Origin of the sequence: Bacillus safensis FO-36b (assembly GCF_000691165.1) — a bacterium.
Lineage (GTDB): Bacteria > Bacillota > Bacilli > Bacillales > Bacillaceae > Bacillus > Bacillus safensis.
In genome coordinates, this window is sequence record NZ_ASJD01000012.1 from 1 (window position 1) to 54963 (window position 54963).

Sequence of the window (54963 nt, forward strand, 5' to 3'; positions counted from 1 at the left end):
TTTTGTCTTGTTTAGTTTTCAAAGATCATCTCCGCCGTTCTTAGCGGCTTTAATAATATAACATTTCGCTTCATCTTATGTCAACAACTTTTTTCAAGTTTATTTCCCGAAGCGTTTTGTGTTTGTCACTGTGTGTCAGCGACGATTAATAATATATCACGAAAACATTCTATTGGTCAACGCCTTTTCGAAACTTTTTTTGAAATAGTTTTATTAAGCATCTTAAACCCTTGTCCTGCATACAATCAAGTAACAATCTTGGACAAGGCAGGAGTGTTTGAATTGAGTCGATTATATGTGTTGCCTATTAAACGGCTGAAGCAAGTTGTCATTATTCTTGTAGCAGCCCTTGCAGCTGCAACCTTTTTTTATGTACAAAAGGCACCGCCGCTGTCGGTATTTAAAACTGAACATGGACCCCGAGCCATTTATAAAGGAGAGACTTCATCAAAACATGTCTCTCTCACTTTTAATATTGGCTGGGGGGATGAGAAGGCTGTTCCTATTTTAAATGTCCTTCGAGAGTACGGTATAAAGAACGCCACTTTCTTTCTGTCTGCTTCTTGGGCTGAGCGTCATCCTGATATCGTGAAACAAATTAGGGAGGACGGCCATCAAATTGGAAGCCTCGGCTATGCTTATAAAAATTATAGCCAGCTTGAAGATAGTGAAATCAAGCAAGATCTTGTCCGTGCACAAAATACATTTCAAAAGCTTGGACTAGATGACATTCAACTATTAAGACCGCCAACTGGACAGTTTAACGAAACAGCACTGAAAATTGCCACACAGTACGGTTATACCGTTGTTCATTACAGCATCAATTCACAGGATTGGCTGAATCCGGGTGTCGACCAAATTGTTCAAAATGTAAATGATCGAATGAAAAGCGGAGACATTGTTCTCCTTCACGCCTCAGATTCAGCAACCCAAACCGCTCAAGCCTTACCAGCTATTTTGAAACAAATAAAAGAAAAGCATTTAAAAAATGTGACAGTTGGCGAACTGATCTCCAACACGAAAACAAAGTCATCAGAAGTTAAGTAGCTTTCGCTTTTGAAAACCGCGGCATCGCTAAAAGCTGAAACGCATTACAGCCTAATAGCGGGAACAGCATTAAATACAGCCAGTCCTCTTCATTGACTCTGAGCGCCGGGAACCATTCTAACGACGTGATGACGACCATGAGAAACATTGCAGAAACAAATGTTTTCTTAGAGGACTGCTGCTGTTTAAAATAAGCCACGATCAATGCAAACACACCGATAAAAACAGGCAGCCACAAGTATGGAAGAAATGAATCATTCTCCCCGAAAAACAAAAATCGCAAGTAAGCTAAATCAAACAGCACAAAAATCACAAGAAACAGCTGAATGGTATTCCATAAAGAATGTGACCGGAAAATCTCTAACGCAAACCGGTGCACCGTCAAGAAGACAACAAACCCCATCTGGCTAATGACACTAAAGATCATCCCTACACCAATGAACCAAAACAATACAGATGCGATCTCTAGAATTTCAAACGATATAAAAAGCTTCTGATATTTCCCCCACTCCAGCGCAAAGCCTACCACGCTTGTAATGACCGCTCCAACAGCTAGCACAGAGAAGAAAAAACGAACTAAATCCCGACTTTTCATTGAATTGATCCAACCCCTATTTTTGTTATGTATAAATTTACGTGAAACATTCATATTAAAAGTAAGACATGTAACGAAAGGAGCCACAGTATGTCAAAAGGCATCTTGCGTATAATGAGCTGTTTTCTTCTTTTATCTCTAACAGCTTGTGCTCCCAAAACCCAATCCTCATCTAATATGGACTATGACGAAACAAAAAAAATGGTCGTCGATATATTAAAGACAGATGACGGTAAAAAGGCCATTCAACAGTTATTAAATGACGAGGCAATGAATGAAGCTTTGGTAATGGATGAACAAACTGTGAAAAAAACGATAGAGAAAACACTGACTTCTGATAAAGGCAAAGAGTTCTGGAAGAAGGTCTTTGAGGATTCTAAATTTGCCGAGACTTTCGCAAAATCCATGCAGCAACAGCATGAAAGAATGTTAAAACAGCTAATGAAGGATCCTGACTATCAACAGCTGATGATGGATATTCTCAAGGATCCTGAGATGGAAAAGAAATACGGTGAACTGGTAAAAAGCAAAGAGTTTAGAAAACACTTAGAAAAAGTCATTACGGAAACATTAAGCAGCCCTCTTTATAAGAAGAAATTCGAAGATGAGCTCAAAAAGGCAGCATCTGAAAGCAGCAGTGATTCCGGATCGCAAGGAAGCGACAGTTAAATATCACCCGAGTGGCATTCATCCACTCGGGCTTTCATTATGCTTTCACTGCTAATTGTTCAATGACTTTATTTGCAATGTGTTGATACACTTCTCCTGTCGGATGACTCGCATCATAGACAGAGGGCGCGAAATCATCCTCATTCCAATCAGGCTGTCTTAAAGGAATTTGGCCAAGGACTGATACACGCAGCTCTTCAGCCAGCTTGTCACCGCCGCCTTTTCCAAAGACGTATTCCTTTTCACCTGTTTTTTTGCTTTCATAATAGCTCATATTCTCAACGACCCCGAGCACCTCATGATCTGTTTGCAGTGCCATTGCGCCTGCTCTTGCTGCAACGAAGGCAGCCGTCGGATGCGGTGTAGTGACAATGATTTCTTTACAGCTAGGCAGCATTGTATGAATATCAAGCGCCACATCTCCCGTTCCAGGCGGAAGGTCTAATAGTAAGTAATCTAATTCTCCCCACTCAACTTCGTGGAAGAAGTTATTTAACATTTTTCCAAGCATCGGTCCTCTCCAAATAACCGGTGCATTTTCTTCAACAAAAAAGCCCATTGAAATCACTTTGACACCAAAGCGCTCCACAGGAATAATTTTTTCCCCCTTAACTGTTGGTCTTACAGTGATTCCCATCATATCCGGTACACTAAAGCCATAAATATCAGCATCAATCAGCCCGACTTTTTTCCCTAGACGAGCGAGCGCTACAGCAAGGTTAACAGAAACAGTCGATTTACCAACGCCGCCCTTTCCACTCGCAATCGCTAAGAACTCAGGCGGATTTTTAGAGTTAAGCAAGGTTTCTTCCTCATCTTGTGATGGCATAAACTTTTCAAGTGTTTCCTGAGGCAGTTCCTCAAAACGAAGTCCTACTGTGTTAGCGCCTGCTGCTTTCAAGGCTTGTACGATGTCTTGCTGCAGCTTCATCTGCTCAGCAGTGCCTGTTTTAGCAATGGCCACCTTTAGGCTCACATGCTCTTTCTCAGGCTTTAGGCTGATTTCCTTGATGGCATCCAGCTCACCAAGCGGTATATGAAGGAAAGGTTCGTCCATCTTCCCAACTAGTTTTCTCACATCATCTTGTCCGATCATAGCAGAACCTCACCCTTTATTGAATTCGTTTACAATCCAAGTATATCATACATATCCTTACAATGTCTGTCCTGTTTGCCTGCGATCAAAAGGAAAAAGCCCCTTATTCAGGAGGCTCTTTTTGCTCTGTTAAATATCTTAAAATCCCTTTATAAATAGAGGCAGCAATTTGATCCTGATATTTAGGTGTTGCCAGCTGGCCAGCCTCTTTCGGGTTGGAGAGAAATCCAATTTCCACAAGAGCTCCTGGCTTTGTGACATTTTGCATTAAATAAATGCCGTTGATCCGCTTCGCCTTTCGATCTGTGTTTTCAAGATTCCTGCGCAATTCATCTTGAATGAACTTCGCTGCCTTTTCATTTTCTTCATACTTTCCGTAAAAAAACGTCTGAGCCCCGCTCCATTTGTTTGATGGTATCGCATTTAAATGAATGCTTAAATAGAGATCCGCTTCAGATTCATTGATGACTTTGACGCGGTTCCTTAAATCCTCCGCTTTCTTCCGGGCATATCCCCTTGTATTCTTTGATGATAAATCAGAATCATCCTCTCGGGTCATGAGAACAAGCGCTCCCTGCTCCTGCAAATAGTCACGTATCTTCATGGATACATCCAGTGCAATCTCTTTCTCAAGCAGTTCTCCTCCTACAGCCCCTCCATCTGGACCGCCGTGCCCCGGATCTAAATAGATGATCTTCCCGCTTAGAGGCAAATTCCACGATTTCCATGAATCATCATTTAGAAATTGAAACCTGAATAAGAATAAGAGGACAATAAACCCAATTAAAAACCCTGTCCACTTCAGCTTTCTTTTCATCCCTGTCCCTCCCATACACCATTATTTTATAGATATGGGACAAGGACTGGAAATATGCTTAGTGCAGCCGAAGCTTGTGTCTTTTTTCTGATTCACGAAAGCCTTCCTGCCACCACATGCTTAAAAAATCCTTTGCAAATGGATATAAACATGACATTTTCCGCTCCATACGGAACATATTCCCCCACGATTGCAAGCATCCTGCCAGCTCTTCAATCAGCTCAGCTTCCTCCTGGAAGGACCGCTTTTTGATATCGTCGAATGATTCGCCGTATTTACTCGACTCACCGTATCTCCCGCCAGCTAAGAAAGCTTCAATGGCGAAATCGATGCAGCCATCACTCATAATACCAGCTGGATCATCTGCAAATGGAAACAGCTTCTTTGTGAATTTCTCGGAAGCAGCCGTTACTTGTTGAAGAGACAATGTACGCAAAAGCTTCTTTTCAAGCGTGACATCTCGTTTTGTTTTCAGTTGATAAAATGAAAGCACTTCTGCCATGGACTGAACTCCTTTTTTCTTTGTATTGTTCGTTGGTTTGAACAAAACATGCAGTTCAGTAAATGGAAATGACGGCCTGTGAACGATCGGAATGGAAAATTGTGATAAAATAGACATTTACATATAGAAAGAATGATAAAGGGGCAAAATCAATGAAGAAATGGATGTATATCCTGCTGCTACTTACAGTCGTCCTATCTGCATGCAGCAGTCAAGCCAGCGAGAAAAAGAGCGATATGAAAGGAATAGCAGACATATCCTTAAAACAACTTTCAACACACAAAAACACGTATCTCGGTGACAATTCAGCCATTCGTGAAATCTTATCAGATCTTCCTGGAGGCGTCATTCGTGAATTTGAAATCATCGATGGGAAAGCATTAGACGTCACGTATGGGATAAAAGAAAATGCCGGCTATACAGAAGAACAGTTTGACGCCTTCTGGTTTGATCAAAAGGATACGATCGAAAAAACGTATTTATACAACGCCATCGCACTTTTTATTCTGGTCGATAACGTAGAGCAAGTGACACTTAACATGAGCTCTAAAGACGAGCCGTCCGTCACGTTTAAAAGAAAACAGCTAGAAAAAGAGCTCCCTCACCCTTTTAAAAAGTACAAAGACGATACAGCGCTTTGGCAAAAGGAACTGGTTGATGGAGTTGTGAAGTCAAAAAAGAAACGCCAAGATGTATACAAAGCGTTTCCAATACAGAAATAATAAAACAGAGGGAAGTTTCCCTCTGTTTTTTGATGTTTATGTAGTGAATGCCTGAATCAATCGTTGTCGAAAGTTTTGATTCACTGCTGCAGTAAGCATAAATTCGTTGAATACTTCCCCAATCCAATGAGAATTGTTCGCTTTCGGATCATTGATAAAAAGAGAGATGGAGATAGAGGATGTATCTGTTCTTCGATATAAAGCACCTGTGAAAACAAACAATGTTGCTCCGCCTTTATACCAAAAATATTGATCTGTTTCCTTTTTCAATGTTTCTCCCAGTACGATTTGGCTAAAAAGACTCTTTTCTTCTATATGTTAACAGCTCATCCTGGAGACGTTTCATAAAATGTGCATATTGATTGGTTGTAGACTTTGTCAACTTTTGCGTCAGTAATGATTGAATACGCCAGCCTAATAAGTTATTTTTTTTCATTTTTTCTTCTAACGCCTTTTTATGCTCTGGGTCATTTTTCATGATATTAAAAATCTCATTCATTAGAGATTTGTATTGTTCTTCGGATACACCGCTCATTTTCTTGAATGCATTCCGCCGACGATCAGATACATAAGCGGACCACAAAATCATTGGTGTGAGCGGCATGAGTTCATCATGTTCTGTAAGACCTGCTTGTTTCATCTGATCATTAATCTTTTCTAAGCCCAGCCGGTCAATCAAATAATCCGTACAAGCATTCGAACTGAATTGCATCATCCCTTTGGCAACATCTAATAAAGTCGCATGCTCAGAAAAATCATTGATCTCCAGCCAGTACGCGTGCGCACCACCGTCTGTTCTATCAATATAAAACCGCTCTATATCAGACAATGCCACTTTTTCCTCTAGCTTGATGGCGCCGCTCGATACAGCTTTAACAAAATGAAATAAAACCACTAATTTCACCGTACTTGCAAGTGGCGTTTTTTGATCAGCATTCCACTCTAACACCACATCTTCATTTTCAATGATTGTCACTGATACTTCCTTTTTGTTCTTTGTTACAAATGTCAAAAGGTCTTCCATCGCTTCCTTTAAACCGATTTTCTGCAACATGTTTCTCCTTTCCAAATAACAGAGGATTTACATGTTTAATATAACAAATATTTCAAATAAAGGCACAAAAAAGCAGAGGTTCGTGAATCCTCCGCTTCTTGATGTCCTTATTCATGGGGCAGATGTAGCTTCATTCCTTCATGCGTGGCTTCAAACCCTAATTTCTCATAAAAATGGCGTGCTTCTGGCCTCTGTTTGTCTGTTGTCAGCTGGACCATATGACATCCGCGGTCGCTTGCGCGTTGAATGGCCCACTTTATAAGCAGCGAGCCGACTCCTTTTCCTCTATGGGTCGAAGCCGTCCGAACTCCTTCGATGGATGCTCTCCATCCTCCTTGATGTGTAAGAAATGGCGTCATGGTTAACTGAAGAACACCAACTACTTCTTCCTGGTCACACGCAACAATGAGTTCAATATTTGGATCAGCATCGATTGAATGAAAGGCTTTGATATAGCTTTCTAATAACGGGCGAGTGTAACGCTCTCTCTTTTGACCTAACTTATCATCTGAAAGCATGAAGATGATTTTGTCGAGGTCTTCTTGCACGGCTTCTCTACATGTTAATTGATTTAGATTCAATGAAAGCACCTCCTGGGATGGACGTAAACTATCTTCACTTACCAAAATACCAATTGCAACCGTTTTTCTATAAGATTTGATCAGCTGCTTTTTTTAACCACATAACTAGGCGGCAGTGTGTACCCTTGGTTTTCTTGAATGAGAAAACTCAATGATAAGAAATGCTTCAAAGATCCTCATGGCGAAGTCCCTCTTCTGCTTATTTGATCTGATTATATCAACATCGAAAGCGGAGTGATATTTGAAATGGTGAATTACTTCATATCATGAAAACTTATCAAGCCCTCTTCACGAACCATTCCTCTTGTAAGATGGCATAGTAAAATTCATCCCACCACTCATTTCCTTGTGGTATACATTTTTTAAAATACCCCTCTCTCCTCATCCCCATTTTCTCCATCACTCTCCACGATGGCACATTCTCAGGCTGACAAGTGGCAATGATCCGATGTAAGTTTAGTGTGTGAAAACCATGATGTAAGACAGCATACGCCGCTTCTGATGCATAGCCCTTGTTTTGATAGGCAGGATTGAAGACCCAGCCAATCTCATATGTGTGCTCACCAAAGTAAGAATGAAACACGATATGTCCGATGCATATCTGATCTTCTTTTAATAGAACAGCAAAATTCTTGGCTTTTTTAAGACGATTATTTTTAACAAATTCCTTCGCATTTTCTTTAGAAAAAACACCTTCCGGAATATACTTCATCACCGCCGGATCAGATGTATATGCATAAACATCATGCCAATCATCCTCAGCAAATGATCGAATGAAACACCTTTCTGTTGTTAGATTCATATGACACCTCCATAGACTTCGTGTTTTAAACAAAACCTTGCTATGATCCTATTTTATATGTTTCCAAACAGAAAAAAACACAAATAAAAAAGCACCAGCAGGATGCTGATGCTTTTTTTATAAGGTTTGTCTGTAACAAACCTTTGTAAAACGTCCATACAATATAAAATTGATTAACGTTTTGAGAACTGAGGAGCTCTACGTGCGCCTTTAAGACCGTATTTCTTACGCTCTTTCATACGAGGATCACGAGTAAGAAGTCCAGCACGTTTAAGTGGTGTACGGTACTCAGGATCTACTTCTAGAAGAGCACGAGAGATACCGTGACGAATTGCTCCAGCTTGACCAGAGAATCCACCACCGTGAACATTTACAAGAACATCGTAGCTGTTAGCTGTTTCTGTGATGTTCAAAGGCTGTTTCACGTCTTCGATTAAAGCAGCGAATGGAATGTATTCAGTAATTTCACGATTATTAACGACGATACGGCCTTCACCTGGAACTAAGCGAACGCGCGCTACAGAACTTTTACGACGACCTGTACCGTAATATTGAACCTGTGCCAAATTGTTAACCTCCCTTATAATTAACCGCGAAGTTCGTAAACTTCAGGTTGTTGTGCTTGATGTGGATGCTCAGAACCACGGTACACATTTAATTTTTTGAACATTTGACGACCTAGTGGACCCTTTGGAAGCATACCTTTGATAGCAAGCTCCAACATTTTCTCAGGGTAGTTTGTACGCATCTCAAGAGCAGTTCTTTGTTTCAAACCGCCTGGGTGCATCGTGTGACGGTAGTAAATTTTGTCCGTCAATTTCTTACCTGTTAATTCAATTTTCTCAGCATTGATGATGATGACGTGATCACCTGTATCAACGTGTGGTGTATAAGTTGGTTTGTGCTTACCGCGCAAAAGTGATGCTACTTCAGTAGAAAGACGACCTAGAGTCTTGCCTGCCGCATCAACAACTAGCCATTTGCGCTCAATTGTGCTTGCGTTCGCCATTGGTGTTGTACGCATGAGTTTCCCTCCTAAATAAATCAATGAATTTTCCTTGAATCAAATGCTACGTTCTATTTCAAAACACAAGATAAGTCTTCCGGGGCTTATTTGTGGGGTTGAAATACATACCATATGATATCTTATAACTTTCTGCTTCCTGTGTCAAGAACATGTTACACCTGGTTTAGTTGTCATAGAAAACTTCCCATAAATACAGTCCGTGACTAGGCGCAGTCTTGCCTGCCGCTTCGCGATTTCGGGCGGCAAGCATAGCTTTTATCTCCTCAGGGTGAAATTTACCAGAACCGATTTCAAGCAACGTTCCAGCGATAATCCGCACCATGTTGTATAAAAAGCCATTCCCTCTCACACGCATTTCAAGCCCGTCTGAGACGTTTTTCCACTCAAGGGCATAAATAACCCTCACCTTGTCCTGAACCTCCGTATTGGCCGCACAGAAGCTTGTAAAGTCATGCGTCCCAATCAGGTGCTCAGCGGCTTCTCTCATTTTATCGATATCCAGCCGGTAAGGATAGTGGCAGGCATACTGTCTCGTGAACACATTTTGGTGTGTTTCCGTTGAGACCTTATAACGGTACTCCTTCGAAACAACACCAAATCTGGCATGAAACGAGTCATCGACCTCCTCAGCCTTTAGAACACGGATATCATCCGGCAGCAAGCTGTTAAGGGCAAAAGGCCATCTCTCCATCGGGATCGAGAGCGGGGTGTCAAAATGGATGACCTGTCCCTTTGCATGGACACCGCTGTCCGTCCGGCCGGAAGCCACAATCGGAATCAGTTCATCCTGTTTGTGCATTCTTGCAAGGGCTGACTCTATCTCCGTCTGAACGGTTCGCTGCCCTGGCTGCACCTGATAGCCTTTAAAATGTGTCCCATCGTAGGATACGGTACATTTGACCTTCATCTAGGAATCACCTAATTTCTAAGCAGCACAAGGAGTGCTGTTAACAAGATGAATAAAAGCAGCGTGAACGTGTCCTTCATGCCCCAGACAAGCTGACGGTACTTCGTCCGTCCTTCTCCCCCGCGGTAGCCTCTCGCTTCCATCGCGGTCGCCAGTTCTTCTGCACGCTTAAACGCACTGACGAAAAGCGGAACAAGCAAAGGAACGATGGCTTTCATGCGATCCTTTAAAGGCCCGCTTGTAAAATCAACACCTCGTGCCATTTGTGCCTTCATGATTTTATCCGTCTCTTCTAATAACGTCGGAATAAACCGAAGAGAGATGGACATCATGAGAGCAAGCTCATGAACAGGCAGTTTGATTTTACGGAATGGGTGCAGAAGCTTCTCCATCCCGTCTGTCACTTCTATAGGCGTTGTGGTTAACGTAAGAAGTGTCGTCATCATGATGAGATAGACAAAACGGAGTGAAATGAATATTCCTTGCTTTAAACCTTCTTCATAAATATTCAGAAAACCAAAGTGGAATAGCAAGGCGCCATCCTTTGTCATGAAAATATGCAGAATAAAGGTAAACAGGACAATCCATAGGATCGGCTTCATTCCCTTGAGAATAAAGTATAGCGGCACCTGAGAAACCATCACCACAAGGATGGTAAAGACACCTAAAAGCCCGTAAGTGATGTAATTATTAGCAAAAAAAACAATAAAGACAAAAAAGAAAATTGATAACAGCTTTGTCCTTGGATCAAGACGATGGACAAAGGATGAACCTGGCACATATTTGCCGATAATCATACTATCCATCATGATGTCGTGTCCTCCTGATAAAGAGCTGTTAAGGCTTCTGCCATTTCATCCATCGTCAGAAGCGGCCTTGGAAACGTAATACCAAGCTTTTCTTCTACAGTCTGCTGGAATTTAATCGTTTCTGGGAGGTCGAGACCAAACGAAGACATGTCTGTACGATTGGCAAACAACTCTCTCGGCGTACCTGTCGCCTTCACTGTCCCTTTATGCATCACAATCATTTGATCCGCATAATGAGCGGCATCTTCCATACTGTGTGTGACCAGAATCGTGGTGAGGTTTGCCTTATGATGAAGATCATAGAACATGTCCATGATTTCCTTCCGCCCGCGTGGATCCAGCCCAGCAGTCGGCTCATCAAGCACAAGCACCTCTGGCTCCATCGCTAAAACGCCTGCAATCGCCACACGTCTCATTTGACCGCCGCTTAGTTCAAAGGGAGATCGAGATAATAGGGACTCAGGAAGACCAACCAGTTTCAGCATCTCCTTCGCCTTCGCTTCTGCCTTCTCTTGAGGAACGCCGAAGTTCATCGGGCCAAAGCAGATATCCTTGAGGATGGTTTCCTCAAAGAGCTGATGCTCAGGAAACTGAAACACGATGCCTACCTTTTTCCGGAGGGGTTTCATATCCTTCTGCTTTTTATTAGCTTGTAAAACTGTCTTTCCAAGCGCAATGCTCCCCTTCGTTGGTTTGAGCAATCCATTTAAATGCTGCAGCAATGTAGACTTACCAGAGCCCGTATGACCAATGACAGCGACATAGCTGCCCTCTTTGATGGAAGCATTGACATCATACAAAGCAAGACGCTCAAACGGCGTTTTCATTTGATAACGATGCTCTAATTCTTTGATCGTAATGTCCATAGCTCTTTCACCAATCCTTCTTGTGTCAAATGGGCATTTGCAAGCGGCACACCTTGCTGCTTCAATTGCTTGCTCAATCGATAGGAAAATGGCAGATCAAGTCCAATCTGAACCAGCTGTTCATCTAGTTCAAATACTTCCTCTGGCGTTCCCTCGGCAAATTTCTTCCCGCCATTCATCACAATGACGCGGTCTGCTTTGGCAGCCTCGTCTAAATCATGTGTGATGGAAATGACTGTGACTGTTCCTTGTTCCTTCAGTAGTCTAACAGTCTCTAACACTTCTTCACGGCCAATCGGATCGAGCATTGATGTTGCTTCATCCAAGATCATGATGTCAGGGCTTGCGGCAAGCACACCTGCAATGGCGACTCTCTGCTTCTGCCCGCCTGATAGATGGTGCGGCTCTTGATCAAGAAACTCCTGCATATTGACCTGTTTGACAGCCCAATCTACACGTTCTATCATCAATTCCCGCTCAACCCCGTTATTTTCTAAACCAAAAGCCACATCATCACGAACTGTTGAGCCCACAAATTGGTTATCTGGGTTTTGAAAGACCATTCCAACCTTTTTGCGAATATCCCAAACACTTTCTTCTTTGAGCTCAATCTCTCCAACCTTGACCGTACCAGCATCCGGTAAAATGAGCCCATTCAGCACACGGGCAAGTGTGGATTTACCTGAACCGTTATGACCAACAATGGCGAGCCATTCATTTTGATTCACATGCAGTGACACTTGATCTAAAGCGGGCTTGTCCGCATCCTTGTGATAACGAAATACAATGTCCTTTACGTCAATTAATGTCTTCCCCATCTCTACCGGACCTCCTCTCAGCTCAACCTCTTCTTTGCTTATTCCTAAAAAAGCCGTAGTACCTAAAAAAGGGCATAGATCCAGTTATGAACTGTCCCGCCCTTTCTTAGATACACGATATGTGATTAAACTAATTCAATGACAGCCATTGGTGCGCCATCGCCGCGACGAGGTCCAAGCTTCATGATACGAGTGTATCCACCTTGGCGATCTTCGTAGCGAGTTGCAACGTCAGCGAATAATTTTTGAAGTGCATCTTGGTTTGTTTCAGCGTTAGCTACTTCATTACGAATGTAAGCTGCAGCTTGACGGCGAGCATGAAGATCTCCGCGTTTGCCAAGAGTGATCATTTTTTCAACTACAGAGCGAAGTTCTTTCGCACGTGTTTCAGTTGTTTCGATGCGTTCGTTGATGATCAAATCAGTCGTTAGGTCACGAAGCATTGCTTTACGTTGTGCACTAGTGCGTCCTAGCTTTCTGTATGCCATGTGATGTCCCCTCCTTAATTAGAGATGCTGTATGAATAAAAAACACACGAAAATCCTAGTTCACAATGAAACTAGTCAATCGTCTTTACGAAGACCCAGTCCAAGTTCTTCTAGTTTCGCTTTCACTTCTTCAAGAGATTTACGTCCAAGGTTACGAACTTTCATCATATCCTCTTCTGTCTTGTTAGCAAGCTCTTGAACAGTGTTAATACCCGCACGCTTCAAACAGTTGTAAGAACGAACAGAAAGATCAAGCTCTTCAATTGTCATTTCAAGCACTTTTTCTTTTTGGTCTTCTTCTTTCTCAACCATGATTTCAGCATGCTGAGCTTCGTCAGTTAACCCAACGAAAATATTCAAGTGTTCAGTTAAAATCTTAGAACCTAGAGCGATCGCTTCTTTCGGTCCTGTGCTTCCATCAGTCCATACATCTAGTGTTAATTTATCATAGTTTGTGATTTGCCCAACACGGGTGTTCTCCACTTGATAAGTCACACGAGATACAGGTGTATAGATTGAGTCGATCGGAATCACACCGATTGGCTGATCGTCTCTTTTGTTTGCATCAGCAGGATTGTACCCGCGACCTCTTTGTGCAGTTAAGCGAACACGGAAGCTCGCATTCTTGCCAAGAGTTGCGATGTGAAGATCTGGATTTAAGATTTCAATATCGCTGTCGTGTGTAATATCAGCAGCTGTTACAGTACCTTCATCTTGTACATCAATTTCAAGCGTCTTCTCTTCTTCAGAGTAGATTTTGAGTGCAAGCTTTTTAATGTTTAAGATAATCGTTGTAACATCTTCAACCACGCCTTCGATCGTTGAGAATTCGTGTAAGACACCATCTATCTGGATCGATGTTACAGCTGCACCAGGAAGTGAGGATAAAAGGATACGACGAAGGGAGTTCCCTAAAGTGGTACCATATCCACGCTCAAGTGGCTCTACGACAAACTTGCCATACTTGGCATCGTCGCTGATTTCAACCGTTTCGATTTTTGGTTTTTCAATTTCGATCATCTAATAAAACCCTCCTTCAAAACGTCGAAACCTCGAATAGAATCATATGAGATTCCATCCGAAATTCCTCATTGTTTAGTCCCGTATGTGCTCAGGCAACGAGTCGTGTATTCGTCTCATAAATAACTGTATCATAACCCATTATTGACAGGGACACAAAATCTATACAAACAAATTACACGCGGCGACGTTTTGGTGGACGGCATCCGTTATGAGGAACTGGAGTTACGTCTCTAATTGCAGTAACTTCAAGACCTGCAGCTTGAAGTGCACGAATTGCAGCTTCACGACCAGAACCAGGACCTTTAACAGTTACTTCAAGTGTTTTAAGACCGTGTTCGATAGAACCTTTAGCAGCAGTTTCAGCAGCCATTTGTGCAGCGAAAGGAGTAGATTTACGAGAACCTCTGAATCCTAATGCACCAGCACTTGACCAAGAAATTGCGTTTCCATGAACATCAGTAATCGTTACAATCGTGTTGTTGAAAGTGGAACGGATATGAGCGATTCCAGCTTCAATATTCTTTTTCACGCGACGTTTACGCGTATTTTGTTTACGAGCAGCAGCCATTCTTTAACTACCTCCTTTACTTATTTTTTCTTGTTAGCTACAGTACGACGCGGACCTTTACGAGTACGCGCGTTGTTTTTTGTGTTTTGTCCACGAACAGGAAGTCCTCTACGATGACGGATTCCGCGGTAGCTTCCGATTTCAATTAGACGCTTAATGTTAAGTGAAACTTCACGACGAAGGTCACCTTCTACTTTAAGTTTGTCAATGATATCACGGATTTTACCAAGTTCGTCTTCAGTTAGATCGCGAACGCGAGTGTCTTCAGAAACACCTGCTTCTTTAAGGACTTGTTGCGCAGTCGTACGACCAATTCCAAAAACATATGTTAAAGAAATGACAACACGCTTATCACGTGGAATATCTACACCAGCAATACGAGCCATGATTTGGGCACCTCCTTGTTATTAGCCTTGTTTTTGTTTATGTTTTGGGTTTTCACAGATCACCATTACTTTTCCTTTTCTGCGAATCACTTTACATTTTTCACAGATAGGTTTAACAGATGGTCTCACTTTCATGTGTTTCCAACCTCCTTCTTCCGGAGTTGCTTTATTTGTAACGGTACGTAATTCTACCACGAGTTAAGTCATATGGAGATAATTCTACCGTAACTTTGTCTCCAGGTAAAATGCGAATGAAGTGCATACGGATTTTTCCTGATACATGAGCCAAAACTGTATGACCATTCTCTAGTTCAACTTTGAACATTGCGTTTGGCAAAGTTTCTGCTACAGTACCTTCCACTTCAATTACATCGTCTTTCGCCATTCAAGTGTTCTCCCTTCTTCAAATCAGTAACTTGCTCTCTGACAAATGTCCAAATGAGAATCTCTCAATTGTTCATCTATCACCCGACCTGTTTTGAATATACTGTTCTGAACTTCCGGAGATACGCAATCATAAAAGGTTATATGATTGATATTTTTTCTTAGGAGAATGAAATTTACGCTTTTCTCCGTCTGCGATTAGTACATGGCAGCCAACGAACATGCCGATGACACCTGTATACTGATCTTGTTCTTTCTTTGGACTATACAGACAACCTGCCCGATTTGGGCCTGAAAGGCTTCAGTGAAGACCTAAATCTTAGTCAGTATATCAAAACCTGTATCTGTAATCGCAATCGTATGCTCAAAATGAGCACACTTTTTCCCATCAACCGTTACAACCGTCCAGTTATCAGCCAATGTTTTCACATATCGGCTGCCTGCGTTCACCATCGGTTCGATGGCCAACACCATCCCAGGTTTTAGCCGCGGGCCTTTGTTGGGCGGACCATAATGAGGAATTTGAGGGTCCTCATGAAGATCCTGTCCGACCCCATGTCCAACATATTCTCTAACAACTGAAAAATTTTCATTTTCAACATACGTTTGTATGGCATGGGAAATGTTCGACAGACGTTCGCCTGGCTTTGCTTCCTGTAAGCCTTTATATAGAGATTCCTCTGTGACTTCCAGTAGTTTGCGGTCTTCATCACTGATTACCCCAACTGGATAAGTCCAAGCAGAGTCACCATGATAGCCATTTAACTTTGCGCCAATATCGATACTAATGATGTCACCATCACGTAAAACCCGTTTACCAGGAATACCGTGAACGAGTTCTTCATTCACCGAAACGCAAATGCTCCCGCGAAAACCATTATACCCTTTAAAAGATGGGATTGCACCCTGCTTTGTAATAAAACGTTCGGCAATTTGATCCAATTCTTTTGTCGAAATACCTGGTTTTATATGTTTCTTCAGCTCTTCATGAGTCAGTGCGACAATACGTCCAGCTTCTCTCATAATCTCAAGCTCGCGAGGAGTTTTACAGATAATCATTTATTTAATCCTCCAAGCAGGTCCTTGATATCTGCATACACATCGTTAATGTGCTTCGCACCATCAATGTTTACAAGATATCCTTTTTCTGAATAGAAGTTCAGTAAAGGTTCAGTCTGCTTTAAGTTTACTTCAAGTCTAGTCGAAACGGTTTCTGCATTATCATCTGCACGTTGATAAAGCTCGCCTCCACACTTGTCGCAAACATTTTCTTTCGCAGGTGGATTGAATACTAAATGATATGTTGCTCCGCAATTTTTGCAAATTCTTCGGCCAGTCAGACGCTCCATCAAAGCATCTTTATCGACTTTAATATTAATGACATAATCAATCGTTCTGCCAAGGTCCTTTAGAATTTCTTCTAAAGCTTCAGCCTGAGCGACTGTTCGCGGAAATCCGTCCAGAAGAAAACCTTGTTCACAATCATTTTTGCCAAGTCTTTCTCTAACAATACCGATTGTGACCTCATCAGGAACAAGCTCTCCTTTATCGATAAAGGATTTTGCTTCGAGCCCAAGTTGTGTCTCCTCTTTCATAGCAGCGCGGAACATATCTCCTGTTGAGATATGAGGAATCCCATAATCATCAACAATTCGTTCTGCCTGAGTGCCTTTACCAGCACCCGGAAGCCCCATTAAGACTAAGTTCATTTCGGATTTCCCCTTCCTTACTTAGAGAGGTTGGGCAGCTGCCCAGCCCTCTGTTTTATTTCATAAATCCACGGTAATTTCGTTTCACTAATTGGCTTTCAAGCTGTTTCATTGTTTCAAGTGCAACACCTACAACAATGAGAAGACTTGTGCCGCCAATTTGTGCAGCGGAAGGTAATCCAGCGAATTGAATGAAAAAGATAGGAAGTATTGAAATCACGGCTAAGAAAATGGCGCCCACAAACGTGAGTCGGTACAAAATGCTCGTAATTCTATCTTGAGTCATTTTCCCTGGACGAACTCCCGGGATATAGCCACCCTGCTTTTGCAGATTTTCAGCCATTTGTTCAGGATTGACTTGGACAAAGGCATAAAAATATGTGAAAGCAACAATCAGTGCTACATAAATCGTCATACCGATTGGCTTAGTATAGTCAAAGTTGTTGGTTATCCAAGTTGTCACATTATTGGTTCCGAAGAACGATGCGATCGTCTGCGGAGTAATAATGAAAGAAACGGCAAAGATGACTGGAATCACCCCTGCTGGATTCACTTTTAATGGAAGGTGCGTTGCTTGACTAGCAGACATTTGTGCACGGCCAGTTCCCTTTGAATATTGAATTGCAATCTTTCTCACTGCCATTTGAATGTAAATAACACCGATAACAATGACAAGAATGGCAATGACAATAAGGGCAATTTTAAGGATTTGCATGAACAGCTGTCCATCTCCACCTACAAATTGTTGAGCGTACACTTGTTTTAATGTTTGAGGGATACCAGCGATGATACCGGCAAAGATAATAATCGAAATACCGTTACCAACACCGTGAGCAGTAATCTGCTCACCCAGCCACATTAAAAATGCTGTTCCCGCAGTGAGTACGACCGCAATTAAGAGATACGTTGAAACACCAGGGTTTTCAATCAGCATGCCTCCTGCCATATTGTTAAATCCATATGACATTCCTAGCGCCTGGATAAATCCTAGAACAATTGTAAAATACCTTGTGAATTGTGCTAATTTTCGGCGGCCAACCTCTCCTTGCTTTGACCACTCAGTAAACTTCGGAACAACATCCATCTGCAAGAGCTGAATGATGATCGAAGCAGTGATATACGGCATAATCCCCATTGCAAGAATGGAGAATTGGAAAAGTGCCCCGCCCCCAAACGTGTTGAGGATTCCGAAAACACTCATTTGATCCTGTGCCTGGAGAACTTCGGCGTTCACATTAGGCACAGGGATGAAAGCACCTATACGAAAGACGACTAACATTAAAAGTGTGAATATAATCTTATTCCGTATATCTTTCACGCGCATAAAATTGGAGATTGTCTTAAACAAGTTAGATCACCTCGGCTGTACCGCCAGCAGCTTCAATCGCTTCTTTCGCAGAAGCAGAGAATTTATTGGCTTTTACAGTTAATTTTTTTTCTAATTTACCGTTGCCAAGAATTTTTACTCCTGCTTTTAACTTGCTTATTGCACCAGTCTCTAGAAGAAGTTCAGGAGTTACTTCCGTTCCTTCGTCAAAACTGTTTAATCTGTCTAAGTTGATTACCGCGTAATCTTTACGGTTGATGTTTGTAAAACCACGTTTTGGAAGGCGTTGGAATAAAGGCATCTGACCACCTTCGAAACCAGGGCGTACACCGCCGCCAGAACGAGCGTTTTGACCTTTATGACCTTTACCAGAAGTTTTACCGTTACCTGATCCAATACCACGACCAACACGGTTGCGTACTTTACGTGAACCTTCTGAAGGCTTCAATTCATGAAGTTTCATTTGGGCACCTCCTTATCGATTAAAAATGTTTTATTGTTCTTTAACAGAAACTAAATGAGACACCTTGTTAATCATGCCGCGGATCGCTGCATTGTCTTCATGTACGACTGTTTGGTTTGTTTTCTTAAGACCAAGAGTACGAACAGTGACACGCTGATCTTCAGGGCGACCGATTACACTGCGTTTGAGGGTAATTTCTAATTTATTTGCCATTATTGTTCCCTCCTTATCCTAACAGGTCTTCTACAGATTTTCCACGAAGCTTCGCTACATCTTCAGCACGTTTAAGCTCACTTAAACCTTGAAGTGTTGCGCGGATCATGTTGATCGGTGTATTAGAACCTAGAGATTTAGAAAGGATATCAGCTAGACCAGCAAGCTCAAGTACCGCACGAACTGGGCCTCCAGCGATAACTCCTGTACCTTCTGAAGCAGGCTTCAATAGAACGTTTCCTGCACCGAATCGACCGATGATTTCATGTGGAATTGTAGTTCCAACCATTGGTACTTCAATTAAATTCTTTTTCGCATCTTCAACAGCTTTGCGGATCGCTTCTGGTACTTCTTGTGCTTTACCAGTACCGAAACCTACATGACCGTTTTTGTCACCGACAACAACTAAAGCTGCAAAACGGAAACGACGTCCACCTTTAACAACTTTCGCTACGCGGTTAACCGTAACTAAGCGTTCTTCTAACTCTAATTTGCTTGGGTCAATACGACTCATTCGGATGTGTCCCTCCTTCTTTTATTAAAATTTAAGTCCAGCCTCACGAGCAGCTTCAGCTAGAGCTTTTACACGTCCATGATATAGGTATCCTCCGCGGTCAAATACCACGTTAGAGATTCCTTTTTCAACAGCACGTTTTGCAACAAGTTCGCCAACTTTCGTAGCAGCTGCAGTGTCAGAACTATTCTCGATCTTTAACTCTTTATCAAGAGTAGAAGCACTTACAAGTGTTACACCGTTAACATCATCAATTACTTGAGCGTAGATATTCTTGTTAGAACGGAAAACGTTAAGGCGAGGTCTTTCAGCAGTACCTGAAAGTTTCGCACGAACACGAGCATGTCTTTTAAGACGAGTAGCGTTTTTGCTAGTTTTCGTAATCATCCGAGTCACTCCTTTCTTCACATTAAGCGATCTTACTTACCAGTTTTTCCTTCTTTACGGCGAACGAATTCACCTTCGTAACGAATTCCTTTACCTTTGTAAGGCTCTGGAGCACGGACAGCGCGGATGTTAGAAGCTAGAGCTCCTACACGCTCTTTATCGATACCTTTAATGATTACTTTCGTTTGAGATGGAACTTCGATTTCAACTCCAGCCTCAGGAACGATTTCAACTGGATGAGAGTATCCAACGTTAAGAACAAGTTTGTTTCCAGATTTAGCTGCACGGTAACCGACACCGATAAGTTCTAAACCTCTTTCGAAACCTTTAGATACACCTTCAACCATGTTTGCAATCAAGCTGCGTGTTGTACCATGTAATGCACGGTGTTCTTTATTTTCAGACGGACGGCTTACAGTTAAGACGTTGTCCTCAATTTTAATTTCCATATCAGGGTGAAATGCACGAGTTAGTTCACCTTTTGGTCCCTTTACTGTCACTGTGTTATCGTTGTTTGTCACAGTAACTCCTGAAGGGATCTCGATTAGTTTTTTACCTATACGAGACATACCAAGCACCTCCATTCATCTTAAACTTTTTTTACCATACGTAAGCAAGTACTTCTCCACCAGCTTGTTTAGCACGGGCTTCTTTGTCCGATAAAACACCTTGTGATGTAGAAATAATTGCGATTCCAAGTCCGTTAAGTACACGTGGTACTTCATTTGATTTCGCATATACGCGTAAACCAGGTTTACTGATTCTTTTAAGACCAGTGATAACACGTTCGTTGTTTTGGCCGTATTTAAGGAACAAACGGATAATTCCTTGTTTGCTGTCTTCGACGTACTCAACGTCACGGATAAAACCTTCACGCTTTAAGATTTCAGCAATTTCTCTTTTGATTTTTGAAGCCGGTACTTCTAGCTTCTCATGACGTACCATGTTCGCATTGCGAATACGAGTCAGCAAATCTGCAATCGGATCTGTCATAACCATTATTTAATAACCTCCTTCCCATTTATGGGGATTACCAGCTGGCTTTTTTAACGCCAGGAATTTGTCCTTTATATGCAAGTTCGCGGAAACAAATACGGCAAAGTTTAAACTTACGAATAACTGAATGTGGACGACCACATCGTTCGCAGCGCGTATACTCTTGAACTTTAAACTTTTGTTTGCGTTGTTGTTTCGCAATCATAGACTTTTTAGCCACGATTTCGCCTCCCTTTCATTGATTATTTCTGGAACGGCATACCTACTTGAGTTAATAACTCACGTGCTTCTTCGTCCGTATTGGCAGTAGTAACGATAACGATATCCATACCGCGGACCTTTGTTACTTTATCGTAATCAATTTCTGGGAAGATTAACTGTTCTTTAATACCAAGCGTGTAGTTTCCACGACCGTCGAAAGATTTCTTAGAAATCCCGCGGAAGTCACGTACACGTGGTAAAGACACAGAAATAAGTTTATCAAGGAAATCATACATGCGCTCTCCGCGAAGTGTTACTTTCGCACCGATTGGCATTCCTTCACGTAGACGGAATCCAGCAATAGACTTCTTCGCACGAGTAACGACAGGTTTTTGACCAGCGATAAACGTTAATTCTTCAACAGCAGTATCGATTGCTTTAGCGTTTTGAACAGCGTCACCAACACCCATGTTGATCACGATTTTTTCGATTTTTGGCACTTGCATTACTGATTTGTATTCAAACTTAGAAACTAATGCAGGTGTAATTTCTTTTACATACTTTTCTTTAAGGCGGTTCATGAGAAAGACCTCCCTTCCTTATTTACTATTTATCTAGAACTTGCCCAGATTTTTTCGCTACACGGACTTTCTTTCCGTCCTCAACTTTATACCCAACACGTGTCACTTCACCCGTTTTAGGATCAAGCGGCATTACGTTTGATACGTGGATCGGCGCTTCTTGTTCAGAAATTCCGCCTTGAGGGTTAGCTTGGGTTGGTTTAGAGTGTTTTTTCACAAGGTTAATACCTTCTACTAAAACACGTTCCTTTTTAGGGAAAGCAGCAAGGATGACACCTTGTTTACCTTTATCTTTACCAGAGATAACCACTACTTTATCGCCCTTTTTAACATGCATTTAATCGCACCTCCTTGAGTCGCGGATTGTATTCATTAAAGTACTTCTGGTGCTAGAGAAACAATTTTCATATAGTTGTTTTCACGAAGTTCACGTGCTACTGGTCCGAAGATACGAGTTCCACGTGGGCTCTTGTCGTCACGAATGATGACACATGCATTTTCGTCGAAACTGATGTAAGATCCATCGTTTCTGCGAGCTCCGCTCTTAGTACGAACGATAACTGCTTTCACAACTTCACCTTTTTTGACAACGCCTCCAGGTGTTGCTTGTTTAACCGTACAAACAATGACATCACCGATGTTAGCCGTTTTACGTCCAGAGCCACCAAGAACTTTAATCGTTAGTACTTCGCGTGCGCCAGAGTTGTCAGCTACTTTTAAACGAGTCTCCTGTTGAATCATTAATGTTACCTCCTTTCGGAAAAAGAAATCCGAACTTTATTAGATAATAACGGCTTCTTCGACAACTTCAACTAGACGAAAGCGTTTAGTCGCAGATAAAGGACGAGTTTCCATGACCTTTACGATGTCTCCGATTTTTGCTTGGTTGTTTTCATCATGTGCTTTGAACTTCTTAGAGTATCTTACACGTTTGCCATAAAGTGAATGCTTTTTGTATGTTTCAACTACAACAGTGATGGTTTTATCCATTTTGTCAGAAACAACACGACCTTGATACACTTTACGTTGGTTACGTTCGCTCATGTTTGCGGGGCCTCCCCTCTAATTATTATTTATTAGCAGCGATTTCTCTTTGACGAATCACAGTTTTCATGCGTGCGATTGATTTACGCACTTCACGAATGCGAGCAGTATTTTCAAGCTGCCCAGTCGCTAATTGGAAACGAAGATTGAAAAGTTCTTCTTTAAGAGACTTTACTTTTTGTTCAATTTCAGCAGTGGTAAGGTCACGAATTTCATTAGCTTTCATTTGATTCACCACCAATTTCTTCACGTTTTACGAACTTCGTTTTAATTGGCAATTTGTGAGATGCAAGACGAAGAGCTTCACGAGCAACTTCTTCAGACACACCAGAAATTTCAAATAAAACTTTGCCCGGTTTTACTACAGCTACCCATCCTTCTGGAGCACCTTTACCGGAACCCATGCGGACCTCTAGAGGTTTAGCTGTGTATGGCTTAGAAGGGAAAATTTTAATCCAAACTTTACCGCCACGTTTCATGTAACGAGTCATAGCAATACGAGCAGCTTCGATTTGACGGTTTGTGATCCAAGAAGCTTCAAGAGCTTGGATACCGTACTCACCGAAATGTACTTCAGTACCGCCTTTTGCACGACCACGCATTTTTCCACGATGTTCTCTGCGATACTTCACGCGTTTTGGCAATAACATATTATTTTCCTCCTTCCGCAGTATTCTTCTTAGTTGGAAGGACTTCTCCACGATAGATCCATACTTTTACGCCAAGCTTACCATAAGTAGTGTCAGCTTCAGCAGTAGCATAGTCGATGTCAGCACGAAGTGTGTGCAATGGAACAGTACCTTCACTGTAATATTCAGAACGAGCAATATCTGCACCGCCAAGACGACCAGAAACCATTGTTTTGATTCCTTGTGCTCCAGCACGCATTGTGCGTTGGATTGTTTGTTTTTGTGCACGACGGAATGAAATACGGTTTTCAAGTTGACGAGCGATGTTTTCAGCAACTAGCTGAGCATCAAGATCTGCTCTCTTGATTTCAAGAATGTTGATGTGTACACGTTTGCCAGTTAGGCTGTTAAGAGCTTTACGAAGTGCTTCAACTTCAGATCCGCCTTTACCAATTACCATACCTGGTTTAGCCGTGTGGATTGTGATATTTACGCGGTTTGCAGCACGTTCAATTTCAACTTTAGAAACAGACGCGTCAGACAAACGCTTGCTGATGAATTCACGGATTTTCAAGTCTTCATGTAAGAAGTCAGCGTAATCTTTTCCTGCGAACCATTTAGATTCCCAATCACGAATGACGCCAATACGAAGACCTACTGGATTTACCTTTTGACCCACGGATTATCCCTCCTTCTTTTCTGATACAACGATTGTAATGTGGCTAGTACGTTTGTTAATTGCGCTCGCACGACCCATAGCACGTGGACGGAATCTCTTAAGTGTTGGACCTTCGTCAACGAATGCTTGAGTAATCACTAGGCTGTTAGCGTCCAACTCGTAGTTGTGCTCAGCGTTTGCGATAGCAGATTTTAATACTTTTTCAATAATTGGTGAAGCAGCCTTAGGTGTAAGGTTTAAGATAGAAACTGCTTCTCCTACTTGCTTACCTCGGATCAGGTCCATTACTAGACGTGCTTTACGAGGAGCAATACGGACTGTTCTTGCGACAGCTTTAGCTTGCATTTAAAAGCCTCCTCTCATTAGCGTCTTGTTTTTTTATCGTCACTAGCATGACCTTTGTAAGTACGGCTTGGTGCGAATTCGCCCAATTTGTGACCTACCATATCTTCAGAAATGAAAACAGGTACATGTTTGCGTCCATCATAGACAGCGATTGTGTGACCGATGAATTGTGGGAAAATTGTAGAACGACGAGACCAAGTTTTTACGACTTGCTTTTTGTCAGTTTCATTCAATTTCTCGACTTTAGCCATCAAATGATCATCAACAAATGGTCCTTTTTTTAAGCTGCGAGCCATTGTGGAACCTCCCTTCGTGATTGAACTACGGTCCTAAATGAACCGTAGACAACCCCGTTACTTGTTTTTACGACGACGTACAATGAATTTATCAGACTTGTTGGTTTTCTTACGAGTCTTGAATCCAAGAGTCGGTTTACCCCATGGAGACATTGGTGATTTACGTCCGATTGGAGCGCGTCCTTCACCACCACCGTGTGGGTGATCGTTAGGGTTCATTACAGAACCACGAACTGTTGGGCGTACGCCTTTCCAGCGAGAACGTCCAGCTTTACCGATGTTGATTAATTCGTGTTGCTCGTTTCCAACTTGACCGATAGTCGCACGGCAAGCAGAAAGAATCATGCGAACTTCTCCTGAGTTCAAACGTACAAGAACGTATTTACCTTCTTTACCAAGAACTTGAGCAGAAGTACCAGCAGAACGAACTAATTGTCCACCTTTACCTGGTTTTAATTCAATGTTATGCACAACTGTACCAACTGGGATGTTGATAAGTGGAAGAGCATTACCTGGTTTGATGTCAGCTTCTGGTCCAGAAGTAACTTCAGTACCAACTTGGATTCCTTTCGGAGCAAGAATGTAACGTTTCTCACCATCTGCATAGTTTACAAGAGCGATGTTAGCTGAACGGTTTGGATCATACTCGATTGTAGCAACGCGTCCAGGTATACCGTCTTTATCACGCTTAAAGTCGATGATACGGTATTGACGTTTGTGACCGCCACCTTGATGACGAACAGTCAATCTACCTTGGTTGTTACGTCCGCCTTTTTTGTGTAGCGGTGCAAGCAACGATTTTTCTGGTTTGTCAGTCGTGATTTCAGCAAAATCTGAAGTAGTCATGCCACGACGACCATTACTGGTTGGTTTATACTTTTTAATCGCCATTTTGAATTTCCCTCCTTCTTTTTAAGATTTACGCTTCAAAAATTTCGATTTCTTTGCTGTCAGCAGTTAATTTCACGATCGCTTTTCTGCGACGGCTAGTCATACCAGTGTAGCGTCCAACGCGTTTTGATTTTCCTTTGTAGTTTTGAACGTTGACTTTCTCAACTTTCACTCCAAAGATTTCTTCAACAGCGTCTTTCACTTCTGTTTTGTTAGCTCTGACATCAACTTCGAACGTGTACTTCTTCTCTGTCATTAGATCAGCAGAACGTTCAGTAATGATAGGGCGCTTTAGAACATCACGAGGATCTTTCATTATGCAAGTCCCTCCTCTACTTTTTCAACCGCTGCTTTAGTGATCAGAAGTTTGTCGTGGTTGACAACGTCAAGAACGTTGATACCGTTAGCTTCAACAACTGTTACTCCAGGGATGTTACGAGCAGATAAAGCAACTGTTTCGTTTGCATCCGCAGTGACGATCAACGCTTTCTTCTCGACAGATAATCCTTTAAGGATGCCTGCGAATTCTTTCGTTTTCACTGCATCAAGAGTCAGATCTTCAAGAACGATGATGTTGTTGTCGATTACTTTAGAAGACAATACTGACTTGATAGCCAAGCGGCGAACTTTTTTAGGTAATTTATAAGAATAACTGCGTGGTGTTGGACCGAATACGATACCGCCTCCGCGCCATTGTGGTGAACGGATAGAACCTTGACGAGCACGACCTGTACCCTTCTGTCTCCAAGGCTTACGACCTCCGCCACGTACTTCAGAACGAGTTTTTACTTTGTGAGTTCCTTGACGTAAGGAAGCTCTTTGCATAAGAATAGCATCGAATACTACGCTTTCGTTTGGCTCGATTCCAAACACAGAAGCGTTTAATTCGATTTCACCGTTAGTAGAACCGTTTTGGTTATATAATGCTACTTTTGGCATGACTTGTTTCCTCCTTTCCTAAGAGAGTTATTTAGATTTAACTGCACTCTTTACAGTTACTAGAGATTTTTTAGCGCCTGGTACGTTTCCTTTGATCAATAGAAGATTGCGTTCTGCATCAACTTTAACGATCTCAAGGTTTTGGACAGTAATTTGCTCTCCGCCCATACGACCTGGAAGAAGTTTACCTTTGAATACACGGTTTGGATCAACAGGTCCCATTGAACCAGGACGACGGTGGTAACGTGAACCGTGAGTCATTGGTCCGCGTGATTGTCCGTGGCGTTTGATAGCCCCTTGGAATCCTTTACCTTTTGATGTTCCTGTTACATCTACGATATCTCCATTTGCGAAAATATCAACTTTGACTTCCTGACCAACTTCATACGCATCTAACTCCGCACCGCGTAATTCTTTTACGAAGCGCTTAGGAGCAGTTTCCGCTTTAGCAACGTGGCCTTTCTCTGGTTTGTTAGAAAGCTTTTCACGTTTGTCATCAAAACCGATTTGGATTGCTTCATAGCCATCCGTGTCAACAGTCTTCTTTTGAAGAACAACGTTAGCAGCAGCCTCAACAACAGTTACAGGGATAAGATCACCGTTTTCTGCGAATACTTGCGTCATACCAATTTTTCTACCTAAGATTCCTTTGGTCATTCGTCACACCTCCTATAATATGTGTTTTCTATTTGAATTAAAGTTTGATTTCGATATCTACACCAGATGGTAAATCTAAACGCATAAGTGCATCAACTGTTTGCGGAGTTGGATTCACGATGTCGATTAGACGTTTGTGAGTACGCATCTCGAATTGCTCACGAGAATCTTTGTACTTATGCACCGCACGAAGGATTGTGTAAACTGATTTTTCAGTTGGAAGCGGAATTGGACCAGATACACTAGCACCAGAACGCTTAGCCGTTTCAACAATCTTCTCAGCAGATTGATCAAGAATTCTATGATCATATGCTTTTAAACGAATACGAATTTTTTGTTTTGCCATTATTTTCCCTCCTTTTCGCCTACTTACGTTAGACAGTTCTCCGTGAGAAAAACCTGATCACCTCGCCATGGCAAAGCGGCCGGGTGTGTCAGCAACCTCTCACTTCATCGCAGTCAAAGACCAACATGCACTATTGTACCAAATTGGCCTGCGTGTTGCAATAATAAATCGGATAAATTTATGATTTGCACACTTTTCATATTATACAGGGATTCAGCCTATAAATCAAGCTTTCCCTGAAGATGATGTATAGCAGTCTTTCTTATGATACGTATAAATTCATCTGGTTCCTCAATGTGCGGGGAATGTGCAGAGTCTTTAAAGGTAAACCATTCTTTGATTGGTGCTTTTAATTGATCAACATATGGTTTTGATACAGCAGCTGGTGTAATCATGTCGTGATCGCCAATGAGAAAGTAGCACGGTATTAATATAGTAGAAACTCGGAATTGAATACTCTCATTCATTAGCTGATCCCATAGCTTGTCTTGACTAAACTTCTGTCCTTTCATGAACTTCCATTTATCTTTAAGCTGATATTGCTTACTAAAAAGAAACCCTTTTAGCATTTGAAAAACCGGTTTCCATCTATGTGTGAGACCTACGCTCGCAAACTCTTTATATAGAGAAAACAAGGCATGAGCTGATGTCCGTTTCCATGGAGGGGGCGTCAGTAATCGCAGACACCCAGTAAACAGACGATTGCGATGATATTTCTTCAAAAGGAGCTCGTACGATACGATATCTTCCTTTAACACATCTACTACCTGACTAATCCCGTAATATGCATGATAAAGATCTGGACGCTTATGTACTGCTTGTATGGCAATTAATGATCCCCACGAGTATCCTGCGATATACAATTTTGAATGACCTAGATAAGTTAGAAGCTTCTCTGTCAGTTCAATCGTGTCTTCAATAAATTGCTGAATGGTCATCGATGCATCGGGAAGATTCTCTTGATAGGAAAGTCCTGCACCTCTCTGATCCCAATGGACAACTGTAAAGTCCTGATCAAGTTCCCCGTGAAAGGAATCAATATAACTGATTTGAGCCGAGCCGGGCCCGCCGTGTAAAAATAAAAGTACAGGCTTCGTTTCACTCGTCTGGTCTTCTTTCATCATAATCCATTGGTCAATCCCGCCGATCGACCATTTTTTCAAATATGTCTTTACCATTCCAGCGATCCTCTCGGTTCCATTTAGATTCTATAGCTTATAGTAGCCGTTCTGATCTGGAAAAGCAAAAAAAGAGACCCTTTTGCAAGGAGTCTCTTTTGTATGTTTATTACTTAATGATAGTTGAAACGACACCAGAACCTACAGTACGTCCACCCTCACGGATAGAGAAACGAGTTCCTTCTTCGATAGCGATAGTAGAGATAAGTTCAACTTCCATCTCAGTGTTATCGCCAGGCATTACCATTTCAGTACCTTCTGGAAGATGTACGATACCAGTTACGTCAGTTGTACGGAAGTAGAACTGCGGACGGTAGTTAGCGAAGAATGGAGTATGACGTCCACCCTCTTCTTTAGAAAGTACATAAACTTCAGCTTTGAAACGGCTGTGTGGAGTGATTGTACCTGGTTTAGCAAGTACTTGACCACGTTGGATATCTTCACGAGATACACCACGAAGTAGTGCACCGATGTTGTCACCAGCTTCAGCGTAGTCAAGAAGTTTACGGAACATTTCAACACCTGTAACAGTTGTTTTACCGTTTTCTTCTTGAAGACCGATGATTTCAACTTCGTCACCGACTTTAACTTGTCCACGCTCAACACGACCAGTAGCAACTGTTCCACGACCAGTGATTGAGAATACGTCCTCAACTGGCATCATGAATGGCTTCTCAGTGTCACGCTCTGGAGTTGGGATGTACTCATCAACCGCATCCATAAGTTCAAAGATTTTTGCTTCGTAATCAGCATCTCCTTCAAGAGCTTTAAGAGCAGAACCTTTGATAACTGGTACATCGTCACCAGGGAAGTCATAGTCAGAAAGAAGGTCACGAACTTCCATTTCAACAAGTTCAAGTAACTCTTCATCGTCAACCATGTCACATTTGTTAAGGAATACTACGATGTATGGTACACCTACGTTACGAGAAAGTAGGATGTGCTCACGTGTTTGTGGCATTGGACCATCAGCAGCAGATACTACTAAGATCGCGCCGTCCATTTGAGCAGCACCAGTGATCATGTTTTTAACATAGTCAGCGTGTCCTGGGCAGTCTACGTGTGCATAGTGACGAGTTTCAGTTTCATACTCAACGTGTGCAGTTGAGATTGTGATTCCACGCTCGCGCTCTTCTGGAGCACCATCGATTTGGTCATAAGCCATAGCTGTACCTTTACCAGATTTCTTATGAAGAACTGTTGAGATAGCAGCAGTTAGAGTTGTTTTACCATGGTCAACGTGTCCAATTGTACCAATGTTAGCATGCGATTTGGAACGGTCGAATTTTTCTTTAGCCATTCTAAAAATCCTCCTTAAAGGTTCATTGTATTTGGTATAGAGTGATAGAAAGTGAAGAGTTACCTCTCACTTTCTGATCTTCAATAGTAGTTATACTTTAGTTTAAAGGCAAAATCAATTATTCACCTTTATTTTTTTTGATGATTTCTTCACTGATGCTCTTAGGCACTTCTTCGTAGTGATCCATGTGCATAGTGAAAGTACCGCGTCCTTGTGTGTTAGAACGGAGTGCAGTAGCATATCCGAACATTTCAGAAAGTGGAACCATAGCGCGAACAACTTGAGCGTTACCGCGAGCTTCCATACCTTCTACACGTCCACGACGAGATGTGATATCACCCATGATGTCTCCCATGTATTCTTCAGGGATAACAACTTCCACTTTCATCATTGGCTCAAGTAGAACTGGGTTACATTTGCTGACAGCATTTTTCAATGCCATAGATGCAGCAATTTTGAACGCCATTTCGTTAGAGTCAACATCGTGGTAAGATCCATCAAATAATTTTGCTTTGATGTCGATTAATGGGAATCCAGCTAATACACCATTTTCAAGTGAATCTTCAAGACCTGCTTGAATTGCTGGGATGTATTCACGTGGAACAACCCCACCGACGATTGCATTTTCAAATTCGAATCCTGCGCCTTCTTCGTTTGGTTCGAATTCAATCCAAACGTGTCCGAACTGACCGCGTCCACCAGACTGACGTACGAATTTACCTTCAACTTTTGCACCAGAACGGAATGTTTCACGGTACGCAACTTGAGGAGCACCTACGTTAGCTTCAACCTTGAACTCACGCTTCATACGGTCAACAATGATATCAAGGTGAAGCTCACCCATACCAGAGATGATCGTTTGACCAGTTTCAGGGTTTGTTTGTGTACGGAATGTTGGATCCTCTTCAGCTAGTTTAGCTAAAGCGATACTCATTTTATCTTGGTCAGCCTTAGATTTAGGCTCGATAGCTACATCGATAACTGGCTCTGGGAATTCCATAGACTCAAGGATAACAAGATTTTTCTCGTCACAAAGAGTATCACCAGTAGATGTATCTTTAAGACCTACAGCTGCTGCGATATCCCCTGCATATACAGTAGAGATTTCTTCACGGCTGTTTGCGTGCATTTGAAGGATACGTCCAACACGTTCACGCTTGTTCTTAGAAGAGTTCTTCACGTATGAACCAGAATCAAGTGTTCCAGAGTATACGCGGAAGAAAGTTAGTTTCCCAACATAAGGGTCAGTCATAACTTTAAATGCAAGAGCTGCGAATGGTGCGTCATCAGTAGACTCACGAACAACCTCTTCATTTGAATCTGGCAGGATACCTTTAATTGCAGCAACATCAGTTGGTGCAGGAAGGTAGTCAAGCACAGCGTCAAGTACAAGCTGAACACCTTTGTTTTTGAAAGCAGATCCAACAAGAACTGGGTAGAATTCAACATTCAATGTTCCTTTACGGATTGCAGCTTTCAATTCAGGAATTGTGATTTCTTCACCCTCAAGGTATTTTTCCATAAGCTCTTCATCAAGCTCAGCAACAGCTTCAATTAGGCTGCTGCGAAGCTCTTCAGCTTTGTCTTTATACTCAGCAGGGATTTCTTTAGCATCAGAGCGAGTTCCAAGATCATCTTCGTAGAAGTATGCTACGTTTTCTACAAGGTCGATGATTCCTTCGAATTGATCTTCAGCGCCGATCGGCAATTGAATTGCATGAGCGTTCGCTTGAAGACGATCTCTTAATGTGCTTACAGAGTAAAGGAAGTCCGCACCAGTTTTATCCATTTTGTTAACGAATACGATACGAGGTACTCCGTAAGTTGTTGCTTGGCGCCAAACTGTTTCAGTTTGTGGCTCTACACCTGATTGTGCATCAAGAACAGCAACCGCACCATCAAGTACACGTAAAGAACGTTCAACTTCAACAGTGAAGTCTACGTGTCCTGGTGTATCGATGATGTTTACACGGTAACCCTTCCATTGTGCTGTAGTAGCAGCAGAAGTGATTGTAATACCACGTTCTTGCTCCTGCTCCATCCAGTCCATTTGTGAAGCTCCTTCGTGAGTTTCACCAATTTTATGGATACGACCAGTGTAGTACAAGATACGCTCAGTCGTTGTCGTTTTACCGGCATCGATGTGAGCCATGATACCAATATTACGAGTTTTGTCTAAGGAGAACTCTCTTGCCATTGGGTAATTTCTCCTTCCTCATTAGGGAATAGTTTTTTTAGTTTGGTATAAATCCTACCAGCGGTAGTGAGCGAATGCTTTGTTCGCTTCTGCCATTTTGTGTGTATCTTCACGTTTCTTAACAGCAGCACCAGTGTTGTTAGCTGCGTCAAGGATTTCGTTAGCAAGACGCTCTTCCATCGTTTTTTCTCCACGAAGACGAGCATAGTTTACTAACCAGCGAAGACCTAAAGTAGTACGACGGTCTGGGCGAACTTCTACAGGAACTTGGTAGTTAGCTCCACCTACACGACGTGCTTTAACTTCAAGAACTGGCATGATGTTTTTCAAGGCTTGTTCGAAAACCTCCATCGCTTCATTACCAGTACGTTCTTTGATGATATCAAATGACTTGTAGAGGATTGTTTGTGACTTTCCTCTTTTACCGTCGATCATCATTTTGTTGATCAAACGAGATACAAGTTTAGAATTGTAAATTGGATCTGGCAATACGTCTCTTTTTGCTACAGGACCTTTACGTGGCATCTGAATAGCCTCCCTTCTCTTTTAAAAGGATTTCTATCTGTCTCTCATCTCAATATCATTGTCAGCTGCCTGACTCCACTGATCTGATATCAACTTCTAAAAACCCTTATGTTTGTTTGTATTATTTGCTTTGTTTAGGGCGTTTTGTTCCGTATTTAGAACGTCCTTGCATACGACCGTCAACTCCGGCAGTATCAAGCGCACCACGAACGATGTGGTAACGTACACCCGGTAAGTCTTTTACACGTCCGCCACGGATAAGTACTACACTGTGCTCTTGTAGGTTATGTCCGATACCAGGAATGTAAGCTGTTACCTCAATCAGGTTAGACAAACGTACACGAGCATATTTACGTAGTGCTGAGTTTGGTTTTTTCGGTGTCATTGTACCGACACGAGTACAAACCCCGCGCTTCTGTGGAGATGTTACGTTAGTGTGCTCTTTTTTGAAACTGTTGTATCCTTTGTTAAGTGCAGGTGACTTTGAGTTTTCAACTTTACTCACGCGTCCTTTGCGTATTAGCTGATTAATTGTAGGCATGTTGTTATTCCTCCCTTCATTACTTTTTTTATAACCCACATACCCAGGTGGTTCATCAAAAGGCAAAAAACAATGCTTTTGCATTTTATACATGCAAAAACAAAACAAGTACGCTATAACATAATGGCAACAGCTGCTGCCCCAACTTCAATTCCGCAGGCCTTGCCGAGCTTTTTCATGGAATCTACCACTAAGATGTCTACACCCTTCTCTTGCGCTAGTTTCAATACACTAGCGGTTAAAGCAGGATCAGCATCTTTCGCTACGACGACTTCCTTAACTGAATCTCGTTTCAGAGCTTTTACTGTTTGCTTCGTACCAATAATAATGGATTGAGCCTGTGATACTTTATCATAAGACATCGAATATCCTCCAAAGTAACAGGTTTTATTTTGAGCACCTTGGTTATATTATCATCATGGCAGAAGGATGTCAATATCGTATGACAGATTATCTTGACATCCTTCACCATTTTTTGATGATTTTATAGGAATCTCACGAGAAAGATTACTCTACAGGAACCATGTCGTCAGACGGCTGCACTTGCGAAACCGGCTTAACTTTACGGTAGTTTGGCATTCCCGTTCCAGCAGGAACAAGTTTACCGATGATAACATTCTCTTTCAAGCCAAGCAGTTCATCACGTTTTCCTTTGATCGCCGCATCTGTTAGGACACGAGTCGTTTCTTGGAAGGATGCCGCAGACAAGAATGAGTCTGTTTCAAGTGAAGCTTTTGTAATACCAAGAAGAACTGGACGGCCTGTTGCAGGACGTTTGCCTTCGAATAGTACTTTTTTGTTCGCTTCAGTGAATTGATGTACATCAAGAAGTGTGCCTGGTAATACATCTGTATCCCCTGCATCAGCGACACGCACTTTACGAAGCATTTGGCGAACCATTACCTCTACGTGCTTATCTCCGATTTCTACCCCTTGCATACGGTATACTTTTTGTACTTCATGAAGCAGATATTCTTGAACAGCTGTCATGTCAGTCACTTTAAGAAGTTCTTTCGGATCGATCGAACCTTCTGTAAGTACTTGACCACGAGTGACTGCGTCACCTTCAACAACTTTCAGACGTGCATTGTAAGGAGCTGTGTATGAGCGAGTTTCAACTTCGCCTTGAACCACAATTTCCTGCTGCTTGTCACGAACATCGTTAATTTCAGCAACGACACCATCAATTTCAGAAATTGTCGCTTGCCCTTTCGGATTACGCGCTTCAAATAGCTCTTGGATACGAGGTAAACCTTGAGTGATATCGTCTCCTGCTACCCCACCGGTGTGGAACGTACGCATTGTAAGCTGTGTTCCTGGCTCACCGATTGATTGTGCAGCGATGATTCCAACCGCTTCACCGACTTCAACGTCAGTACCAGTTGCAAGGTTACGGCCGTAGCATCGTTTACATACACCATGAGGCGTGTTACATGTAAATGCTGAACGGATCCATACTTCCTCAATTCCTGCTTCAACTACTTCAAGTGCTTTATCTTCATCAATTAGTTCGTTTTCGGCTACAATGACTTCGCCTGTTTCAGGATGAACAATTGGTTTTCTCGCAAAACGTCCGATCAGACGTTCTTCAAGTTTCTCAATAATTTCATTTCCTTCTTTAATGGACTTCGCCAAGATTCCACGGTCTGTACCGCAATCTGTTTCACGGATGATAACATCCTGTGCAACGTCAACGAGACGACGCGTGAGGTAACCTGAGTCAGCTGTTTTAAGGGCTGTATCGGCAAGACCTTTACGCGCACCGTGAGTGGAAATAAAGTATTCCAATACGGTTAAACCTTCACGGAAACTAGATTTAATCGGAAGTTCGATGATACGTCCAGCCGGGTTGGCCATCAGACCACGCATACCAGCCAGCTGAGTGAAGTTAGACGCGTTACCACGCGCTCCAGAGTCACTCATCATGTAGATTGGGTTGACTTCATCAAGGGACTTCATCAGTTTACCTTGGATGACATCTTTAGAAGAACTCCAGATTGAAATAACTCTCTCATAACGCTCTTCTTCAGTAATCAAACCACGTCTGAATTGCTTCATGACGTTATCTACTTTTGCTTGTGCTTCTTCAAGAATTTGCTGCTTATCATCTAATACGACGATATCAGACACACCAACCGTAATACCGGCTTTAGTAGAGTATCTGAAACCAAGGTTTTTCATGCGGTCAAGCATTTTAGATGTCTCAGTGATATGGAATCTCTTAAAGATTTCCGCAATGATTTTCCCTAAAATACCTTTTTTGAACGGCGCATTGATTTCTTGTTTCTCGATCGCAGCTTTTACATCCTCACCTTTTTCAAGGAAGAAACGATCAGGTGTTTTTTCTTCAATATTGCTCTTTGTCGGCTCATTCATGTATGGGAATGATTCCGGTAAGATTTCGTTAAAGATCAGTTTTCCAACTGTTGTAATCAACAATTTAGAACGCTGTTCATCAGTGAATGTCACATTCTTCAACGAGCTAGCTGCAACAGCTACACGTGTATGAAGATGCACATAACCATTTTGATAAGCTAGAAGGGCTTCGTCAGTATCTTTGAAGACCATACCTTCTCCGATAGCACCTTTGCGCTCAAGTGTAAGGTAGTAGTTACCAAGCACCATATCCTGAGATGGCGTAACAACTGGTTTTCCATCTTTCGGGTTCAAAATGTTTTGAGCAGCAAGCATTAAGATACGAGCTTCAGCTTGAGCTTCAGCAGATAATGGTACGTGAACCGCCATTTGGTCACCGTCAAAGTCAGCGTTGTAGGCTGTACATACAAGTGGATGAAGACGAATTGCGCGTCCTTCCACAAGTGTAGGTTCAAACGCTTGAATACCAAGTCTGTGAAGAGTCGGTGCACGGTTTAGTAAGACTGGATGCTCACGAATAACTGATTCTAAAACATCCCATACTTCCGGCTGCACGCGCTCAATTTTACGCTTCGCACTCTTGATGTTGTGAGCTAATCCTTTTTCAACAAGCTCCTTCATCACGAATGGTTTGAATAATTCAAGAGCCATTTCTTTCGGAAGTCCACACTGATACATTTTCAAATGTGGTCCTACGACGATAACGGAACGTCCAGAATAGTCAACACGTTTACCAAGCAAGTTTTGACGGAAACGTCCTTGTTTCCCTTTCAGCATGTGAGAAAGAGATTTCAATGGTCGATTTCCTGGTCCTGTTACTGGTCGGCCTCTACGTCCATTATCAATCAAGGCATCGACAGCTTCTTGAAGCATACGCTTCTCGTTCTGAACGATGATGCTTGGCGCGCCAAGATCTAATAAACGCTTCAGACGATTGTTACGGTTGATGACACGACGATAAAGGTCGTTCAAGTCAGAAGTAGCAAAACGTCCACCATCAAGTTGAACCATTGGACGTAATTCTGGCGGAATAACCGGAAGTACATCAAGAATCATCCAAGATGGTTTGTTTCCTGAGTTACGGAAGGCTTCTAACACTTCAAGGCGTTTGATCGCACGTGTACGTCGCTGTCCTTGAGCAGTTTTCAGCTCTTCCTTCAGTGTATCTACTTCTTTTACAAGATCGATATCTTGAAGAAGTTTGTTGATTGCTTCTGCACCCATAGCTGCTTGGAATGTATTACCGTATTTATCTAAATAAGCACGGAATTCTTTCTCAGAAAGAAGTTGTTTCTTCTCAAGCGGTGTGTTGCCCGGATCTGTCACGACGTAAGAAGCGAAGTAGATCACTTCTTCTAACGCACGTGGTGACATATCAAGAACAAGACCCATACGGCTTGGGATACCTTTGAAATACCAAATGTGGGAAACTGGGGCAGCCAGTTCGATATGCCCCATTCTCTCACGACGGACTTTTGCCCGTGTTACTTCTACACCACAACGGTCACATACAACACCCTTATACCGAACGCGTTTATACTTCCCACAATGACATTCCCAGTCTTTTTGCGGTCCGAAGATACGTTCACAAAAGAGACCATCTTTTTCAGGTTTCAGTGTACGATAGTTAATCGTTTCAGGCTTTTTCACTTCACCAAAAGACCAAGAACGGATTTTATCAGGTGATGCGAGACCGATGTTCATATACTCAAAATTGTTCACATCTAGCAAGGGGCCTACCTCCCTTTTAATCTTCGGGTTATACCCTAGTCACTTGCTCTAATCGTTTCTGCTATTCTTTTGTGACTGCGTCACGTTCAAGATCGACAGGTGCGAGGTCTGCAGCATCTTCGTCATTAGATAACGCTAATCCGTCTGCTTTCTTCGTTTCCTCATCGTCTTCTAAATCTCTCATTTCTATCTCTTCTTCATCGCCGGATAGGATTTTCACATCCATACCTAAACTTTGAAGTTCTTTGATTAACACTTTGAATGATTCAGGGACACCTGGTTCAGGTACGTTATCCCCTTTGACGATGGCTTCGTATGTTTTCACACGACCCACAACGTCATCCGATTTAACTGTTAAGATCTCTTGAAGTGTATATGCTGCACCGTAAGCTTCAAGTGCCCATACTTCCATCTCTCCGAAACGCTGACCACCAAACTGTGCTTTACCGCCAAGTGGCTGCTGCGTAACAAGTGAGTATGGTCCAGTTGAACGAGCGTGAAGTTTATCGTCAACCATGTGAGCCAGTTTGATCATGTACATGATTCCGACAGATACACGGTTGTCGAATGGTTCACCAGTTCGACCGTCATAAAGGACTGTTTTCGCATCACGGGACATACCTGCTTCTTCAAGCGTTTCCCAAACATCTTCCTCGCGCGCACCATCAAATACTGGTGACGCAATGTGGATGCCAAGGTAACGTGCAGCCATACCCATATGAAGCTCAAGTACCTGACCGATGTTCATACGAGATGGTACCCCTAGAGGGTTCAACATGATATCGATCGGTGTTCCGTCTGGAAGATAAGGCATATCTTCTTCTGGAAGGATTTTAGAGATAACCCCTTTGTTACCATGTCGTCCGGCCATTTTGTCACCTTCAGAAATCTTACGTTTCTGAACGATGTATACGCGGACTAATTGGTTTACACCTGGAGGTAATTCATCTCCATCTTCACGGTTGAAGACTTTTACATCGTGGATAATTCCTCCGCCGCCGTGTGGAACACGCAGTGACGTATCGCGAACTTCACGAGCCTTTTCACCGAAGATTGCATGTAATAGACGTTCTTCAGCTGTTAGTTCAGTTACACCTTTAGGCGTTACTTTTCCTACAAGAAGGTCTCCATCTTTTACTTCTGCACCAATACGGATGATTCCGCGCTCGTCAAGGTTGCGTAAAGCATCTTCCCCAACGTTTGGAATATCACGAGTGATTTCTTCTGGTCCAAGCTTTGTATCACGAGCTTCTGATTCATATTCTTCAATATGAATAGACGTGTAGACGTCATCTTTTACAAGGCGCTCACTCATGATGATCGCATCCTCGTAGTTGTAACCGTCCCAAGTCATGAATCCGACCATAACGTTACGTCCTAGAGCCAATTCACCTTTTTCCATAGAAGGTCCGTCTGCAAGGATTTCTCCTTTAACGACTTCATCTCCAACACTTACGATAGGACGCTGGTTGTAGCAAGTCCCTTGGTTAGAGCGGACAAATTTCAGCAGGCTGTATTTGTCTAGGTTTCCTTTGACTTGTTGTCCGTCAACGTCTTCATAACGGCGAACCCAAATATTTTTTGCTTCTACACGTTCTACAACACCTGGATAGCGGCAGATGACAGCAGCACCAGAGTCTTTACCTGATACGTACTCCATCCCTGTACCAACAATCGGTGATTCCGGCTGCATCAAAGGCACAGCCTGACGCTGCATGTTTGCTCCCATTAGAGCACGGTTAGAGTCATCGTTTTCTAAGAATGGGATACATGCTGTCGCGGCAGAAACAACCTGCTTTGGCGAAACGTCCATGTAGTCAACGCGGTTTCGAGGAACAACGGTGTTTTCCCCTCTGAAACGAGCAATGATATTATCATCGATAAACGAACCATCATCAGCTAACTGAGCGTTCGCTTGTGCTACTACGTAGTTATCCTCTTCATCAGCAGTTAAGTAATCGATTCTCGGTGTCACTTTACCAGTTTCAGGATCAACCCGGCGGTAAGGTGTTTCAATAAATCCGAAGCGATTCACTTTTGCAAATGAAGATAGAGAGTTGATCAAACCAATGTTTGGACCCTCTGGTGTTTCAATCGGACACATACGTCCATAGTGAGAGTAGTGAACGTCACGAACTTCCATTCCTGCACGCTCACGTGTCAAACCACCCGGTCCAAGCGCTGACAGACGACGTTTGTGCGTCAATTCAGCAAGCGGGTTTGTTTGATCCATGAACTGAGAAAGCTGAGAACTACCAAAGAACTCTTTGATAGAAGCGATCACAGGACGAATGTTGATCAGCTGCTGAGGTGTGATCGTGTTTGTGTCTTGAATCGACATTCTTTCACGAACAACACGCTCCATTCTGCTTAAACCAATACGGAATTGGTTTTGCAGAAGTTCACCTACAGAACGCAGACGACGGTTACCAAGGTGGTCGATATCATCTGTGTCACCTACACCATGAAGAAGGTTGAAGAAGTAACTGATTGATGCAATGATGTCAGAAGGCGTGATGTTTTTCACAGCTTCCTCTACATAAGCATTTCCAATCACGTTGATCACTTGCTCGCCTTCTTGATCAGACGGTGCATAAATCTTAATAGATTGAAGTTCTACTTCATCTTCTACTACGCCACCATTAGGATAAAGCTTTCTAAATCCGATGCCGTTTTCTAAGTATGGAAGAACTTTATCAAGAATTCTTCTGTCTAGAATTTGACCTTTTTCTGCTAGAATTTCACCTGTTTCAGGATCAACTAACGTTTCAGCCAATTTTTGATTGAACAGTCTATTTTTAATATGAAGCTTCTTATTAATCTTGTAGCGTCCAACATTTGCTAGGTCATATCTCTTCGGATCGAAGAAGCGAGAGTCTAGCAAGCTTTTCGCATTTTCAACAGTTGGCGGCTCTCCAGGACGGAGGCGCTCGTAGATTTCGAGAAGTGCTTTATCTGCATTCTCTGTATTGTCTTTTTCCAGCGTGTTGCGTAAGTATTCATTCTCGCCAATGAGGTCAAGAATCTCTTGATCAGAGCTGAAGCCGAGAGCACGCAAAAGAACCGTAACCGGCAACTTACGTGTGCGATCGATGCGTACATAGACTACATCCTTCGCATCAGTTTCGTATTCTAACCATGCGCCACGGTTTGGAATGACAGTCGCAGTAAAACCTTTTTTACCGTTTTTGTCTACTTTACCACTGAAATATACACTTGGAGAACGCACTAACTGAGAAACGATTACACGTTCCGCACCATTAATGATAAAAGTACCTGTGTCTGTCATGATTGGGAAATCACCCATAAACACATCTTGGTCTTTTACTTCTCCAGTTTCTTTGTTAATTAAACGAACTTTTACTCTTAGTGGAGCAGAGTAAGTTACATCACGTTCTTTTGATTCTGCTACAGGATACTTAGGATCCCCTAGGCTGTAATCAATGAATTCAAGAGAAAGGTTACCAGTAAAATCCTCAATTGGGGATATATCTTGAAACATCTCTCTAAGACCCTCATCAAGAAACCACTGATAAGAAGAGGTTTGAATTTCAATGAGATTTGGTAATTCTAACACTTCGCTTATGCGTGCGTAGCTTCTGCGCTGGCGGTGTCGTCCATACTGAACTAGTTGACCTGTCAACTGATTCACCCCTCAAATCATGCGTATTATATGTGTAAAAAGTATTTCTGTCTTTCAAATGTCAGTAAAGAAATACTTTTACAAGACAAAAGAAAAAAGGGTTTCTAAAATAAGAAAACCACATCCAAAAACAAATACCGATTTTATTAGTTTTCCCAAGTATGCATAATTTATACAAAATAGTTGTTTTTTAAGCCTATCAAGCAAAATATACACATTGGCATTTTATAATGTTAACACAGCTAGGAAACTGCGTCAAACTTTTTTAGCTTTGATGATATAGTAGCCCTTTTTTTTCAGCACAACCTCGACTTCTTCAAAGAGCTGCTCTAATTTTTCAATCGCAGATGGTCCACCTTGCTTCTTCTGAATAACCACCCACAACTCACCTTCCGGCAATAAATGATCAGCACTTTTTTCAAAGATCGCATGTACAACTTTCTTCCCTGCCCGTATTGGGGGATTGGTCAGTATAGAGGCAAAAGCAGCTGAGGAATGAACATTCGAGAACAAATCACTTTGATAGATGCGGACATTATCAATGCGATTATGTTTAGCGTTTTCCTTTGAAAGTTCGACTGCTCTTTCGTTCACATCAATCATATGAATGGTACGGCTAGTCATTTCGTTTGCTAACGATAAGCCAATCGGTCCATAACCGCAACCGACATCTAAGACATCGCCATCCAAATCAGGTTCTTCGAAAGCTTCAATTAAAAGCCTTGAACCAAAGTCGACTTCTTTCTTAGAAAACACTCCACTGTCACTTGTAAAAGTAAAGGTACGGTTTCTCAAGGTGAAGTCCCATGTCTGTTTATTGCTTTTCACTGATGGCTTTTCCGTATAATAGTGGTCACTCATGGTGAATGGACCTCCTCTGGATTCAATCGTTTCAGGAGATTAGAAAAGAAAAAGCCCGCCAGTAAAAGCGAGCTTTCCCAAAAGATTAGGCGAAGATTACTTAACTTCTACAGAAGCGCCAACTTCTTCAAGCTTAGCTTTAAGTTCTTCAGCTTCTTCTTTAGCAATACCTTCTTTAAGTGGTTTTGGAGTGTTGTCAACAAGTTCTTTAGCTTCTTTCAAGCCAAGACCAGTGATTTCACGAACCACTTTGATAACTTTGATTTTTTGGTCTCCAGCACCAGCAAGTACTAGATCAAAATCAGTTTTTTCTTCAGCAGCAGCACCGCCACCAGCAGCTACAGCTACAGGAGCAGCAGCAGTTACGCCAAATTCTTCTTCGATTGCTTTTACTAAGTCGTTTAACTCAAGTACAGTTGCTTCTTTAACTGAAGCAATGATTTCTTCGATATTTAAAGCCATTTGTAATTCCTCCATTTTAAGTTTTTTTACGTAAACGTAAAGTACGCATTAAGCGCCTTGTTCTTCTTTTTGATCTGCAACTGCTTTAGTAGCAAGAGCAAGATTACGAACTGGAGCTTGAAGAACGCTAAGCAACATAGAAAGTAAGCCTTCGCGAGACGGAAGTTCCGCAAGAGCCTTCACTTCTTCTACAGTCGCTACGTTTCCTTCGATGACACCAGCTTTGATTTCTAAAGCTTCGTGGCTTTTCGCAAATTCGTTGATGATTTTCGCAGGTGCGATAACATCTTCGTTACTGAATGCGATAGCGTTTGGACCTGTTAAGAAATCGTTTAAACCCGTTAGTTCAACTTGTTCAACTGCACGGCGAGTCAAAGTGTTTTTGTAAACTTTGAATTCTACGCCAGCTTCACGAAGCTGTTTACGAAGTTCAGTCACTTCAGAAACAGAAAGACCGCGGTAATCTACAATGACAGTAGACATACTATCTTTAAATTTAGAAGTAATTTCATCAACGACAACTTTTTTAGTATCGATTGCATTGCTCATGGTTACACCTCCTGTACATTCTTTGTGTAACACTTATACCGATCAGGCCATCACGTTCCTAACGAACGGTTCTCCATATAAAAAGCCTCCATTAAGACATGGAGGCTGTATATACAAGCATACGTTAACGTAAGACTGTGACATATACACCTCGGCGGGTTATTTAAGCCATAAGGCCCCTGCTGTCTACGGTATAAATGGACATTATTCTATTTTACAACATTTTGATATTATCAAAATGGTTGTCATAAGTCAAGAATTATTTTGCAGAGAAAGAAGATGGATCCACTTTCACACCAGGGCCCATAGTAGATGTAACAGAAACGTTTTTCACGTATACACCTTTAGCCGCTGCAGGTTTTGCTTTAAGGATTGTGTCATAGATTGTTGCAAAGTTCTCAACAAGCTTTTCGTCCTCGAAAGAAACCTTTCCGATTGGCGCGTGGATATTACCAGCTTTATCAACGCGGTATTCTACTTTACCAGCTTTGATTTCATTGATTGCTTTTTCAACTTCGAACGTTACAGTTCCTGTTTTAGGGTTTGGCATAAGACCTTTTGGTCCAAGTACACGACCGATCTTACCAACTTCACCCATCATGTCAGGTGTCGCAACGATTACATCGAAATCGAACCAGCCTTGTTGGATTTTAGTGATGTAATCAGAATCTCCAACGTAGTCTGCTCCAGCAGCTTCTGCTTCTTTTGCTTTTTCGCCTTTAGCGAACACAAGAACGCGTTGAGTTTTACCAGTTCCGTTAGGAAGTACAACTGCACCGCGGATTTGTTGATCGTTTTTACGAGGGTCTACGCCCAAACGAAAAGCAACTTCTACAGTCGCATCAAATTTCGCTGCATTTGCTTTTTTTGTAAGAGAAACAGCTTCAGCTACATCATACGCTTTAGTACGTTCGATCAGCTTAGCAGCTTCTACATACTTTTTACCTTTTTTAGCCATTATAAAAATCCTCCTTATGTGGTTTTAGCGGAATAACCTCCCACGAATAAGGGTTGCGAACTTGTCAAAACCAAACTCGCAACCCAACAAGACAAAAAATTAATCTTCGATGACAATACCCATACTGCGTGCAGTACCTTCAACCATGCGCATAGCTGATTCAACGCTAGCAGCGTTTAAGTCAGGCATTTTTGTTTCCGCGATTTCGCGTACTTTATCACGCTTAACAGTTGCCACTTTATTACGGTTAGGTTCACCAGAACCAGACTCAATACCAGCTGCTTTTTTAAGTAAAACTGCAGCAGGTGGAGTTTTAGTAATAAATGTAAATGAACGGTCTTCAAAAACCGAAATTTCAACAGGAATGATAAGACCAGCTTGGTCAGCTGTACGAGCGTTAAACTCCTTACAGAATCCCATGATATTAACACCGGCTTGACCTAGTGCAGGTCCAACTGGTGGAGCTGGGTTAGCTTTTCCAGCAGGAATTTGCAATTTAACAACTTTAACTACTTTTTTAGCCACGAGACACACCTCCTTAAAGTCCGTGATGTGGTAATAGGGGAATCCCCCTCCCACTCAACAACTTCATTCTTTATATGAATGACGAAATAACTAGCTAGCGATCTTGAGTGAACTCAAGACGTACCTTTGCTATATTACCACTTCTATACACTCATTTCAAGCTCTTTTAAATTACAATTTATCGATCTGCGTGAACTCAAGTTCAACAGGTGTTTCTCTACCAAACATATTAACGAATACTTTGACTTTGCTTTTATCGTAGTCAATTTCTTCAATAGAGCCAGTGAAGTTAGCAAATGGTCCATCGATGACCTTAACTGTTTCTTTCAGTTCAAAGTCGATTTCTGTTTTGCGTTCTTCAAGACCCATTCTCTTCAGAATGGTTTCAGCTTCGCCTGGCAGCAGCGCAGTCGGCTTTGAGCCTGATCCAGCTGATCCAACGAATCCAGTGACACCTGGTGTATTACGAACGACATACCAAGAGTCGTCAGTCATCACGATTTCCACTAGGACATAGCCAGGGAATACTTTCTTTTTGACAACTTTTTTCTTACCATTTTTAATATCCGTTTCTTCTTCTTCTGGTACGACGACGCGGAAGATTTTATCCTGCATGCCCATTGATTCAACACGCTTTTCCAAATTCGCTTTTACTTTGTTTTCATAGCCAGAGTACGTATGCACAACATACCAATTCTTTTCCATTTTCGTTCAGGACTATTTAGTCCTTCCCTCCCCACATTTCATAATGTCTATTTGACGAATCTCGAGTAACGGTAAATATTTTCAAGCAATTGAAAAAACCCGTAAAACGGGTTTTTTGGCAAGTCATATTATGATCTATTATAGCACGTTCAGCAGACCATTATTCAAGTATTAATGAATTAATTCGATTAATTGTGAGATTCCTATATCAAGAAAAGAGAAAAAGATGGCAAAGAATACGACTGTTAAAATAACAGTGATTGTGTAGCGGACCATTTCGTTCTTCTTTGGCCAGCTGACCTTTTTCATTTCTTTTCCGACACTTTTTAAGAAACTGATAATACGCATGTAAAAGACCTCCACAGATTAAAGAACGCAAATCTTACTTCGTTTCTAAATGTGTTTTATGTGAATTACAAGTCTTGCAATATTTCTTAACTTCTAATCTTTCAGCTGCTGAAGCAACACTTTTCATTGTCGTATAATTGCGGCTTCCGCAGTCTTTACAGGCTAGAGTAATCTTTTTCCTCATATTTACACCTATTTTCTCGACATCATTTCATTAGTACCTTATCACAGTGTCGAAAAAGCTGTCAATATAGGTTTGATTAGAGACTAATCTCGCGAAGCTCTAAATATTTCTCTAATTTTCTCTTTACTCTTTGGAGTGCGTTATCAATTGATTTCACATGACGATTTAAATCTTCAGAAATCTCTTGATAGGATCTGCCATCAAGATAAAGCACAAGTACCTTTCTTTCCAGCTCGCTTAGCAGTTCACCCATCTTCATTTCGATATCATCAAATTCTTCTTTGCTAATAATTAAGTCTTCTGGGTTAAGCGCTTTAGCACCGGAAATGACATCCAATAATGTTCTGTCCGATTCTTCATCGTAGATCGGCTTGTCTAATGATACATAGGAATTTAACGGGATATGTTTTTGGCGAGTAGCTGTTTTAATTGCGGTGATAATTTGGCGGGTAATACATAATTCTGCAAAAGCCTTAAATGAAGTAAGCTTGTCCTCTCTGAAATCGCGGATAGACTTATAAAGTCCGATCATTCCCTCTTGGACAATGTCCTCTCGATCCGCTCCTATCAAGAAATAAGATCTTGCTTTCGCACGTACAAAATTGCGGTATTTCGTTATTAAATAATCTAGCGCATCACTATCTCCGACATGAACCCTTTCAATGACTTGTTCATCTTCCAACTGGCAAAATTGCTCTCTGATGGACTTACCCTTGCTGTTGTTTAGATTCACTTCGATCCCCCCGACCGCACCTAGATAGAAATATTATACATTAATGGTTGAAATATCGTCAAGCTATTCCAGATTCCCGCGCCGCCATTTTTCAAACGTTTTCAATACATCTTCTGACAATTCAATCTTAGATGCTGGTTTATCAGAAGTAATCTTTTTGACCCTCGTTTCAATCTTTCGTTCTATCACTTCAATCTCTCTTAAAAGCTCACGAGCCGACTTCCGAAGAGCTCCTTGTCCAAAAATAGCCCATTGTTCCGTAAAATCTGAGGTTGCCACATGAATTTGCGTCCGTATATTATTCAAATCCTGCGCCAGCTTTTCAATCCGCTCATCCGCCGTTTCATTCTCTCTCGTAAAGATGACCTCTACTCGGTGGTTGGTCCGCTTCTTTTCAATTCCTTTGACCATATGGGCATCGAATACGACAATGACTCGATACCCTGTGTATGCTTGATATTCTGCTAAATGTTGAATCAGTACGTCTCTGGCTTCTTCAAAGCTGTTTTCCTTTAAGTGCTGCAGCTGAGGCCATGCACCTATCATGTTGTATCCATCGACTAAGAGGATATCCATCTCTATTCTCCTAACGGATAACGTTTTCGATACACTTCATACATCAATAAACCAGCGGCAACTGATGCGTTTAACGAAGTAACCTTCCCGGCCATAGGCAGTTTAATCAGAAAATCACACTTTTCCTTAATCAATCGGCCAATTCCTTTTCCCTCGCTGCCAATCACAAGAGCCAGCGGCATCGTGCCATCAAATTGTCTGTAATCCTGTTTAGCAGACGCATCTGTTCCCGCAACCCAGATTCCTCTTTCTTTCATTTCATCAAGGGCTCTTGAAAGATTGGTCACTTTTGCGACAGGAATATGCTCAATTGCTCCAGTGGATGCCTTAGCAACTGTTGTTGTTAGACCGACCGCTCTCCTTTTCGGAATGACAATCCCGTGTGCACCTACAGCATCTGCCGTTCTCATAATAGATCCTAAATTATGCGGGTCTTCAATCTCATCTAAAATCAGAAAGAAAGGCTGTTCATTCCGCTTTTCAGCGATTTGATACAGGTCGTCCAATTCTGCATATTCATATGCTGCTACTTGTGCAACGATTCCCTGGTGCTGACCTGTAACCATTTGATCAAGCTTTTTCCTCGGAACATACTGAATGGTGATATTTTGCTTTTTAGCGAGTTCAATGACCTGCTGGGCTTGTCCTTTTACAGTGTTTTCTGCCATCCAGAGCTTGTATAACTCCCGATCTGACTTCAGTGTCTCAATCACTGCATTTTTCCCAATGACATAATCATGTTGCTGACTCATTTGTCTTCCTCCCTGACGTTCCGATTTCAATCGCCTGACCAATCAGCTCTTCTAAGCGTTCGTCCTGCTTTTCGATAAATAAATAACCCATGAGCGCTTCAAACGCTGTACTATAACGATACGTTTGAACGTCTGTGTTTTTAGGCACTGTGCCTGATTTTGCGTTTCTTCCTCTTTTCAGCACCGCTTCTTCTGCTTCAGTGAAAAAGCCTTGCTGCTGAAGCGTAAATAAAATAGCAGCCTGTGATTTAGCTGAAACAATTTTGCTTGCTCGTTTGTGCAGCTCATTTGGTTTTGTCGCCCCCGTTTGGAGGAGGTGATGCCTCACATATACTTCAAAAATGGCATCACCCATATAAGCCAGCGCAAGTCCATTCAGCTGTTTACCGTCTTTCAGCTTTTCAAAATTCAACATTGCCTATTCTCCTCTTTTCCAGCGAGTACCTTGAGGAGTGTCCTCCAACACAATATTCATGTTCTTTAATTGATCACGAATTTGATCAGATAGGGCAAAGTCACGATTTCTTCTAGCTTCATTGCGTTTTTCAATTAACGCTTCTACCTCTTCGTCAAGCGTGTGCTTTTCTTCTAATGAGAAGCCGAGAACAGACGTAATTTCTTGGAACAAGCCGATAAATGCCTTGATCACTTCCTCCGAAGTGTGATCATTTTCCATATAATAATTCGCCTGTTTCGCTAATTCGAATAAAACAGAGATCGCATTTGCCGTATTGAAGTCATCATTCATTTCGGAAATAAATGTTGCACGCTGCTCTTCAATTTTTGCCAGCCATTCAGCATTGTCTTCCGTGATATTTGTGCTGCTCTCTAGACGGTGATGTAAATTCGCATACGATGTTTTGAGTCGGTTAAACGCACTCTTTGTACTTTCTAATAAATCCATTGAGTAATTAATTGGGTGGCGATAGTGCACCGACAACATAAAGAAGCGAAGCACATCAGGATCTTGTTCTTTCACAATGTCATGCACCAGCACAAAGTTGCCAAGTGATTTTGACATTTTTTCATTATCGATATTAATATATCCGTTATGCATCCAATACTTCGCAAAAGGCTTCCCTGTCAAAGCCTCAGATTGGGCAATTTCATTCTCATGGTGAGGGAATGTTAAATCCTGTCCGCCAGCATGAATATCGATCGTATCACCTAAATATTTTTTGACCATTGCCGAGCATTCAATGTGCCAGCCTGGGCGTCCTTCGCCCCACGGGCTATCCCAAGAGATTTCCTGATCCTTTGCAGCCTTCCAAAGAGCAAAGTCCAGTGCATCTCGTTTCTTTTCACCTACACGAATACGGGCACCTGTCTTCAGTTCATCAATTGATTGGTGAGAAAGCTTTCCATAACCTTCAAATGAGCGTGTGCTGTAATACACGTCGCCATCTGCTTCATAGGCGTAGCCTTTTTCAATCAATGTGGCAATAAACGCAATGATATCATCCATGTTTTCCGTCACTCGCGGGTGAAGGTCTGCTTTTTTGCAGCCGAGTGCACTGACGTCTTCGAAGTAGGCCTGGATAAACCGGTCAGCAATTGTCGGCACATCTTCTCCGAGTTCGTTGGCTGCTTTGATGAGTTTATCATCCACATCTGTAAAGTTTGATACAAAGTTCACATCGTAACCGCTGTATTCTAAATACTTACGTACAGTGTCATAAACAATAGCAGGTCTAGCATTCCCGATATGAATGTAGTTATAAACGGTTGGTCCGCACACATACATCTTGACCTTTCCTGGCTCAAGCGGGACAAATTCTTCCTTCTTACGTGTCAATGTATTATAAATATTGATTGTCATGATTGTTCTTCCTTTCTGCTCAATGAAGCCAGCTCACCTTTTAGCTTTTCCATTTCTCGTTCCAATTCTTTGAAACGATCGGAAATTGGATCTGGCAAATCTTGATGATTGAGATCACGATTGATTTTCTTTCCATTTTGAACGACGACTCGCCCAGGTATACCGACAACGGTGGAATGGTCGGGTACGTCCTTTAACACGACTGACCCTGCTCCAATCTTGGCTCCTTTTCCAACTGTAATGGAACCTAGCACCTTGGCACCTGTCGCAATGAGGGCATCGTCTAAAATGGTCGGATGCCGCTTTCCCTTTTCTTTCCCTGTTCCCCCTAATGTCACGCCTTGGAAAACAGTGACGTTGTCTCCAATTTCACATGTTTCCCCGATCACGACGCCCATGCCGTGATCAATGAAGAACCGCCTGCCAATGGTTGCCGCCGGATGAATTTCCACCCCTGTGAAAAAACGGCTGACCTGAGAAATGATTCGCGCAATAAAGTACAGCTTCCGCTTATAAAATGCATGCGCAATACGGTGAGCCCAAATCGCATGAAGCCCTGAATAGGTTAGCACTACTTCAATATAGCTTCTAGCAGCAGGATCTTGATCAAACACAGTATCAATATCTTCTTTCAGCATTTTGAAAAACACATGCTCCCCCCGTTCTTCCCCATGAATCTCTCTTAGGACTTGCTCTCTTTTTTTGGACAAATAAAAAACGCCTCTGCCAAATGACAGAGACGTTTTGAAAACGCGGTTCCACTCTGTTTAGAAAGCCACTTATCTTGAAGCCTTCTCAACTTAATCCCATAACGGAGGGTACCGCCCTTGCATACTAACGTACGTGTTCCTCAAGGGTCTTGAGGGTGCATTTCCAACATCTGCCCATAAGTCTCTTTCAGCCGGTGGAGACTCTTTCTGTGATGGACGAGTACATTGTACTTCTCCCTCGCAACGATTTCCTTATATTTGTTTAATGCGGTTTAATACCGTTTCTTTACCTAGTAATTCAATACTTTGCGGAAGTTCTGGGCCATGCGTTTGTCCTGTGACAGCCACACGAATCGGCATGAATAGTTTCTTGCCTTTATGCCCTGTTTCTTTTTGTACCGCTTTAATGGCAGCCTTGATTTCATCAGGTGTGAAAGACTCAAGCTGTTCAAGATGACCTGCAAAAGATGCCATGACTTCTGGTACTTGCTCCTCTGCTAGAACTTCCTTTGCCTCTTGATTATACTCAATTTGCTCCTTAAAGAACAACTCTGTCAACTCAACAATTTCTGCTCCGTAGCTTAATTGTTCGTGATACAGAGAAATAAGCTTGCGTACCCACGTGTTTTCTTCTTCAGTCAGCTGCTCACTTACCTTGCCTGCCTTTTGAAGATGCGGAAGTGTTAGTGCCACAACCTGATCAAGATCAAGTGCTTTCACGTATTGGTTGTTCACCCATTTTAGTTTATGCATATCGAATAGAGCTGGTGACTTAGAAAGTCGGTTCACATCAAAAATGTCGATGAATTGCTCTTTTGTAAACAGTTCTTCTTCGCCTACTGGAGACCATCCAAGTAATGCAATGAAGTTAAACAGGGCTTCAGGTAAATAGCCTAAATTCTTATATTGCTCGATGAATTGAATAATCGATTCATCACGTTTACTTAATTTCTTGCGGTTCTCGTTCACAATCAGCGTCATATGTCCGAATAGCGGAACATCCCAGCCAAATGCATGAAAAATCATGATTTGTTTAGGGGTATTTGAAATATGATCCTCTCCGCGAAGAACGTGAGTCATTTTCATCAAATGATCATCCACGGCAACTGCAAAGTTATAAGTTGGCGTGCCATCTTTCTTCACAATAACAAAGTCACCAATGCCGTCTGTTTCAAATGAAATATCACCTTTGACCATGTCGTCAAATTTGATGATTTCTCCTTTTGGTACTCGGAAGCGGATGCTTGGCTCTCTTCCTTCAGCAATCAGCTTGTCCTCTTCTTCTTTTGATAAATGACTGCATTTACCAGAATATCGAGGCATTTCGCTGCGGGCGATCTGTGCTTCACGCTCTGCCTCTAGCTCTTCTGCCGTACAATAGCACTTATACGCCAAGTCCTTCTCTAGCAGCTCATCATAATATTTTTTATAAATATCATTACGCTCTGATTGTCTGTAAGGACCGTAGCCGCCATCTTTATCAATGCTCTCATCCCAATCAATACCGAGCCATTGCAGGTGGCGAAGCTGGCTTTCCTCCCCGCCCTCTACATTACGCTTTTGATCCGTATCCTCGATTCGAATAATAAATTTGCCGCCTTGGCTGCGTGCGAACAAATAGTTGAAAAGAGCCGTTCTAGCATTCCCAATATGTAAATGACCAGTTGGACTCGGTGCATAACGAACACGCACTTCATTTCCCATGAGTTTAACTTCCTTTCATCTGCATCATGTTGTCTGACACCAATTTTTTATAAACGTATTTTATCATCAAAACCCATTCTCATCAAAATGGATTTTACTTTTTCTGAAGAAGCACTGTTGCCTGAGAGGCAATTCCTTCGCCTCTTCCTGTAAATCCAAGTTTCTCTGTCGTTGTTGCTTTGACATTCACCTGTGTGACATCTGCCTCAAGCGCTTCTGCAATTTTCTCACACATTGGTTGAATGTAAGGTGCCATTTTTGGCTTTTGCGCCATGATGGTGCAGTCAATATTCACAAGTGTGTAGCCCTTTTCTTTCACAAGTGCCCACACATGCTGCAATAATTTAAAAGAATCTGCATCCTTAAACTCAGGATCTGTGTCCGGGAAATGTCTGCCGATATCTCCTTCAGCAATCGCACCCAGGCATGCATCTGCCACTGTGTGAAGCAGTACGTCAGCGTCTGAATGACCTAGCAGTCCCTTTTCATAAGGGATGGTGACCCCGCCAATAATCAGAGGTCTCCCCTCTGTTAATTGATGTACATCAAAACCTTGTCCTATTCTCAACATGATCTAGTACCCTCTTTCCGCATCCATAATTGCCTTGGCAACCAATAAATCATCCGGTGTTGTCAGCTTAATATTGGTATAGTCTCCTTGGACAATATACACATTCTCGCCATGTAATTGTTCAACAAGACTGGCGTCGTCTGTTCCAAAGAAGCCTGTCCGCTCCGCATATTCATGCGCCTCTTTTAAAATAGAATGACGAAAAGCTTGTGGGGTCTGGACTGCCCACAAGCTCTGACGTTCAATGGTTTGTTCCACTTTGCCTTCTTGAACGCGTTTGATTGTGTCTTTCACTGGTACCGCTACAACTGCGGAGCCTTTTTCAATCGCTGCTTTAACGAGCAAGTCAATCTGTGTATGCTTAATAAAAGGCCTTGCTCCATCATGAACAAGCACGATGTCCGCATCTTTCACAGCCTTTAATCCTTCGTATACACTTTGCTGACGTTCTTCACCGCCAGTGACAAGTGAAACAGGCGTTTGAAAAGCGTGTACCTTGAGTAGCCTTTCAAAGTCTTGACGCTCCTCTTCATTGATCGCTAGGATCATGCGTTTGCATTGCGCATGAGCGTCAAACACCTTTAGTGTATGAATGATGACCGGCATTCTTTTCAGCTCAATAAAAAGCTTATTGCGGCCGGCCTTCATTCGTTTCCCCTGCCCCGCAGCCGGAATAACTACTTCATAATACATGTTCGTTCTCCCTTTAGAGCGCCTTCTCCAGAAGTTTTGGCTTCGCAAAAATCATTCTTCCAGCAGCAGTCTGCAGCACACTAGTGACGAGCACATCGATGTCTTTTCCAATGTAATTGCGTCCTTCTTCTACCACAATCATTGTACCGTCATCTAAGTAAGCAACACCTTGGTTATGCTCTTTTCCATCTTTGATGACCTGTACCTTCATTTCTTCCCCAGGCAGTACAACCGGTTTAACGGCATTGGCTAGATCATTGATGTTTAACACTGCTACTTTTTGAAGTTCGCATACTTTATTTAAATTAAAATCATTGGTCACAACAACACCTGAAGTTAATTTAGCGAGCTTCACAAGCTTGCTATCAACCTCTTGAATGTCTTCGAAGTCACCTTCGTAAATTTCAACTTTGATATCCAATTCTTTTTGAATACGATTTAAAATATCTAGACCTCTTCGGCCTCTATTTCTCTTTAATACATCTGAAGAGTCTGCAATATGCTGTAATTCCTCGAGTACAAATTGAGGAATGACCATGACGCCTTCTAAGAATCCAGTTTGACAAATATCTGCGATTCTTCCATCAATGATAACACTTGTGTCTAAAATTTTCAGCTTTTTATCTTCTATTTCAGGTTCATCATCAGCTGCTCCCTTTTTCTTTGTGACCTTTGCAGATCGGGAGAACAGCCCTATCATTTCATCCTTCTTCTTAAATCCTACCTGAAATCCAAGGTATCCTAAAAAGAAAGCCAGGAAAATCGGAATAATGGTACCAAAAATATGATATGGGATATTGTTTAGCGGGATCACGTTTACAATAAGATATGCTAGAATAAGTCCAAATACTAATCCGAAACTTCCAGATATAAGATCAGGAAGAGGCGCCTTCAATAGAGAATCCTCGATCCATTTCACCCAATTTACCACATAACCTGTGCACCATTTACCAATGATGAAGAACACAACGGCTCCTATTAGTGCTGATGAGTAAGCATTTGTTATGAAAGGTATGTCCTTTACATTTAAAAGCAGAAATAACTCTGGAATGATAAAAATCCCTACAACTGCACCCAAAATGATAAAAAACGCCTGAACGATTCTTTTTAACATACCTTCACCTCCTTTATTTTTCATCTGTCAATCCACCTTCATCTGACATTAATATATGTTTAAGTTTCCTATCATGAGCAACAGAAAACAAAACCATCATTAATATACCCATATTCATCCATTTTTAACCGTAATAGAGAAAAATTTCTCTTCTTAAAGCTGACGGTCAATGTAATGTTTTTCTTGTAACCTTTTTAATCCTTTTTTTATCTTTTTCGCTCTTACTTCTCCAATTCCTTCTACTTCATCCAATTCTTGTACATCTGCTTCCATAATTCGATCTAGCACACCGAATGCTTCAACCACATTTTCGACGATTGGCATTGGCAGTCTAGGGATTTTATGGAGCAATCTATATCCTCTTGTGTACACATATTCGTCAATATTTGTAGAAGCTGGATATCCAAGTAACTTGTACAGAATGGAATCATCTAAAAGCTCAAAGCTCGACATATCTTGAAGTTGTTTGAGCAGCACATACGGATCTTTGATCTTTTCTTTCACGTAATCTTTAATAAATAAAGCTGCTTCCTGCTCCATATCTGTAATCAATTCATTGACTTGCAGACGGATCAAGTGCCCTTCTGTTCCGAGCTCTTTGATATACATATTGATTTCATTTTTGATTCTGAGTACCATTTCGTAGCGGTGCAGCACGGATAATACATCACCAAAGGTCACAAGCTCTTCAAATTCTAGAGCGCTTAACGCAGAAATGGCGTGATCTAAAATGGTTTTATATTTCTCAAGTGTCTGAATGGCTTGATTGGCCTTTGTTAAAATAAAGCCAATATCTTTCAGCGTATAACGACGATTCCCTTGGTATAAGG

General features: G+C 42.0%; 74 protein-coding genes, 1 pseudogene and 2 other annotated features (1 of these 77 only partly in view). Of the genes and pseudogenes, 3 read left to right on the forward strand and 72 right to left on the reverse strand.

The features are described from left to right. Nucleotides 1-282 precede the first annotated feature (282 nt). A complete protein-coding gene (pdaB, locus tag BA81_RS16845) occupies nt 283-1047 on the forward strand; it encodes a polysaccharide deacetylase family sporulation protein PdaB (protein WP_024425619.1) in 765 nt (254 codons plus the stop codon). Here the strand turns inward: pdaB and BA81_RS16850 are convergent. After that, entirely contained in the window at nt 1040-1642 is a 603-nt protein-coding gene (locus BA81_RS16850; protein WP_034283864.1) for a KinB-signaling pathway activation protein, read from the reverse strand. The genes pdaB and BA81_RS16850 overlap by 8 nt on opposite strands. A gap of 90 nt (nt 1643-1732) precedes the next feature. Between BA81_RS16850 and gerD the strand changes: the two genes are divergently transcribed. Further along, nucleotides 1733-2311 (forward strand): spore germination lipoprotein GerD, encoded by a 579-nt coding sequence (gerD, locus tag BA81_RS16855; RefSeq protein ID WP_034283865.1) that lies wholly within the window; start codon nt 1733-1735, stop codon nt 2309-2311. A gap of 37 nt (nt 2312-2348) precedes the next feature. Here gerD and BA81_RS16860 read toward each other — a convergent pair whose 3' ends face one another. The 3 genes from BA81_RS16860 to BA81_RS16870 all read right to left on the reverse strand — a co-directional run bounded on the left by BA81_RS16860 (nt 2349) and on the right by BA81_RS16870 (nt 4726). Further along, a complete protein-coding gene (locus BA81_RS16860) occupies nt 2349-3407 on the reverse strand; it encodes an Mrp/NBP35 family ATP-binding protein (protein WP_024425873.1) in 1059 nt (352 codons plus the stop codon). Nucleotides 3408-3510: 103 nt separating this feature from the next. Further along, nucleotides 3511-4224 carry an N-acetylmuramoyl-L-alanine amidase CwlD gene (gene cwlD, locus BA81_RS16865; RefSeq protein WP_034283867.1) on the reverse strand — a complete coding sequence of 238 codons (714 nt, stop codon included), beginning with the start codon at nt 4222-4224 and terminating at the stop codon, nt 3511-3513. A 58-nt stretch (nt 4225-4282) separates the two neighbouring features. Then, on the reverse strand, nt 4283-4726 hold the full coding sequence (locus BA81_RS16870; RefSeq protein ID WP_034283869.1) for a DUF2521 family protein: 444 nt from the start codon (nt 4724-4726) through the stop codon (nt 4283-4285). 152 nt (nt 4727-4878) lie between these two features. Here BA81_RS16870 and BA81_RS16875 point away from each other — a divergent pair, with 152 nt between their 5' ends. Continuing rightward, on the forward strand, nt 4879-5448 hold the full coding sequence (locus BA81_RS16875; protein ID WP_034283871.1) for a DUF4825 domain-containing protein: 570 nt from the start codon (nt 4879-4881) through the stop codon (nt 5446-5448). Between the two features lie 36 nt (nt 5449-5484). Here the strand turns inward: BA81_RS16875 and BA81_RS19980 are convergent, their stop codons facing one another. The 68 genes and pseudogenes from BA81_RS19980 to disA form a co-directional block, all read right to left on the reverse strand. Further along, nucleotides 5485-5718 (reverse strand): hypothetical protein, encoded by a 234-nt coding sequence (locus BA81_RS19980; protein ID WP_227001691.1) that lies wholly within the window; start codon nt 5716-5718, stop codon nt 5485-5487. Between the two features lie 22 nt (nt 5719-5740). After that, complete coding sequence (locus tag BA81_RS16880; RefSeq protein ID WP_227001690.1) at nt 5741-6499, reverse strand: serine hydrolase; 759 nt, start codon at nt 6497-6499, stop codon at nt 5741-5743. Nucleotides 6500-6609: 110 nt separating this feature from the next. Beyond that, nucleotides 6610-7083, reverse strand: coding sequence for a GNAT family N-acetyltransferase (locus BA81_RS16885; protein ID WP_034283872.1), 474 nt, complete (start codon nt 7081-7083; stop codon nt 6610-6612). A 277-nt stretch (nt 7084-7360) separates the two neighbouring features. Continuing rightward, nucleotides 7361-7885 (reverse strand): GNAT family N-acetyltransferase, encoded by a 525-nt coding sequence (locus BA81_RS16890; RefSeq protein ID WP_034283874.1) that lies wholly within the window; start codon nt 7883-7885, stop codon nt 7361-7363. A gap of 173 nt (nt 7886-8058) precedes the next feature. Beyond that, the gene (rpsI, locus tag BA81_RS16895; protein ID WP_034283876.1) at nt 8059-8451 is read right to left on the reverse strand and encodes a 30S ribosomal protein S9; all 393 of its coding nucleotides are present in this window, start codon (nt 8449-8451) and stop codon (nt 8059-8061) included. A 20-nt stretch (nt 8452-8471) separates the two neighbouring features. After that, nucleotides 8472-8909, reverse strand: a complete 438-nt coding sequence (gene rplM, locus BA81_RS16900; protein ID WP_003217042.1) for a 50S ribosomal protein L13 — start codon at nt 8907-8909, stop codon at nt 8472-8474. A 166-nt stretch (nt 8910-9075) separates the two neighbouring features. Then, nucleotides 9076-9819, reverse strand: a complete 744-nt coding sequence (truA, locus tag BA81_RS16905; RefSeq protein WP_034283879.1) for a tRNA pseudouridine(38-40) synthase TruA — start codon at nt 9817-9819, stop codon at nt 9076-9078. Nucleotides 9820-9830: 11 nt separating this feature from the next. Beyond that, entirely contained in the window at nt 9831-10628 is a 798-nt protein-coding gene (locus BA81_RS16910) for an energy-coupling factor transporter transmembrane component T family protein (protein WP_034283880.1), read from the reverse strand. Then, on the reverse strand, nt 10625-11494 hold the full coding sequence (locus BA81_RS16915) for an energy-coupling factor ABC transporter ATP-binding protein (protein ID WP_034283881.1): 870 nt from the start codon (nt 11492-11494) through the stop codon (nt 10625-10627). The genes BA81_RS16910 and BA81_RS16915 overlap by 4 nt, the downstream gene beginning before the upstream one ends. After that, the gene (locus BA81_RS16920; protein WP_008356549.1) at nt 11470-12312 is read right to left on the reverse strand and encodes an energy-coupling factor ABC transporter ATP-binding protein; all 843 of its coding nucleotides are present in this window, start codon (nt 12310-12312) and stop codon (nt 11470-11472) included. The genes BA81_RS16915 and BA81_RS16920 overlap by 25 nt, the downstream gene beginning before the upstream one ends. Nucleotides 12313-12437: 125 nt before the next feature. Beyond that, nucleotides 12438-12800 carry a 50S ribosomal protein L17 gene (gene rplQ, locus BA81_RS16925; protein WP_003216944.1) on the reverse strand — a complete coding sequence of 121 codons (363 nt, stop codon included), beginning with the start codon at nt 12798-12800 and terminating at the stop codon, nt 12438-12440. Between the two features lie 75 nt (nt 12801-12875). Then, nucleotides 12876-13820 carry a DNA-directed RNA polymerase subunit alpha gene (locus BA81_RS16930; RefSeq protein ID WP_003217009.1) on the reverse strand — a complete coding sequence of 315 codons (945 nt, stop codon included), beginning with the start codon at nt 13818-13820 and terminating at the stop codon, nt 12876-12878. A gap of 175 nt (nt 13821-13995) precedes the next feature. Further along, nucleotides 13996-14391: a 30S ribosomal protein S11 gene (gene rpsK, locus BA81_RS16935; protein ID WP_003217231.1), complete on the reverse strand. Its 396-nt coding sequence runs from the start codon at nt 14389-14391 to the stop codon at nt 13996-13998. Nucleotides 14392-14411: 20 nt separating this feature from the next. Continuing rightward, complete coding sequence (gene rpsM / locus BA81_RS16940) at nt 14412-14777, reverse strand: 30S ribosomal protein S13 (protein WP_003217023.1); 366 nt, start codon at nt 14775-14777, stop codon at nt 14412-14414. Nucleotides 14778-14798: 21 nt separating this feature from the next. Beyond that, on the reverse strand, nt 14799-14912 hold the full coding sequence (gene rpmJ, locus BA81_RS16945; RefSeq protein ID WP_003156543.1) for a 50S ribosomal protein L36: 114 nt from the start codon (nt 14910-14912) through the stop codon (nt 14799-14801). A gap of 31 nt (nt 14913-14943) precedes the next feature. After that, nucleotides 14944-15162 (reverse strand): translation initiation factor IF-1, encoded by a 219-nt coding sequence (gene infA, locus BA81_RS16950; RefSeq protein WP_003217190.1) that lies wholly within the window; start codon nt 15160-15162, stop codon nt 14944-14946. After that, nucleotides 15140-15446 (reverse strand): annotated as a pseudogene (locus BA81_RS19985) (KOW domain-containing RNA-binding protein). The gene infA and the pseudogene BA81_RS19985 overlap by 23 nt, the downstream one beginning before the upstream one ends. 27 nt (nt 15447-15473) lie before the next feature. Beyond that, the gene (gene map / locus BA81_RS16955) at nt 15474-16220 is read right to left on the reverse strand and encodes a type I methionyl aminopeptidase (protein WP_003217210.1); all 747 of its coding nucleotides are present in this window, start codon (nt 16218-16220) and stop codon (nt 15474-15476) included. Beyond that, nucleotides 16217-16870, reverse strand: a complete 654-nt coding sequence (locus BA81_RS16960; protein WP_034283883.1) for an adenylate kinase — start codon at nt 16868-16870, stop codon at nt 16217-16219. The genes map and BA81_RS16960 overlap by 4 nt, the downstream gene beginning before the upstream one ends. A 55-nt stretch (nt 16871-16925) precedes the next feature. Next, on the reverse strand, nt 16926-18218 hold the full coding sequence (secY, locus tag BA81_RS16965; RefSeq protein WP_007496334.1) for a preprotein translocase subunit SecY: 1293 nt from the start codon (nt 18216-18218) through the stop codon (nt 16926-16928). 1 nt (nt 18219) lies between these two features. Further along, complete coding sequence (gene rplO / locus BA81_RS16970) at nt 18220-18660, reverse strand: 50S ribosomal protein L15 (RefSeq protein ID WP_003216888.1); 441 nt, start codon at nt 18658-18660, stop codon at nt 18220-18222. A 30-nt stretch (nt 18661-18690) separates the two neighbouring features. Next, the gene (gene rpmD / locus BA81_RS16975) at nt 18691-18873 is read right to left on the reverse strand and encodes a 50S ribosomal protein L30 (protein WP_003217067.1); all 183 of its coding nucleotides are present in this window, start codon (nt 18871-18873) and stop codon (nt 18691-18693) included. A 13-nt stretch (nt 18874-18886) separates the two neighbouring features. Continuing rightward, nucleotides 18887-19387: a 30S ribosomal protein S5 gene (gene rpsE / locus BA81_RS16980; protein WP_007496332.1), complete on the reverse strand. Its 501-nt coding sequence runs from the start codon at nt 19385-19387 to the stop codon at nt 18887-18889. A 24-nt stretch (nt 19388-19411) separates the two neighbouring features. Then, the gene (gene rplR, locus BA81_RS16985) at nt 19412-19774 is read right to left on the reverse strand and encodes a 50S ribosomal protein L18 (protein ID WP_008356544.1); all 363 of its coding nucleotides are present in this window, start codon (nt 19772-19774) and stop codon (nt 19412-19414) included. Between the two features lie 32 nt (nt 19775-19806). After that, nucleotides 19807-20343, reverse strand: a complete 537-nt coding sequence (rplF, locus tag BA81_RS16990) for a 50S ribosomal protein L6 (protein WP_024425602.1) — start codon at nt 20341-20343, stop codon at nt 19807-19809. Nucleotides 20344-20374: 31 nt separating this feature from the next. After that, nucleotides 20375-20773 carry a 30S ribosomal protein S8 gene (gene rpsH, locus BA81_RS16995; protein ID WP_007496327.1) on the reverse strand — a complete coding sequence of 133 codons (399 nt, stop codon included), beginning with the start codon at nt 20771-20773 and terminating at the stop codon, nt 20375-20377. A 31-nt stretch (nt 20774-20804) separates the two neighbouring features. Beyond that, nucleotides 20805-20990, reverse strand: coding sequence for a 30S ribosomal protein S14 (gene rpsN, locus BA81_RS17000; protein WP_008356542.1), 186 nt, complete (start codon nt 20988-20990; stop codon nt 20805-20807). Between the two features lie 22 nt (nt 20991-21012). Next, nucleotides 21013-21552 (reverse strand): 50S ribosomal protein L5, encoded by a 540-nt coding sequence (gene rplE, locus BA81_RS17005; protein ID WP_003217159.1) that lies wholly within the window; start codon nt 21550-21552, stop codon nt 21013-21015. 25 nt (nt 21553-21577) lie between these two features. Further along, the gene (rplX, locus tag BA81_RS17010; protein WP_008356538.1) at nt 21578-21889 is read right to left on the reverse strand and encodes a 50S ribosomal protein L24; all 312 of its coding nucleotides are present in this window, start codon (nt 21887-21889) and stop codon (nt 21578-21580) included. A gap of 35 nt (nt 21890-21924) precedes the next feature. Next, nucleotides 21925-22293: a 50S ribosomal protein L14 gene (gene rplN, locus BA81_RS17015; protein ID WP_003216882.1), complete on the reverse strand. Its 369-nt coding sequence runs from the start codon at nt 22291-22293 to the stop codon at nt 21925-21927. 39 nt (nt 22294-22332) lie between these two features. Continuing rightward, on the reverse strand, nt 22333-22596 hold the full coding sequence (gene rpsQ / locus BA81_RS17020) for a 30S ribosomal protein S17 (RefSeq protein WP_003216906.1): 264 nt from the start codon (nt 22594-22596) through the stop codon (nt 22333-22335). Between the two features lie 25 nt (nt 22597-22621). Beyond that, nucleotides 22622-22822, reverse strand: a complete 201-nt coding sequence (gene rpmC / locus BA81_RS17025; protein WP_003217155.1) for a 50S ribosomal protein L29 — start codon at nt 22820-22822, stop codon at nt 22622-22624. Next, nucleotides 22812-23246 carry a 50S ribosomal protein L16 gene (gene rplP / locus BA81_RS17030; RefSeq protein ID WP_003156478.1) on the reverse strand — a complete coding sequence of 145 codons (435 nt, stop codon included), beginning with the start codon at nt 23244-23246 and terminating at the stop codon, nt 22812-22814. The genes rpmC and rplP overlap by 11 nt, the downstream gene beginning before the upstream one ends. 1 nt (nt 23247) lies before the next feature. After that, entirely contained in the window at nt 23248-23904 is a 657-nt protein-coding gene (gene rpsC, locus BA81_RS17035) for a 30S ribosomal protein S3 (protein WP_003217241.1), read from the reverse strand. 3 nt (nt 23905-23907) lie between these two features. Continuing rightward, the gene (gene rplV / locus BA81_RS17040) at nt 23908-24249 is read right to left on the reverse strand and encodes a 50S ribosomal protein L22 (protein ID WP_007496316.1); all 342 of its coding nucleotides are present in this window, start codon (nt 24247-24249) and stop codon (nt 23908-23910) included. 17 nt (nt 24250-24266) lie between these two features. Further along, the gene (rpsS, locus tag BA81_RS17045; protein WP_003216920.1) at nt 24267-24545 is read right to left on the reverse strand and encodes a 30S ribosomal protein S19; all 279 of its coding nucleotides are present in this window, start codon (nt 24543-24545) and stop codon (nt 24267-24269) included. Between the two features lie 57 nt (nt 24546-24602). Beyond that, nucleotides 24603-25436 carry a 50S ribosomal protein L2 gene (rplB, locus tag BA81_RS17050; RefSeq protein WP_024425599.1) on the reverse strand — a complete coding sequence of 278 codons (834 nt, stop codon included), beginning with the start codon at nt 25434-25436 and terminating at the stop codon, nt 24603-24605. Between the two features lie 28 nt (nt 25437-25464). Next, nucleotides 25465-25752 (reverse strand): 50S ribosomal protein L23, encoded by a 288-nt coding sequence (gene rplW / locus BA81_RS17055; protein WP_003217016.1) that lies wholly within the window; start codon nt 25750-25752, stop codon nt 25465-25467. After that, entirely contained in the window at nt 25752-26375 is a 624-nt protein-coding gene (gene rplD / locus BA81_RS17060; protein WP_024425598.1) for a 50S ribosomal protein L4, read from the reverse strand. The genes rplW and rplD overlap by 1 nt, the downstream gene beginning before the upstream one ends. A gap of 27 nt (nt 26376-26402) precedes the next feature. Next, nucleotides 26403-27032 carry a 50S ribosomal protein L3 gene (gene rplC, locus BA81_RS17065; RefSeq protein ID WP_024425597.1) on the reverse strand — a complete coding sequence of 210 codons (630 nt, stop codon included), beginning with the start codon at nt 27030-27032 and terminating at the stop codon, nt 26403-26405. Nucleotides 27033-27069: 37 nt separating this feature from the next. Continuing rightward, nucleotides 27070-27378 (reverse strand): 30S ribosomal protein S10, encoded by a 309-nt coding sequence (rpsJ, locus tag BA81_RS17070; RefSeq protein WP_003156464.1) that lies wholly within the window; start codon nt 27376-27378, stop codon nt 27070-27072. Between the two features lie 218 nt (nt 27379-27596). Further along, nucleotides 27597-28556 (reverse strand): alpha/beta fold hydrolase, encoded by a 960-nt coding sequence (locus tag BA81_RS17075; protein WP_034283889.1) that lies wholly within the window; start codon nt 28554-28556, stop codon nt 27597-27599. A gap of 109 nt (nt 28557-28665) precedes the next feature. Continuing rightward, entirely contained in the window at nt 28666-29856 is a 1191-nt protein-coding gene (tuf, locus tag BA81_RS17080; RefSeq protein WP_034283892.1) for an elongation factor Tu, read from the reverse strand. Nucleotides 29857-29974: 118 nt separating this feature from the next. Further along, complete coding sequence (gene fusA / locus BA81_RS17085) at nt 29975-32053, reverse strand: elongation factor G (protein ID WP_024425594.1); 2079 nt, start codon at nt 32051-32053, stop codon at nt 29975-29977. A 54-nt stretch (nt 32054-32107) separates the two neighbouring features. Next, a complete protein-coding gene (gene rpsG / locus BA81_RS17090) occupies nt 32108-32578 on the reverse strand; it encodes a 30S ribosomal protein S7 (protein ID WP_003216884.1) in 471 nt (156 codons plus the stop codon). Nucleotides 32579-32699: 121 nt separating this feature from the next. Beyond that, complete coding sequence (gene rpsL, locus BA81_RS17095; RefSeq protein WP_003216962.1) at nt 32700-33119, reverse strand: 30S ribosomal protein S12; 420 nt, start codon at nt 33117-33119, stop codon at nt 32700-32702. A gap of 113 nt (nt 33120-33232) precedes the next feature. Next, nucleotides 33233-33481, reverse strand: a complete 249-nt coding sequence (locus BA81_RS17100; protein ID WP_024425593.1) for a 50S ribosomal protein L7ae-like protein — start codon at nt 33479-33481, stop codon at nt 33233-33235. A 145-nt stretch (nt 33482-33626) separates the two neighbouring features. After that, nucleotides 33627-37226, reverse strand: coding sequence for a DNA-directed RNA polymerase subunit beta' (gene rpoC, locus BA81_RS17105; protein ID WP_034283894.1), 3600 nt, complete (start codon nt 37224-37226; stop codon nt 33627-33629). A 61-nt stretch (nt 37227-37287) separates the two neighbouring features. Next, on the reverse strand, nt 37288-40869 hold the full coding sequence (gene rpoB / locus BA81_RS17110; protein WP_034283896.1) for a DNA-directed RNA polymerase subunit beta: 3582 nt from the start codon (nt 40867-40869) through the stop codon (nt 37288-37290). A 255-nt stretch (nt 40870-41124) separates the two neighbouring features. Continuing rightward, nucleotides 41125-41730 carry a class I SAM-dependent methyltransferase gene (locus BA81_RS17115; protein WP_034283897.1) on the reverse strand — a complete coding sequence of 202 codons (606 nt, stop codon included), beginning with the start codon at nt 41728-41730 and terminating at the stop codon, nt 41125-41127. Nucleotides 41731-41826: 96 nt separating this feature from the next. Beyond that, nucleotides 41827-42192, reverse strand: a complete 366-nt coding sequence (gene rplL, locus BA81_RS17120; protein ID WP_008345418.1) for a 50S ribosomal protein L7/L12 — start codon at nt 42190-42192, stop codon at nt 41827-41829. A 48-nt stretch (nt 42193-42240) separates the two neighbouring features. After that, nucleotides 42241-42741 carry a 50S ribosomal protein L10 gene (rplJ, locus tag BA81_RS17125; RefSeq protein WP_024425590.1) on the reverse strand — a complete coding sequence of 167 codons (501 nt, stop codon included), beginning with the start codon at nt 42739-42741 and terminating at the stop codon, nt 42241-42243. 69 nt (nt 42742-42810) lie between these two features. After that, nucleotides 42811-42951: a sequence feature (ribosomal protein L10 leader region), on the reverse strand. A 49-nt stretch (nt 42952-43000) separates the two neighbouring features. Then, nucleotides 43001-43699, reverse strand: coding sequence for a 50S ribosomal protein L1 (gene rplA / locus BA81_RS17130; protein ID WP_034283899.1), 699 nt, complete (start codon nt 43697-43699; stop codon nt 43001-43003). A 99-nt stretch (nt 43700-43798) separates the two neighbouring features. Beyond that, a complete protein-coding gene (rplK, locus tag BA81_RS17135; protein ID WP_003216956.1) occupies nt 43799-44224 on the reverse strand; it encodes a 50S ribosomal protein L11 in 426 nt (141 codons plus the stop codon). 171 nt (nt 44225-44395) lie between these two features. Then, nucleotides 44396-44929 carry a transcription termination/antitermination protein NusG gene (nusG, locus tag BA81_RS17140; protein WP_003217197.1) on the reverse strand — a complete coding sequence of 178 codons (534 nt, stop codon included), beginning with the start codon at nt 44927-44929 and terminating at the stop codon, nt 44396-44398. A gap of 171 nt (nt 44930-45100) precedes the next feature. Further along, complete coding sequence (gene secE, locus BA81_RS17145; protein ID WP_008345422.1) at nt 45101-45277, reverse strand: preprotein translocase subunit SecE; 177 nt, start codon at nt 45275-45277, stop codon at nt 45101-45103. Nucleotides 45278-45311: 34 nt separating this feature from the next. Further along, nucleotides 45312-45461, reverse strand: a complete 150-nt coding sequence (gene rpmG, locus BA81_RS19480) for a 50S ribosomal protein L33 (RefSeq protein WP_008356502.1) — start codon at nt 45459-45461, stop codon at nt 45312-45314. Between the two features lie 76 nt (nt 45462-45537). Further along, complete coding sequence (gene sigH / locus BA81_RS17150; protein ID WP_008345424.1) at nt 45538-46194, reverse strand: RNA polymerase sporulation sigma factor SigH; 657 nt, start codon at nt 46192-46194, stop codon at nt 45538-45540. A 63-nt stretch (nt 46195-46257) separates the two neighbouring features. Continuing rightward, entirely contained in the window at nt 46258-46770 is a 513-nt protein-coding gene (rae1, locus tag BA81_RS17155) for a ribosome-dependent mRNA decay endonuclease Rae1/YacP (RefSeq protein ID WP_024425589.1), read from the reverse strand. Between the two features lie 2 nt (nt 46771-46772). Next, nucleotides 46773-47522: a 23S rRNA (guanosine(2251)-2'-O)-methyltransferase RlmB gene (gene rlmB, locus BA81_RS17160; RefSeq protein WP_024425588.1), complete on the reverse strand. Its 750-nt coding sequence runs from the start codon at nt 47520-47522 to the stop codon at nt 46773-46775. Next, nucleotides 47506-47937, reverse strand: a complete 432-nt coding sequence (locus tag BA81_RS17165; RefSeq protein ID WP_024425587.1) for a Mini-ribonuclease 3 — start codon at nt 47935-47937, stop codon at nt 47506-47508. The genes rlmB and BA81_RS17165 overlap by 17 nt, the downstream gene beginning before the upstream one ends. 3 nt (nt 47938-47940) lie before the next feature. After that, entirely contained in the window at nt 47941-49341 is a 1401-nt protein-coding gene (gene cysS, locus BA81_RS17170; RefSeq protein WP_034283904.1) for a cysteine--tRNA ligase, read from the reverse strand. Then, complete coding sequence (gene cysE / locus BA81_RS17175) at nt 49338-49991, reverse strand: serine O-acetyltransferase (RefSeq protein WP_034283914.1); 654 nt, start codon at nt 49989-49991, stop codon at nt 49338-49340. Before cysE ends, cysS begins: the two co-directional genes overlap by 4 nt. Before the next feature lie 82 nt (nt 49992-50073). After that, nucleotides 50074-50304, reverse strand: a binding site (T-box leader). After that, nucleotides 50304-51755, reverse strand: a complete 1452-nt coding sequence (gene gltX, locus BA81_RS17180) for a glutamate--tRNA ligase (protein ID WP_034283905.1) — start codon at nt 51753-51755, stop codon at nt 50304-50306. Its footprint overlaps the feature before it by 1 nt. A gap of 94 nt (nt 51756-51849) precedes the next feature. Continuing rightward, entirely contained in the window at nt 51850-52326 is a 477-nt protein-coding gene (gene ispF / locus BA81_RS17185) for a 2-C-methyl-D-erythritol 2,4-cyclodiphosphate synthase (protein WP_003216928.1), read from the reverse strand. 3 nt (nt 52327-52329) lie between these two features. After that, on the reverse strand, nt 52330-53019 hold the full coding sequence (gene ispD / locus BA81_RS17190) for a 2-C-methyl-D-erythritol 4-phosphate cytidylyltransferase (RefSeq protein WP_034283907.1): 690 nt from the start codon (nt 53017-53019) through the stop codon (nt 52330-52332). A 13-nt stretch (nt 53020-53032) separates the two neighbouring features. Then, complete coding sequence (locus BA81_RS17195) at nt 53033-54133, reverse strand: PIN/TRAM domain-containing protein (protein WP_024425582.1); 1101 nt, start codon at nt 54131-54133, stop codon at nt 53033-53035. 153 nt (nt 54134-54286) lie between these two features. After that, nucleotides 54287-54963, reverse strand: partial view of a DNA integrity scanning diadenylate cyclase DisA gene (disA, locus tag BA81_RS17200; RefSeq protein ID WP_024425581.1) — the 3' portion only. It continues 403 nt past the right edge of the window; the window shows 677 of its 1080 coding nt (coding positions 404-1080); its start codon lies off the right edge, out of view; its stop codon occupies nt 54287-54289.

Excerpts from the sequence above, each read along its gene's own strand:
- rplL (WP_008345418.1), bottom strand. The coding sequence starts at position 42,192 with ATGGCTTTAAATATCGAAGAAATCATTGCTTCAGTTAAAGAAGCAACT.
- rplW (WP_003217016.1), bottom strand. The coding sequence starts at position 25,752 with ATGAAAGATCCTCGTGATGTTCTAAAGCGCCCTATCATTACTGAACGT.
- BA81_RS16910 (WP_034283880.1), bottom strand. The coding sequence starts at position 10,628 with ATGATGGATAGTATGATTATCGGCAAATATGTGCCAGGTTCATCCTTT.
- BA81_RS17165 (WP_024425587.1), bottom strand. The coding sequence starts at position 47,937 with ATGTTGAATTTTGAAAAGCTGAAAGACGGTAAACAGCTGAATGGACTT.
- BA81_RS16920 (WP_008356549.1), bottom strand. The coding sequence starts at position 12,312 with ATGGGGAAGACATTAATTGACGTAAAGGACATTGTATTTCGTTATCAC.
- rpsQ (WP_003216906.1), bottom strand. The coding sequence starts at position 22,596 with ATGAGCGAACGTAACCAACGTAAAGTGTATCAAGGTCGTGTTGTTTCT.
- BA81_RS16890 (WP_034283874.1), bottom strand. The coding sequence starts at position 7,885 with ATGAATCTAACAACAGAAAGGTGTTTCATTCGATCATTTGCTGAGGAT.
- rlmB (WP_024425588.1), bottom strand. The coding sequence starts at position 47,522 with ATGAGTCAGCAACATGATTATGTCATTGGGAAAAATGCAGTGATTGAG.
- rplE (WP_003217159.1), bottom strand. The coding sequence starts at position 21,552 with ATGAACCGCCTTAAAGAAAAGTATGTAAAAGAAATTACACCTGCATTA.
- BA81_RS17195 (WP_024425582.1), bottom strand. The coding sequence starts at position 54,133 with ATGTTAAAAAGAATCGTTCAGGCGTTTTTTATCATTTTGGGTGCAGTT.
- cysS (WP_034283904.1), bottom strand. The coding sequence starts at position 49,341 with ATGACAATCAATATTTATAATACATTGACACGTAAGAAGGAAGAATTT.
- rpmJ (WP_003156543.1), bottom strand. The coding sequence starts at position 14,912 with ATGAAAGTGAGACCATCTGTTAAACCTATCTGTGAAAAATGTAAAGTG.
- rpsK (WP_003217231.1), bottom strand. The coding sequence starts at position 14,391 with ATGGCTGCTGCTCGTAAACAAAATACGCGTAAACGTCGCGTGAAAAAG.
- fusA (WP_024425594.1), bottom strand. The coding sequence starts at position 32,053 with ATGGCAAGAGAGTTCTCCTTAGACAAAACTCGTAATATTGGTATCATG.
- BA81_RS16960 (WP_034283883.1), bottom strand. The coding sequence starts at position 16,870 with ATGAACTTAGTCTTAATGGGGCTTCCGGGTGCTGGTAAAGGCACTCAG.
- ispD (WP_034283907.1), bottom strand. The coding sequence starts at position 53,019 with ATGTATTATGAAGTAGTTATTCCGGCTGCGGGGCAGGGGAAACGAATG.
- rpsL (WP_003216962.1), bottom strand. The coding sequence starts at position 33,119 with ATGCCTACAATTAATCAGCTAATACGCAAAGGACGCGTGAGTAAAGTT.
- rae1 (WP_024425589.1), bottom strand. The coding sequence starts at position 46,770 with ATGGATATCCTCTTAGTCGATGGATACAACATGATAGGTGCATGGCCT.
- rpsE (WP_007496332.1), bottom strand. The coding sequence starts at position 19,387 with ATGAGTCGTATTGACCCAAGCAAATTAGAGTTAGAAGAACGCTTAGTT.
- truA (WP_034283879.1), bottom strand. The coding sequence starts at position 9,819 with ATGAAGGTCAAATGTACCGTATCCTACGATGGGACACATTTTAAAGGC.
- cwlD (WP_034283867.1), bottom strand. The coding sequence starts at position 4,224 with ATGAAAAGAAAGCTGAAGTGGACAGGGTTTTTAATTGGGTTTATTGTC.
- BA81_RS17115 (WP_034283897.1), bottom strand. The coding sequence starts at position 41,730 with ATGAGTGACCACTATTATACGGAAAAGCCATCAGTGAAAAGCAATAAA.
- gltX (WP_034283905.1), bottom strand. The coding sequence starts at position 51,755 with ATGGGAAATGAAGTGCGTGTTCGTTATGCACCGAGTCCAACTGGTCAT.
- rplJ (WP_024425590.1), bottom strand. The coding sequence starts at position 42,741 with ATGAGCAATGCAATCGATACTAAAAAAGTTGTCGTTGATGAAATTACT.
- rpmC (WP_003217155.1), bottom strand. The coding sequence starts at position 22,822 with ATGAAAGCTAATGAAATTCGTGACCTTACCACTGCTGAAATTGAACAA.
- nusG (WP_003217197.1), bottom strand. The coding sequence starts at position 44,929 with ATGGAAAAGAATTGGTATGTTGTGCATACGTACTCTGGCTATGAAAAC.
- rplB (WP_024425599.1), bottom strand. The coding sequence starts at position 25,436 with ATGGCGATTAAAAAGTATAAACCAACCAGTAATGGTCGTCGTGGCATG.
- BA81_RS17075 (WP_034283889.1), bottom strand. The coding sequence starts at position 28,556 with ATGGTAAAGACATATTTGAAAAAATGGTCGATCGGCGGGATTGACCAA.
- rplC (WP_024425597.1), bottom strand. The coding sequence starts at position 27,032 with ATGACCAAAGGAATCTTAGGTAGAAAAATTGGTATGACGCAAGTATTC.
- tuf (WP_034283892.1), bottom strand. The coding sequence starts at position 29,856 with ATGGCTAAAGAAAAATTCGACCGTTCCAAATCGCATGCTAACATTGGT.
- secE (WP_008345422.1), bottom strand. The coding sequence starts at position 45,277 with ATGCGTATTATCAGTTTCTTAAAAAGTGTCGGAAAAGAAATGAAAAAG.
- rplA (WP_034283899.1), bottom strand. The coding sequence starts at position 43,699 with ATGGCTAAAAAAGGTAAAAAGTATGTAGAAGCTGCTAAGCTGATCGAA.
- rplO (WP_003216888.1), bottom strand. The coding sequence starts at position 18,660 with ATGAAACTTCATGAATTGAAGCCTTCAGAAGGTTCACGTAAAGTACGC.
- rpsH (WP_007496327.1), bottom strand. The coding sequence starts at position 20,773 with ATGGTTATGACAGATCCGATTGCAGATTTGCTGACTCGTATTCGCAAT.
- rplP (WP_003156478.1), bottom strand. The coding sequence starts at position 23,246 with ATGTTATTGCCAAAACGCGTGAAGTATCGCAGAGAACATCGTGGAAAA.
- rpsM (WP_003217023.1), bottom strand. The coding sequence starts at position 14,777 with ATGGCTCGTATTGCTGGTGTAGATATTCCACGTGATAAGCGTGTTGTC.
- infA (WP_003217190.1), bottom strand. The coding sequence starts at position 15,162 with ATGGCGAAAGACGATGTAATTGAAGTGGAAGGTACTGTAGCAGAAACT.
- rpmD (WP_003217067.1), bottom strand. The coding sequence starts at position 18,873 with ATGGCAAATAAATTAGAAATTACCCTCAAACGCAGTGTAATCGGTCGC.
- rpsS (WP_003216920.1), bottom strand. The coding sequence starts at position 24,545 with ATGGCTCGCAGCTTAAAAAAAGGACCATTTGTTGATGATCATTTGATG.
- BA81_RS16870 (WP_034283869.1), bottom strand. The coding sequence starts at position 4,726 with ATGGCAGAAGTGCTTTCATTTTATCAACTGAAAACAAAACGAGATGTC.
- map (WP_003217210.1), bottom strand. The coding sequence starts at position 16,220 with ATGATTATCTGTAAAACTCCTCGCGAGCTTGAGATTATGAGAGAAGCT.
- gerD (WP_034283865.1), top strand. The coding sequence starts at position 1,733 with ATGTCAAAAGGCATCTTGCGTATAATGAGCTGTTTTCTTCTTTTATCT.
- BA81_RS17100 (WP_024425593.1), bottom strand. The coding sequence starts at position 33,481 with ATGTCTTATGATAAAGTATCACAGGCTCAATCCATTATTATTGGTACG.
- rplR (WP_008356544.1), bottom strand. The coding sequence starts at position 19,774 with ATGATTACGAAAACTAGCAAAAACGCTACTCGTCTTAAAAGACATGCT.
- rplN (WP_003216882.1), bottom strand. The coding sequence starts at position 22,293 with ATGATTCAACAGGAGACTCGTTTAAAAGTAGCTGACAACTCTGGCGCA.
- BA81_RS16930 (WP_003217009.1), bottom strand. The coding sequence starts at position 13,820 with ATGATCGAAATTGAAAAACCAAAAATCGAAACGGTTGAAATCAGCGAC.
- rpsJ (WP_003156464.1), bottom strand. The coding sequence starts at position 27,378 with ATGGCAAAACAAAAAATTCGTATTCGTTTAAAAGCATATGATCATAGA.
- rplM (WP_003217042.1), bottom strand. The coding sequence starts at position 8,909 with ATGCGTACAACACCAATGGCGAACGCAAGCACAATTGAGCGCAAATGG.
- rplV (WP_007496316.1), bottom strand. The coding sequence starts at position 24,249 with ATGCAAGCTAAAGCTGTCGCAAGAACAGTCCGTATTGCTCCTCGTAAA.
- rplX (WP_008356538.1), bottom strand. The coding sequence starts at position 21,889 with ATGCATGTTAAAAAGGGCGATAAAGTAGTGGTTATCTCTGGTAAAGAT.
- rplD (WP_024425598.1), bottom strand. The coding sequence starts at position 26,375 with ATGCCAAAAGTAGCATTATATAACCAAAACGGTTCTACTAACGGTGAA.
- rpmG (WP_008356502.1), bottom strand. The coding sequence starts at position 45,461 with ATGAGGAAAAAGATTACTCTAGCCTGTAAAGACTGCGGAAGCCGCAAT.
- rplQ (WP_003216944.1), bottom strand. The coding sequence starts at position 12,800 with ATGGCATACAGAAAGCTAGGACGCACTAGTGCACAACGTAAAGCAATG.
- BA81_RS16875 (WP_034283871.1), top strand. The coding sequence starts at position 4,879 with ATGAAGAAATGGATGTATATCCTGCTGCTACTTACAGTCGTCCTATCT.
- BA81_RS16850 (WP_034283864.1), bottom strand. The coding sequence starts at position 1,642 with ATGAAAAGTCGGGATTTAGTTCGTTTTTTCTTCTCTGTGCTAGCTGTT.
- ispF (WP_003216928.1), bottom strand. The coding sequence starts at position 52,326 with ATGTTGAGAATAGGACAAGGTTTTGATGTACATCAATTAACAGAGGGG.
- rplF (WP_024425602.1), bottom strand. The coding sequence starts at position 20,343 with ATGTCTCGTATAGGTAAAAAACTAATCGAGATCCCTTCAGGAGTTACT.
- BA81_RS16860 (WP_024425873.1), bottom strand. The coding sequence starts at position 3,407 with ATGATCGGACAAGATGATGTGAGAAAACTAGTTGGGAAGATGGACGAA.
- rpsG (WP_003216884.1), bottom strand. The coding sequence starts at position 32,578 with ATGCCACGTAAAGGTCCTGTAGCAAAAAGAGACGTATTGCCAGATCCA.
- BA81_RS16915 (WP_034283881.1), bottom strand. The coding sequence starts at position 11,494 with ATGGACATTACGATCAAAGAATTAGAGCATCGTTATCAAATGAAAACG.